Origin of the sequence: Patiriisocius marinus (genome assembly GCF_008974325.1) — a bacterium.
Classification (GTDB): Bacteria; Bacteroidota; Bacteroidia; order Flavobacteriales; family Flavobacteriaceae; genus Patiriisocius; species Patiriisocius marinus.
In genome coordinates this window covers 173,014-230,684 of sequence record NZ_BKCG01000005.1, presented here as the reverse complement: position 1 = coordinate 230,684, position 57,671 = coordinate 173,014, and the positions used below count along the sequence as shown (strand labels likewise).

At 34.9% G+C, this 57,671-nt stretch carries 49 protein-coding genes (2 of these 49 only partly in view); 41 read left to right on the top strand and 8 right to left on the bottom strand.

The window, feature by feature from the left end; genetic code table 11:
* The 4 genes from GBH57_RS11030 to GBH57_RS11015 form a co-directional block, all read left to right on the top strand.
* Positions 1-169, top strand: partial view of a hypothetical protein gene (locus GBH57_RS11030; RefSeq protein ID WP_151674542.1) — the 3' end only. It extends 308 nt beyond the left edge of the window; 169 of the gene's 477 nt are visible here — the last part of the coding sequence; its start codon lies beyond the left edge, outside the window; the stop codon is at positions 167-169.
* Between the two features lie 41 nt (positions 170-210).
* Complete coding sequence (locus GBH57_RS11025) at positions 211-552, top strand: hypothetical protein (protein ID WP_042269915.1); 342 nt, start codon at positions 211-213, stop codon at positions 550-552.
* A 104-nt stretch (positions 553-656) separates the two neighbouring features.
* On the top strand, positions 657-1,193 hold the full coding sequence (locus GBH57_RS11020) for a D-Ala-D-Ala carboxypeptidase family metallohydrolase (protein ID WP_306293776.1): 537 nt from the start codon (positions 657-659) through the stop codon (positions 1,191-1,193).
* A gap of 40 nt (positions 1,194-1,233) precedes the next feature.
* Positions 1,234-1,947, top strand: coding sequence for a hypothetical protein (locus GBH57_RS11015; RefSeq protein WP_151674541.1), 714 nt, complete (start codon positions 1,234-1,236; stop codon positions 1,945-1,947).
* On the opposite strand, the gene GBH57_RS11010 is transcribed toward GBH57_RS11015, so the two are convergent.
* The 4 genes from GBH57_RS11010 to GBH57_RS10995 are packed head-to-tail and all read right to left on the bottom strand — an operon-like array spanning position 1,944 to position 8,003.
* Positions 1,944-2,885, bottom strand: coding sequence for a hypothetical protein (locus GBH57_RS11010; protein WP_151674540.1), 942 nt, complete (start codon positions 2,883-2,885; stop codon positions 1,944-1,946). The genes GBH57_RS11015 and GBH57_RS11010 overlap by 4 nt on opposite strands.
* Positions 2,882-6,052, bottom strand: coding sequence for a hypothetical protein (locus GBH57_RS11005; RefSeq protein WP_151674539.1), 3,171 nt, complete (start codon positions 6,050-6,052; stop codon positions 2,882-2,884). Before GBH57_RS11005 ends, GBH57_RS11010 begins: the two co-directional genes overlap by 4 nt.
* Positions 6,049-6,732 carry a condensin complex protein MksE gene (locus GBH57_RS11000; RefSeq protein ID WP_151674538.1) on the bottom strand — a complete coding sequence of 228 codons (684 nt, stop codon included), beginning with the start codon at positions 6,730-6,732 and terminating at the stop codon, positions 6,049-6,051. The genes GBH57_RS11005 and GBH57_RS11000 overlap by 4 nt, the downstream gene beginning before the upstream one ends.
* Positions 6,705-8,003, bottom strand: coding sequence for a hypothetical protein (locus GBH57_RS10995; RefSeq protein ID WP_151674537.1), 1,299 nt, complete (start codon positions 8,001-8,003; stop codon positions 6,705-6,707). The genes GBH57_RS11000 and GBH57_RS10995 overlap by 28 nt, the downstream gene beginning before the upstream one ends.
* A gap of 229 nt (positions 8,004-8,232) precedes the next feature.
* Here GBH57_RS10995 and GBH57_RS10990 point away from each other — a divergent pair, with 229 nt between their 5' ends.
* The 37 genes from GBH57_RS10990 to GBH57_RS10815 all read left to right on the top strand — a co-directional run bounded on the left by GBH57_RS10990 (position 8,233) and on the right by GBH57_RS10815 (position 54,425).
* Positions 8,233-8,652, top strand: a complete 420-nt coding sequence (locus GBH57_RS10990; RefSeq protein ID WP_151674536.1) for an HYC_CC_PP family protein — start codon at positions 8,233-8,235, stop codon at positions 8,650-8,652.
* A 108-nt stretch (positions 8,653-8,760) separates the two neighbouring features.
* Entirely contained in the window at positions 8,761-12,513 is a 3,753-nt protein-coding gene (locus GBH57_RS10985) for an efflux RND transporter permease subunit (RefSeq protein ID WP_151674535.1), read from the top strand.
* A complete protein-coding gene (locus GBH57_RS10980; protein ID WP_151674534.1) occupies positions 12,510-13,727 on the top strand; it encodes a TolC family protein in 1,218 nt (405 codons plus the stop codon). The genes GBH57_RS10985 and GBH57_RS10980 overlap by 4 nt, the downstream gene beginning before the upstream one ends.
* A 3-nt stretch (positions 13,728-13,730) precedes the next feature.
* Complete coding sequence (locus GBH57_RS10975; RefSeq protein WP_151674533.1) at positions 13,731-14,297, top strand: helix-turn-helix domain-containing protein; 567 nt, start codon at positions 13,731-13,733, stop codon at positions 14,295-14,297.
* Positions 14,298-14,362: 65 nt separating this feature from the next.
* The gene (locus tag GBH57_RS10970; protein WP_151674532.1) at positions 14,363-16,813 is read left to right on the top strand and encodes a multicopper oxidase domain-containing protein; all 2,451 of its coding nucleotides are present in this window, start codon (positions 14,363-14,365) and stop codon (positions 16,811-16,813) included.
* A 31-nt stretch (positions 16,814-16,844) separates the two neighbouring features.
* On the top strand, positions 16,845-17,447 hold the full coding sequence (locus GBH57_RS10965) for a DUF3347 domain-containing protein (protein ID WP_151674531.1): 603 nt from the start codon (positions 16,845-16,847) through the stop codon (positions 17,445-17,447).
* Positions 17,448-17,903: a heme-binding domain-containing protein gene (locus tag GBH57_RS10960; RefSeq protein WP_151674530.1), complete on the top strand. Its 456-nt coding sequence runs from the start codon at positions 17,448-17,450 to the stop codon at positions 17,901-17,903.
* A gap of 23 nt (positions 17,904-17,926) precedes the next feature.
* Positions 17,927-18,475, top strand: a complete 549-nt coding sequence (locus GBH57_RS10955; RefSeq protein ID WP_151674529.1) for a DUF3347 domain-containing protein — start codon at positions 17,927-17,929, stop codon at positions 18,473-18,475.
* 574 nt (positions 18,476-19,049) lie between these two features.
* Positions 19,050-19,598 (top strand): ion channel, encoded by a 549-nt coding sequence (locus GBH57_RS10950; RefSeq protein ID WP_151674528.1) that lies wholly within the window; start codon positions 19,050-19,052, stop codon positions 19,596-19,598.
* Positions 19,599-19,618: 20 nt separating this feature from the next.
* Positions 19,619-20,104, top strand: coding sequence for a YybH family protein (locus GBH57_RS10945; protein ID WP_144782597.1), 486 nt, complete (start codon positions 19,619-19,621; stop codon positions 20,102-20,104).
* A gap of 25 nt (positions 20,105-20,129) precedes the next feature.
* Complete coding sequence (locus GBH57_RS10940) at positions 20,130-20,963, top strand: universal stress protein (RefSeq protein WP_151674527.1); 834 nt, start codon at positions 20,130-20,132, stop codon at positions 20,961-20,963.
* Position 20,964: 1 nt separating this feature from the next.
* On the top strand, positions 20,965-21,258 hold the full coding sequence (locus GBH57_RS10935) for a phosphoribosylpyrophosphate synthetase (RefSeq protein WP_144782601.1): 294 nt from the start codon (positions 20,965-20,967) through the stop codon (positions 21,256-21,258).
* A gap of 1 nt (position 21,259) precedes the next feature.
* Complete coding sequence (locus GBH57_RS10930) at positions 21,260-22,615, top strand: APC family permease (protein WP_151674526.1); 1,356 nt, start codon at positions 21,260-21,262, stop codon at positions 22,613-22,615.
* A 13-nt stretch (positions 22,616-22,628) separates the two neighbouring features.
* Positions 22,629-25,133 (top strand): heavy metal translocating P-type ATPase, encoded by a 2,505-nt coding sequence (locus tag GBH57_RS10925; RefSeq protein ID WP_144782605.1) that lies wholly within the window; start codon positions 22,629-22,631, stop codon positions 25,131-25,133.
* An 11-nt stretch (positions 25,134-25,144) separates the two neighbouring features.
* The gene (locus GBH57_RS10920; RefSeq protein WP_144782607.1) at positions 25,145-25,732 is read left to right on the top strand and encodes a DUF2911 domain-containing protein; all 588 of its coding nucleotides are present in this window, start codon (positions 25,145-25,147) and stop codon (positions 25,730-25,732) included.
* Between the two features lies 1 nt (position 25,733).
* The gene (locus GBH57_RS10915) at positions 25,734-26,444 is read left to right on the top strand and encodes a PepSY domain-containing protein (RefSeq protein WP_151674525.1); all 711 of its coding nucleotides are present in this window, start codon (positions 25,734-25,736) and stop codon (positions 26,442-26,444) included.
* A gap of 21 nt (positions 26,445-26,465) precedes the next feature.
* The gene (locus GBH57_RS10910) at positions 26,466-26,960 is read left to right on the top strand and encodes a DUF305 domain-containing protein (RefSeq protein ID WP_151674524.1); all 495 of its coding nucleotides are present in this window, start codon (positions 26,466-26,468) and stop codon (positions 26,958-26,960) included.
* Between the two features lie 4 nt (positions 26,961-26,964).
* Positions 26,965-28,695: an efflux RND transporter periplasmic adaptor subunit gene (locus tag GBH57_RS10905; protein ID WP_151674523.1), complete on the top strand. Its 1,731-nt coding sequence runs from the start codon at positions 26,965-26,967 to the stop codon at positions 28,693-28,695.
* A gap of 46 nt (positions 28,696-28,741) precedes the next feature.
* Positions 28,742-29,059 carry a DUF6660 family protein gene (locus GBH57_RS16375; protein ID WP_373865837.1) on the top strand — a complete coding sequence of 106 codons (318 nt, stop codon included), beginning with the start codon at positions 28,742-28,744 and terminating at the stop codon, positions 29,057-29,059.
* A 121-nt stretch (positions 29,060-29,180) separates the two neighbouring features.
* Positions 29,181-33,578, top strand: coding sequence for a CusA/CzcA family heavy metal efflux RND transporter (locus GBH57_RS10900; protein WP_151674522.1), 4,398 nt, complete (start codon positions 29,181-29,183; stop codon positions 33,576-33,578).
* Positions 33,579-33,580: 2 nt separating this feature from the next.
* Complete coding sequence (locus tag GBH57_RS10895; protein WP_151674521.1) at positions 33,581-34,804, top strand: efflux RND transporter periplasmic adaptor subunit; 1,224 nt, start codon at positions 33,581-33,583, stop codon at positions 34,802-34,804.
* A gap of 11 nt (positions 34,805-34,815) precedes the next feature.
* The gene (locus GBH57_RS10890) at positions 34,816-35,232 is read left to right on the top strand and encodes a Fur family transcriptional regulator (protein ID WP_151674520.1); all 417 of its coding nucleotides are present in this window, start codon (positions 34,816-34,818) and stop codon (positions 35,230-35,232) included.
* A gap of 41 nt (positions 35,233-35,273) precedes the next feature.
* Positions 35,274-37,241 (top strand): heavy metal translocating P-type ATPase, encoded by a 1,968-nt coding sequence (locus GBH57_RS10885; protein WP_151674519.1) that lies wholly within the window; start codon positions 35,274-35,276, stop codon positions 37,239-37,241.
* 558 nt (positions 37,242-37,799) lie between these two features.
* Positions 37,800-38,468 (top strand): response regulator transcription factor, encoded by a 669-nt coding sequence (locus GBH57_RS10880; protein WP_151674518.1) that lies wholly within the window; start codon positions 37,800-37,802, stop codon positions 38,466-38,468.
* Between the two features lie 56 nt (positions 38,469-38,524).
* Positions 38,525-39,838: a sensor histidine kinase gene (locus GBH57_RS10875; RefSeq protein ID WP_235904695.1), complete on the top strand. Its 1,314-nt coding sequence runs from the start codon at positions 38,525-38,527 to the stop codon at positions 39,836-39,838.
* Positions 39,839-40,126: 288 nt separating this feature from the next.
* Positions 40,127-44,464 carry a CusA/CzcA family heavy metal efflux RND transporter gene (locus GBH57_RS10870; protein WP_151674516.1) on the top strand — a complete coding sequence of 1,446 codons (4,338 nt, stop codon included), beginning with the start codon at positions 40,127-40,129 and terminating at the stop codon, positions 44,462-44,464.
* Between the two features lie 2 nt (positions 44,465-44,466).
* Entirely contained in the window at positions 44,467-45,633 is a 1,167-nt protein-coding gene (locus tag GBH57_RS10865) for an efflux RND transporter periplasmic adaptor subunit (protein ID WP_008610834.1), read from the top strand.
* Entirely contained in the window at positions 45,634-46,350 is a 717-nt protein-coding gene (locus GBH57_RS10860; protein WP_151674515.1) for a VIT1/CCC1 transporter family protein, read from the top strand.
* A 15-nt stretch (positions 46,351-46,365) separates the two neighbouring features.
* A complete protein-coding gene (locus GBH57_RS10855) occupies positions 46,366-46,863 on the top strand; it encodes a hypothetical protein (protein WP_151674514.1) in 498 nt (165 codons plus the stop codon).
* Positions 46,844-47,446: an HD domain-containing protein gene (locus GBH57_RS10850; RefSeq protein ID WP_092132186.1), complete on the top strand. Its 603-nt coding sequence runs from the start codon at positions 46,844-46,846 to the stop codon at positions 47,444-47,446. Before GBH57_RS10855 ends, GBH57_RS10850 begins: the two co-directional genes overlap by 20 nt.
* Positions 47,439-48,131 carry a Crp/Fnr family transcriptional regulator gene (locus tag GBH57_RS10845; RefSeq protein ID WP_092132189.1) on the top strand — a complete coding sequence of 231 codons (693 nt, stop codon included), beginning with the start codon at positions 47,439-47,441 and terminating at the stop codon, positions 48,129-48,131. Before GBH57_RS10850 ends, GBH57_RS10845 begins: the two co-directional genes overlap by 8 nt.
* Before the next feature lie 74 nt (positions 48,132-48,205).
* Complete coding sequence (locus GBH57_RS10840) at positions 48,206-48,646, top strand: thioredoxin family protein (protein ID WP_092132191.1); 441 nt, start codon at positions 48,206-48,208, stop codon at positions 48,644-48,646.
* Between the two features lies 1 nt (position 48,647).
* Entirely contained in the window at positions 48,648-49,628 is a 981-nt protein-coding gene (locus GBH57_RS10835; RefSeq protein ID WP_151674513.1) for an FAD:protein FMN transferase, read from the top strand.
* An 11-nt stretch (positions 49,629-49,639) separates the two neighbouring features.
* Positions 49,640-49,837, top strand: coding sequence for a DUF4266 domain-containing protein (locus GBH57_RS10830; protein WP_373865839.1), 198 nt, complete (start codon positions 49,640-49,642; stop codon positions 49,835-49,837).
* A 115-nt stretch (positions 49,838-49,952) separates the two neighbouring features.
* Positions 49,953-51,248 (top strand): DUF3570 domain-containing protein, encoded by a 1,296-nt coding sequence (locus GBH57_RS10825; protein ID WP_151674578.1) that lies wholly within the window; start codon positions 49,953-49,955, stop codon positions 51,246-51,248.
* Between the two features lie 67 nt (positions 51,249-51,315).
* Positions 51,316-53,271, top strand: coding sequence for a protein-disulfide reductase DsbD family protein (locus tag GBH57_RS10820; protein ID WP_151674512.1), 1,956 nt, complete (start codon positions 51,316-51,318; stop codon positions 53,269-53,271).
* A 320-nt stretch (positions 53,272-53,591) separates the two neighbouring features.
* Complete coding sequence (locus tag GBH57_RS10815) at positions 53,592-54,425, top strand: universal stress protein (protein ID WP_151674511.1); 834 nt, start codon at positions 53,592-53,594, stop codon at positions 54,423-54,425.
* Positions 54,426-54,486: 61 nt separating this feature from the next.
* On the opposite strand, the gene GBH57_RS10810 is transcribed toward GBH57_RS10815, so the two are convergent.
* The 4 genes from GBH57_RS10810 to GBH57_RS10795 form a co-directional block, all read right to left on the bottom strand.
* Positions 54,487-55,476, bottom strand: coding sequence for an NAD(P)-dependent oxidoreductase (locus GBH57_RS10810; protein ID WP_151674510.1), 990 nt, complete (start codon positions 55,474-55,476; stop codon positions 54,487-54,489).
* Entirely contained in the window at positions 55,473-56,117 is a 645-nt protein-coding gene (locus tag GBH57_RS10805) for a hypothetical protein (protein WP_151674509.1), read from the bottom strand. Before GBH57_RS10805 ends, GBH57_RS10810 begins: the two co-directional genes overlap by 4 nt.
* Positions 56,118-56,168: 51 nt before the next feature.
* Entirely contained in the window at positions 56,169-56,612 is a 444-nt protein-coding gene (locus GBH57_RS10800; protein WP_151674508.1) for a hypothetical protein, read from the bottom strand.
* 410 nt (positions 56,613-57,022) lie between these two features.
* Positions 57,023-57,671: the end of an MBL fold metallo-hydrolase RNA specificity domain-containing protein gene (locus GBH57_RS10795; protein WP_151674507.1), read on the bottom strand. 722 nt of this gene lie beyond the right edge of the window; only the last 649 of its 1,371 coding nucleotides appear in the window; its start codon lies beyond the right edge, outside the window — the gene reads right to left on this strand; it ends in the stop codon at positions 57,023-57,025.

Below are 57,671 nucleotides of genomic sequence, written 5' to 3'. Positions count from 1 at the left end.
TGCCATAGATGATGATGGCAGAGTGTTTATGTCTGGAAAGTTTAATAGTCCAGAAGATGAAGTGATTTTAAATGTCAATCCTTATGTGGCAGAGTTGCCATTAAAATTCAGATCCTTTCCAGATCGTCAAGCACCCATACCTGCTAAAAGAGCGGCATCTGCTAGGTAAAAACATAATAGCGCTTTTGCGAAAGCGTGAACCTAAATAAAATGGACTTAATTAAAATACTTGCAATTGTACTGGGCGCTACTGGGTTTTGGAAACTCATTGAAGTGCTATTGCAATATGGGACGCAAAGACGTCTTAAAAGCGCCGAAATACGCAATCTCAATGTTCAAGCGAATAGCCTTGTAGTGGAAAACTATAAGCTATGGTCTGAAAATATGGAAAAACGGTTGAAACAACTGGAAAGTAAGAATACGCTGATGAATAAAACGATTACCAAACAAAGGGATCGTATAACAGATCTTGAAAGATACATCGAGCAATTGGAAGCTGAAATTCAATTATATAACAAACAAAAAAACAATGAACGTGGACAAAGGAAATAACACATTGAACTATATTTTTGGGGCATTTATACTACTAAGCGCTGTAAAAATAAGTTCAGATTTATTCTTGAGATACAAGAAAAGTAAAGAAACAGCAAAAGGTTGTGGCTGTGGTAAAAAGTAACAATCAGCATATCTATGTTGGATTAGGCACCTTGTCCCTTTTGATGATAGGTGCTTTTGTTATTTACAGAAAATCAAAAACAAAGTCAATTAAAAATCGAGTGGTACAAATCAATCAACGACCTATCGATTTATCTGTTTTTGATAGTCCAGATCTTCCAGGTTCTGGTAATTGTATGGATAGGGAATTAATCTTTATGCTTCAGCAATTGGAAGCCAGAACAGGATATCCCATTTTTGAATGGATCAACTCTGGAGCTCGTAGCCCATCACACAACAAAAAAGTAGGCGGTGTTTCCAGTTCTTCTCATAAAATACCAACGTGTAAAGCTGTAGATATCAAAGCTCAATCTACGTTTATCCGCAATCACTTAGTCTCTGTAGCTCGTGATGTTGGATTTAAACGGATTGGTGTAGGTAGAACCTTTGTACATCTTGATACGGATGATATGAAGTCTCAATATGTAGCTTGGGGATATCCAAGTGGTACTCCTGCAGAGGTTAATCCTTTTGTTTAGGTTTTAAATTAATTACTTTACTTTGTCTTAAAAAAGTATTGTGACAAGAATTAGGGCAAAGGAAATTGAGCAACTACAGATTGAACGCTTTATATCTAACGTGAAGCACGGTATCATATTTCAGACATTAGAAGCGTCTGAAACACCAGATTTTACTGCGGAGACGACTGATAAAATCATATCGATAGAACATACGAGATTCATTAACAATCAAAGTAAAATGATTGAAGTCTACCGGCAAAGTATTATCGATGCAGCACGCCTTAAATTTGAGGATAAGTACGATGTGGAGTTGCAATGTATGTTCAGGTACTCCGATGCCGTGATGGACAAGCGACATTCTAAAAACCATTATATTGACTTGTTTTTCAGTCTTGTAGAAACTATTTATTTAGCAAATAAGGGAAGAGATTTTAGAGTTAGTACTAAACATTGCAAGTTAGAAAATGAATTTGTAGATAGTATCAATGTGAGCTCAGATACTACTTGGAGTAACTGGCAATCTGTAGGTGCATATCTGGTAAAGCCAATAGATTACAAAGATGTACAACTTGTAATAAATCACAAAGCCAGTCTAATTACCCAATACCCAAATAATATTGATGAAAAATGGCTTGTTATTATTGCTGGCTTAGGTCATCGATCATCAGGATACAGATTCGATTTACTCGATAGGTCATCAATTGATAAAAACGGTTTTGATCGTATTTATTTTTTTGATGATAGATCTGAAGATACTATTGAGATTGTTTAATTGGAATTAAAGACTAATGATACCATTTCTTTCAGATTATTATCCTCTTCGGTAATCCACTGGTTATTTTCTATTAATTTCTTTAAAATAGTTTTATGCTTTGTATCTAAGTCTTTTATGTCAAGATTAGAATAATTTTCAGGATTATCCATATCTGCCCATAGGCTTTTATGTTCCGACTTTACGATGCTTTTTGGATTTGCGGTTGGATATAACAACTTAATATTAGGGATAATTTTTTTTATCATATTAAAAATGAGTAAGCCATCATAATCCCAGTCTGCGGAGTAATAAATTGGTAAACCTCTGTTATCTGTGAATTTTAATTTATCAATATTTTTACCGCCAGCATACCATAATTCATACCCATATTTTTGTGGTAATGATGGCCTTTTTAAAAAGTCTAAATTTTCACAAAGTATTATTAGATTAGCTTTCTCGCATAGTAGCTTGTACATATACTGCTGATCTTTATCATTTGCAAGTTCTTCAATTTGAAGTATTTGTTTTATAGCATCTATGAGCGATTTCTTTCCGAGCAAATACTTTTCATTTTTAAAAAACATAGAAGATACATTTCTAACAGTATCTTCATTTTTGATAATTTGGTCTCGTATTGGCAATAGCTGACCATTATCCATACGACGCTTCATATCCATTAGCTCAATAATATCTGCCTCTTCAAATCTTGTTTGGGGTTTTAAGAGTTTATTATGTTCTAAAAAATCATAGTATTGATTAAACTTCTCTAAATGCTCTTCTTCATACATCTCAAAAAATTCTTCATCATCAGAATAATAAATTTTATAACCTTCTTTTATCTCTTGAGTATCGTTCAGTAAATGTTGAAACAAAGAGTCCTTGATTAAAGTTTCTTTAATCTTTGTCTGTTTATCTCTATAAAGTTCATTTAGGGATTTTAGTGCGACCCAATTCATTGTTTATTTATATTTTTTAAGTAATCTGATAAATCTTCTCTAGATTCATTTGTTTTAAAATAGCTGCTTGGCATCGCATAATTAATATTAACGTCTTCATAGCCCTCTATTAAATGGTGTAAATACCAACCTTCATTTTCATTAGATCCGTAAGGTTCTGGTGTCATCGTTAGCATTTGATATCCAAACTCTTTTGCTATGTTAGGAAATGTGTTAAAGTTACCTTTATCCATATTTGAGACTTCTTCAAGTATTAAAAACTTTACACCTTTTCTATCTTCCTTTTGTACAATAGAAAGTCTCCCAATACCTAATAAAACAATCGCAGTATAGCTTTGTCCTGTGCTTCCTGTTTGGTCAACTCCATCTTTGTCAAGCAACCTCGTACTCAAATCAAAATACGTTTTCGGGTCTAATAGATCTGAAAATTTAATCTTTTCGTTGTAGGATGTTGTTTCTGTGAAAATCTTCTCAACAAAACTTTCTACTGAGTCTGAAAATTGCAATTCTCCTTCTGAATATGCAGCTTGTGTGGAAGATTGTAAATTTTTCATCCAATCTATTTTAAAAGTCTCATTAGGTGTGAAGTCGATCTTGAAGTTGTATTTATCACTAATAAGTCGCTCACTAAAGAAGTCGTTTAAATCTTCAACTATTTTTTCAAAGTCTTTATATTTTGTTTTTGTCAACTTAAATATTCGGAGCATCGCCTGAGTGATGGCCTGCATTACTTTAGTTCTGTTTTGATTGGATTTTTTAAGTGCTGGTGCCAGATTTTCTGTATGCTTAATTTTTGGACCTAAAAGAACTAATTCTAAAACTTCAAATGAATAGTTTTGATCATCCATCTGGTTTTTAACTTCTAAGTCATCCTTTGTAGTATCAAACTGAGACGATGCTTTACCATAAGCGTTTATATAATTATCCTTGTGCTTATTATGTTGTTTACTAAGGTCATCTAAATCAATCGAGTCGAGGTTGGTAGGTTTTAAATCGTTAATATTTAAGAGCTTAAAATGCTTTTTAAAATTTGTTAACGCGTCTTCGTATTGTTTCTTTAAGTCATCTCTTTCCTTTTCTTTTGCTGTAAGTAGTTCGTTTAATGTAGTTAAGTTATCTTCCTTTTGGGTTATTGTAGATTTTGAGTTTTTAAGTTTGTTTTGTAATTCTTTATAAACGGATTTTTTAGCAGCTATTTTTTGAATATAAGACGTTAACTGGTCGTCTATTTTCTCATCAGTAATTTTAATTGGAATTTTCTTTTCAAGCATCTCTAACTCCTGTAATGATTGCGCCAACTCTTTTTGATCAGTAAGGATCTTTGTAGAAAGACTTTCGGCTATACTCATTGCGATTTTTGAGGATTCGTATAATGAGAAGTCTTTAAAATTTTTATTGAGATTTTTTAACTCATCAACCGATGACAGATTATTAACGTCTCCTTTCTCAAATTTCAAAATTTCGACAAGTTCATTTTTAATAGACTTGATTTGCTCATCAATTGCATTCTGCTTTTTTTTTTTGGCAATTTTCATTTTAGCAGTATCTGCAAATATTTGCTTCTCATTGGAATAAGGTACGAATGTTCGCAGAGCACCAACCTTGAACCAATAACCAGAATTAACTTTATCGTCTTCTATATTATCATATTTTAAAAGAGAACTATCTTTAGTGAATTGTGTTCCTTTAGAAGGATTATCTGGTTTTTCCAAATGAACATTTTTGAGCAATCCAAACAGAACCGTTTCCTCTTCTACCGTAAGATTTCTTCCATTTTTTATAATTTGTGCTATTAATGAGCCATCTTCTCCAGCAGAAAGAATACGATTAAGCGCTTCCAAATCAGCAAGTTCTGAGGTTTTTTTCTCTTTGTATTCTGTTATTATTTTTCGTTGCGATAGCGTTTTTTCATTTATGTTATGTATCGTGCCGTATTTTTCTAAAGCTGAATTAAGCTTATTTATCTTTTCAATGATTATCTGGTCGCCATATTCATCAATATCTATCTCGACTAAATTTGCTTGATCTATTATAGGTAGCTTCATTTTTTGAAGCTGGTTAAGACTTTCTAATTTTTTCGATCTTGTATTGAACAGATTTTTATAATTTATGAAGAATATTTGAGCATTAGAATAGGTGTCGTATTCCGACTTTGTAATTCCTATTTGTTTTTCAATTTTAGGGACTCCTTTTTTTAAATTACTAATAAAATCTGTTTCCTTCTTTATCTTATCGGAAGTATCTGTGCAGTTAGTTGCTACTTTATCATACCTAAAATAATTGATGTGATATTTTGCTATAAGGTATTTTTTTTGAGATTCATTTTTAAGCTGTTGTAACTCTTTAAGATCGCCTAACACTTCTTGTTTTAATTCAATCGTATGTATTTCCTCATCCAGCTCATTGTATTCATTTATTAGTTTCTCAAGCTTCTCTTTGTTTGATTGGTATTTAGACTGAAGCGTGTCCAAACTATTTTCAAATAGAAAATCTTTTAAAATCTTATCGCTTTCAGTATCTAACGAGTTTGCTTTTGAAAAGGATTGTATCACTTTCGCGAAAGCGTCCATATTTTCATCAATCGCAAGATTTATGGGCAAAAGCTCATTTGAATAAAGAAATTCATAGTATTCCTTTTTATCTTCTACATCCGTAAACGATTTCAGAAATCCTTTTTTATTCTTTTTAAGGTGTCTTGCAAGTTGGCTTATAGGCAAAAAGTGGCCATCTTTTAAAAAATCTTTACTATATGATAGCTGGTCGGCGTTAAGTGACAAAGTTTCAAGGTCTTTTTTGTCATTATCATTATAGGCTTGGTTTAATATCCAGAAAGATTTCAAAGGTCTGCTACGCTTGTTACCTATGTTAGTACCAATGGTTATAAATTCATTTTTCTTAAACTCAATATGTATAAAAACGTAGGCATCATCGGTATCGTAAGGTATGGTATGTATGTGCCTATCTTTGTTTTTAAAACTTTCTGTACCAAAACTTATTTTGCTCTTTTGCCCAATAAATATAAGTTGAAATAAGTCTGCAATAAGCGATTTACCAATACCATTATTACCGGTAAAATCTGTTCTTACGCGATGCAGTAAATAGTCTTGATTATAGTGCTTTCTAATACCAACCGTAGATAGCGAAAAGATTCTAGGATATTCTATCATTGTAATTGGCTAAGGTATTTTTCACTGAACTCTGTGAAGTTTGTAATTTCTTTTTCATATAATTTTTGAAACCTAATAATGGGTTCACGAAGCACAAAATGAATTTCTTCGCCATCCTCGACTGCCAGGTTTGTAATCCATCCTAGCCTACTGAATTCTCTTAACACACTTTTAAATGGTTTTATAACTTTTATTGACCAGTCGCCCTCAAGATAATCGTCTTGCACTTTGTTGAAAAATAATTTTTTGTACAAAATGTTGTTCTCACTTTCTTTAATTTCTTTTTTAATGTCCGCAAAGCGTACCTCTTTTTTATTTTCAAAATACTGCTCATAATACATATTAAGTAATATTAGACCTATTAGCGTTTGTTTCTGAGTTAACATTTTGTGGCGCGACGGATTTGCAAGTGCCCCTTTAGATGTATCGGGATAATCGACATAGTAGTATTTAGAGTTCTCTCTGGTTTCCATTAATAGTTCTAAACCATATAATTTTTCATAATAAAACGAAAGTTCGTTGTAGTAATCTTTAAGTAGTTTGTAGAGATAAAATCTATCTTTCTGGATGTGCCTACCAGATAGCAATTCAATATTCAAATCTGCAAAATATTCTTGTACGTCGGCGTTTTCAAAAAACGAAAAATTTTGATTTATCTCTTTATTATTTTCATTTTCCATAATGCAATATTTTGTGACAGCGAGGATTCTGGTATTTCTCTGTCTATTTTAATTTCATACTCTTTATTATGTCTTGCAAACTCTACAAGTTCAAACCCTACTTTAAGTGCAATTAAAGTATCATTTTCTTTCAATGCGATATCGTAAAAATGATTGCTAAAATCAATCTCTCTTTCTTTTTGCAACTGCTTTTTGAATAGATTAACCCATTTTGCGGTATTCTCTTGCCTTGTTAATTCTGTATCCAGTTTCAAAACTTGTGATTTAAGATGTGCTTCATTAGTCTTAGGCTCAATAACGTAGCTTTTCTGAAGACCAAATTCTTCATAATAAACCAAACCAATATGTTTAAAACGTTCAGTTACTACAGACTTAATTGGGAATTGTTCAGGTAATAAGAAACCTTCTTTTTTTGAAAATTTGGCTTGCTCTAATGTAAACTTCAATAGGCGCTTAATATTAATTCTAACTGCAGATTTATTTTTAAAATTATCTTGTACCGTTATAAGTTGCGTACTTGCATAGGCAGATCTGTCTAATAACTGTCCCAGTTTATATTCAACTTCAACAAAAAAGTCATCTACCTTTTTCTTAATTTCTACAGCTCTATCGTATTCCTCTCTTAAAATTTTATGCGCTTCTTTTTGCTTAGGCGTTTTATTATCAGGAAGACTATTTTTCTTCCTTAGAAAGTAGTTTACAACCTTTTCTATTTCTTCATCAAGACTGTTGCTTATTAAAAGAGTGTCTTTTATCTCCTCACTTTTTGCGGTGATTTTCTCAAATAAAATAGAAACGTTTTCTGCTGTTTTTAATGCAGAATCTTGATCTTGATTAATGTATACATTAAGCTCATCAATAGCTTTATTTACGTAATCCTTTAATGCCTCTAGATGATCTATAATAACGGTACCGCTGTTTCCTTCAAAATTGAATTCATACCATCTATTAAAATCATCTATACTTTTAATTTCTGCAGATTTAAAATCTGCAAGTTTTTTAAAAGTATCACGTAACGGAAATTTTGCGTACGGACTATAAAGTTTATTATCTAAAAGTTTGACGAATTTGAGTGCGAAATCGGTTAATGCATACTTAAAGCGTTCTTCTCTTGGGTGTTCTAAATAGTACTTTAGCAAACCATCTACAATAGCATCCGTATGAGGTACGACGCCGCTTTCCATAAGTGCCGCTTCTTTAATACATCTTTCAATATCTTTATATGTAAAGTGCTTATTTACCTGTCTATTAATGATTCTCTTATGAAGCATATAGACAGTAATACCGTCAATCTTCTTTGGAATAAGACTGGAGTATGATGCGTGTATGTCTGCTAAATCGAAATCTATAATTAATGAAGTTTAATGATTTGTGAGCTTACTAAGTTAAAAGAATTTCATTGTGATTTGTTCTTAATTTTCTAAAATATGATTTTATCGAGAGCATAAAAATTAGTTAAAGACAGCTTCAATGTTAAATAAATTTTTAACTTTGTATCAAATGAAACAATTTATCCACAAATCAATGGCAGTTTTTATGGCAGCCGTAGTTCTTATGACTACGATGTCGTTTACTGTGGATATGCATTATTGTGGAGATATACTTGTTGATTTTTCTTTTGTTCAACAAGTAGAAACTTGCGGAATGGAGAAAGCACAAGTAACTGTTTCTTGTGAGAAACCAACACTATCTAAAAAGTCTTGCTGCTCTGATGAGCAAATGGTTAAGCAAGGGCAAGATGATTTAAAGGTTTCTTTTGATTCACTCAGTTTCGAGCAACAAGTTTTTGTTGCCTCATTTACATATTCTTATTTAAATTTATTTGAAGGAACCGCAACTACAGATGTTCCTTTTGTTGCTTACTCGCCGCCCTTTGTCAAACAGGACGTGCAAGTGTTGCACCAGACTTTTCTTATTTGATCTATTAGACTTTTGAAACAAAGCCCAGCAGTTATACTGTAGTGGGCTGAATCTCGTGTACGGTATTTTTTACTTCGCACAATTTCAACTATCTAATAATCAAATCGTATGCTTAATAAGGCGATTAAATTTCTAATTGAAAATAAACTTGTAGCGGTACTTCTTTTAACTCTTTTTATAGGTTGGGGAGTTATAAACGCACCATTTAGTTGGGACACAGGTTTTCTACCTACCAATCCAGTTGCAGTAGACGCTATTCCAGACATTGGTGAAAATCAACAAATTGTTTTTACAAAATGGCAAGGGCGATCTCCGCAGGATATCGAAGACCAGATCACCTACCCACTTACGACTTCACTTCTGGGTATTCCTGGAGTTAAAACTATTCGTAGTTCTTCTATGTTTGGGTTTTCCAGTATCTATATCATTTTTGAAGAAGACGTAGAGTTTTATTGGTCACGTAGCCGCATTCTTGAAAAACTCAATTCGCTTCCTGCAAATTTATTGCCCGAAGGTGTCAACCCAGCTTTGGGCCCAGACGCAACGGGATTGGGACAAATATTTTGGTACACACTCGAAGGTCGTGATCAAGACGGTAATGTTACTGGTGGTTGGGATTTGCAAGAATTACGTAGTATTCAGGATTATTACGTGAAGTATGGATTGTCTTCTGCAGGCGGCGTTTCAGAAGTAGCATCTATCGGCGGCTATGTTCAGGAATACCAAGTGGATATTGACCCAGAAAAAATGCGTCAATATAACATAAGTCTCTCCCAGATAGCAAAAACTGTCAAGGAAAGCAATCAAGACATCGGTGCTCAAACTTTAGAAATTAACCAAGCCGAATATCTCGTGCGTGGTTTAGGGTATGTGAAATCGATAGCAGATATAGAAAATGCAGTCGTAGATTCAGAAAACTTCACTTCTATTCGTATAAAGGACGTTGCAAATGTTCATTTAGGACCAGCAACAAGGCGTGGTATTCTAGACAAAGAAGGTGCCGAAGTTGTAGGTGGTGTTGTGGTAGCTCGCTATGGCGCAAACCCAATGGAAGTCATTAATAATGTAAAAGATCAAATTGCCGAATTATCATCAGGACTTCCAACTAAAATATTAGCAGATGGTCGCACCTCACAATTAACTATTGTTCCATTCTATGACCGTACACAGCTCATTGAGGAAACACTTCATACACTTAACGAAGCGCTTACTCTTGAAATACTCATTACTATTTTAGTAATTATCGTAATGGTATTTAATCTACGAGCATCCATTCTAATTTCAGGATTATTACCTGTAGCGGTATTGATGGTTTTCGTCGCGATGAAGCTTTTTAATGTAGATGCAAATATTGTTGCACTATCAGGAATTGCTATTGCTATTGGTACAATGGTGGATGTAGGCGTCATACTTGCCGAAAATATGATTCGGCATTTGGAAGATGAGAAGTTACGCTTTCGCGAAAGCGGTATAGAATACACCACAAACGAAATAATCTACAACGCTACTGCTGAAGTTTCTGGCGCAATCTTAACTGCGGTACTCACAACGATTATCAGTTTCTTGCCCGTTTTTACAATGATAGGTGCAGAAGGTAAATTATTCCGTCCACTGGCGTTTACAAAGACGATGGCACTTGCATCCTCTTTAGTTATTGCTCTATTTATAATTCCGCCAGTTGCTGCTTTCCTTTTTAGAAATAATACTCTTAGAGAACGTACTAAATACATTGTCAATAGTGTTCTCATCATTCTAGGCGTTACGGCGATTATTTTCGGCTACTGGCTAGGACTTATTTTAATTGCCTTTGGTGTCGTAGCAATTTTGAGTGTGAGAGAGATTATTACAGCAAAACGAGCAAATCTCATTCATATTATTATTTCCTGTATTGCGATAGTCATACTTCTTGCCGAATACTGGAGACCGCTAGGTTTTGACCGTAGCATTTTTCTCAATTTGATATTTGTATCTATTATCTGTTTCGGACTGCTGGGTGTATTCTCTATTTTCAGAATGTATTATGATAGAATACTACGCTGGGCATTAGAAAATGAACTTTTGTTTTTAATTATTCCAGCAACGGTATTGACGTTTGGGTTTTTGATTATGCGTAATACTGGTAAAGAATTTATGCCAGCACTTAATGAGGGTTCATTCTTATTAATGCCTACATCCTTACCACACGCAGGAGTTGAAGAAAATAAACGTGTACTACAACAGCTCGATATGGCAGTGGCAAGCATTCCAGAAATTGAAACGGTAGTAGGTAAATCTGGAAGAACAGATTCTGCTTTAGATCCTGCTCCACTCTCTATGTATGAAAATGTAATTCAGTATAAATCTGAATATATACGTAACGAGAATGGTGAAAGACAACGCTATCAGGTAAATGATGACGGATTTTTTGTCCTCAAAAATAATAAGTTCATCGTAAATCCAAATAACGAAGTTGAGAAAAATGCAAATTATGATAAAGCAAGTCTACAGACTTCTGCAAACCGGGATGATTTAATTGAAGATAACGATGGCGAGTATTACAGAAACTGGCGACCAGACATCAATAGCCCAGATGATATTTGGAATGAAATAGTTAAGGTGACCAAATTCCCAGGAGTTACTTCTGCACCCAAATTACAGCCTATTGAAACTAGGCTCGTGATGCTACAGACGGGAATGCGAGCGCCTATGGGAATTAAAGTAAAGGGTCCTGATTTAAAAACGATTGAGGATTTCGGTTTACAATTAGAAGGTATTTTAAAACAAGCCGAAGGTGTAAAAGAACAAGCTGTTTTTGCAGACCGTATTGTTGGGAAACCTTATTTACTTATTGATATCAAGCGAGAACAATTGGCCAGATACGGTATTTCAGTAATGGATGTGCAGGAGGTTCTTAAAGTAGCTGTTGGAGGAATGCCACTTACACAAACTGTTGAAGGTCGCGAGCGCTATGGTATTCGTGTACGTTACCCACGGGAATTACGTGGTAATGAAGACGACTTAAAAAAAATTTATGTTCCGGTTGAAAAAGGGAATCCTGTGCCATTAGGCGAGTTAGTAGACATTCGTTACGAACAAGGACCGCAAGTCATTAAAAGTGAAGACACATTCTTAATTGGTTATGTACTATTTGATAAACTCGATGGTTTTGCCGAAGTAGATGTTGTAGAGAATGCACAGGCATTAATTCAGGAAAATATTGATACGGGAAAATTGGTTGTTCCTTCAGGTATAAGCTATCGCTTTACGGGAACCTATGAAAATCAATTAAGAGCAGAAAAAACCTTAGCGGTTGTAGTTCCACTTTGCCTACTCGTAATTTTCTTGATTCTTTATTTCCAGTTCAAGTCAGTTTCCACGTCGTTGATGGTTTTTTCTGCGATTGCTGTGGCGTTTGCTGGTGGCTTTATAATGATCTGGTTATATGGTCAAGATTGGTTTTTCAATTTTAGTCTCTTTGGCGAGAATATGCGAGACCTCTTTAATATGAAAACTATCAATTTAAGTGTTGCCGTATGGGTAGGGTTTATAGCGCTGTTTGGTATTGCTACAGATGATGGTGTGGTAATGGCCACTTATTTAGACCAATCTTTTGAAAGTAAAAATCCAGATACTAAAAAAGGGATAAGGCTTGCTACTTTAGAGGCAGCTGGAAAACGTATTAGACCTTGTTTAATGACAACCGTTACAACCGTACTCGCTTTACTTCCAGTCCTTACGTCTACTGGAAAAGGTAGTGATATAATGATACCTATGGCGATACCTATTTTTGGTGGGATGATTATAGATGTTACATCCTATTTTCTACTACCAGTATTGTATAGCTGGAAAAAAGAATTTCAACTTAAAAGAGCAAACAAATGAAAAATACACTAATAATTCTTTGTCTTTTGTTTGTTTCCGCTTTCGCGAAAGCGCAACAATTACAAGCATACATAGACGAGGCACAATCTAATAACCCAGACATTCAGGCTTTTGAATTGCGCTATAATAGAGCCGAAGAAAAAGTAAATGAGGCTGACTGGATTCCTAATACAGAGATAAGCGCAGGCTATTTTTTGAGCACACCAGAAACCAGAACAGGAGCGCAACGAGCACGTATAGGTGTAAAACAAATGTTGCCTTGGTTTGGAACTATAACAGCACGTGAAAATTATGCCACCTCTATGGCAGATACCGAGTATGTGGAAATCGCGATTGCAAAACGAAAGTTAGCGCTTTCTGTTTCTCAATCGTATTATAGACTATACGCCATTCGAGCAAAGCAAGAAGTACTTGAAGAGAATATCCAGCTTTTAAATACTTACGAGCGATTAGCTTTAACATCTGTAGAAGTGGGCAAAGCGAGTGCGGTAGATGTACTGCGTTTACAAATACGCCAGAACGAAATGCAACAGAAAAAAGAAGTGCTTGAAGAAGAATTTATCGCAGAGCAAACTGTATTTAATAATTTATTAAATAAAGAAAAAAATGCCCTGATTACTATTCCTACAGAGATGAATATTCCAGAAATAGACTCAATCAAAACTTTAGAAGGTTTAGCATTAAATCCTGAATTACTCAAGTACGATAAACTTTACGAATCTGTAGCGCAATCAGAGTTACTCAATCAGCGTGAAGGATTGCCTACGATAGGTTTTGGCGTGGATTATTTACCTGTTAGTGAGCGTACAGATGCATTTCCTAGCGATAATGGTAAAGATATTTTGATGCCTATGGTTTCTGTTTCTATTCCCATTTTTAATAATCGGTATAAATCTATTTCTAAGCAAAATGAACTGCGACAGCAAGAAATTAACTTGCAAAAGGATGAGCGATTAAATGTGCTGGAGTCAGCTTTCGCGAAAGCGATATCCCAACATAATCAGTCCAGAATAGCATACAACACACAAGCTAAAAATTTAAAGCAAGCTAAAGATGCCGAACAAATTCTCATCAAGAATTATGAAACGGGAACTATCGATTTTAACGACGTGCTGGATATTCAAGAGCTACAACTCAAATTTGAGTTGAATCAGGTGGAATCCATACAGATGTATTACATACAATCTGCATTGATTAATTACCTAATCAACTAACCGATGGAAAAGAAATTATTCATAAAAAATATGGTTTGTAATCGCTGTATTAAAGCAATCCAGAGAGATGTCGATGCATTGGGTATTCAGTCAAAACATATCGAATTGGGCTCTATAATTTATGAACAGAAATCTAAAGATGATTTTCAAAATATAAAAGATGCCTTAGAAAACAATGGCTTTGAAATTCTACTTGCTCAAGACCAGCAATTAGTAGAACAAACTAAAATTGAACTCATCAAATTACTGCAAAAATTACCTTTACAATTAGAGAAAACACTCTCTAAATATTTAGAAAGTACAATGAATATTGAGTACTCAAAAATCAGTAAGATTTTTTCATTTAATGAAAGTATAACTATAGAAAAATACTTTATCAAATTGAAAATAGAAAAAGTAAAAGAACTGATACAATTACAAGAAAACAACTTTACAGAAATTTCACAACTACTTGATTATAGCAATTTAACGCATTTAAGTAATCAATTTAAAAATGAGACAGGTATGAGCTTAACAGAGTACAAAGACAACAAGCAAAATTTTAGGAATCCTTTAGACCGAATTGTGTAAATACCAACCATAATTAATAGATAGCAAGCTGTTAACCAACAGTATTTTTATAAAAAAAGATAACTATGAAAACAAAATTGATATTTCTTTTACTACTTGCTTTAACAACGGGCGTTTTTGCTCAAGAAGTACAGTTAGAAGGAAACATAAATAACCTTCCTATAAGAGAACACACCATCACCTTACGAGAGGCTACCGTAAATAAAGCAGGAAAAGACGTTATGGGAATGACCGTTAATGGAACCATTCCTGGTCCGACATTAGAATTTACCGAAGGAGAATATGCAATTATTTATGTAAAGAACGAGATGAGTGTAGAAACATCGGTGCATTGGCACGGACTTTTACTTCCTAACTTTTACGATGGTGTTCCTTACTTAAATACACCACCTATAGAACCAGGCCATACACAGAAATATGAATTTCCTATCAAGCAATCTGGAACCTACTGGTATCACTCGCATACAATGTTACAAGAACAAAGCGGTGTTTATGGTTCCATTGTAATTCAGCCTAAAGAAAAAGTGTTGGATTATGATAAAGAATTGGTATTGGTTTTTTCTGATTGGACTAATGAAAAGCCAATGAACGTATTGCGTAATTTAAAACGTGGCAACGAATGGTATGGCATTAAAAAAGGAACAGCTACACCACTAAATCAAGTAATCGCACGAGGTGCTTTTGGTGCGCAATTAGATTTTTGGAGACAGCGTATGGAAGGTGCAGATATTGCAGATGTATATTATCCTGCATTTTTAATTAATGGAGAAGAAAGCATTGACTATCCAGAATTTAAAGCTGGTGAAAAAATAAGACTACGAATGATTAATGGAGGAGCTTCTACCTCTTTTTGGATGACTTTTGGTGGGGAAACGCCTGTACTGGTTTCTTCAGATGGATTAGATGTGGTTCCTGTAGAAAGAAATAAAACTTTTATAGGAGTAGCCGAAACGTATGATTTTATTGTCACGGTACCAAAAGAAGGTAAGATGGAATTTAGAATTACTGCACAAGATGGTTCTGGTACAGCATCTGCTTTTATAGGTAATGGTACAATTTTACCTGCAATGGATGTTGCTCGACCAGATAAAATCGGGATGATGCAAAAAATGGCTAAAATGGATATGAAAATGGGTGCACACGCCTTAAAATTTCAGCCAGGTAAGGATGAGCGTTTTGAGATGAATGAGGAATACGGGATGCAGATGGATAAAATGGAGGGAATGAAAATGGATGGAGAGATGAAAATGGATCATTCTAAAATGGAAATGCCTAAAGATTCAATGCTAGTGGATCACTCTAAAATGAAAGGTATGAAGACGGATCATTCAAAAACATCTGGAATGGATATGAATAAGTCAAAAGATACTATAGCAATGGGTAAGATGGACCATTCTAATATGGCAGGAATGGATATGAATAAAGACAAAACAATGTCTGGAATGAATATGAAGAAAGAGGATTCTATGCCGGGAATGAAGATAGAAGGAATGGATATGTTTTCCGAATACAATTACGATTATTTAAAGTCGCCAGAGAAAACAACCTACGACAAGAATGTTCCTGTAAAAGAAATCTTATTGAATCTTACTGGTAATATGAATCGTTACATCTGGAGTATGAATGGTGTACCATTGTCTGAGGCTGATAATATCAAAATAAATAATAAGGAGGTAACGCGCATTACATTCAATAACCTGACGATGATGCACCACCCAATGCACTTGCACGGTCACTTTTTTAGAGTACTTAATGAAAATGGTGAATACTCGCCATTAAAGCACACGGTAAATGTGCCACCAATGCAAAAAATGACCATAGAATTTTATGGAAATAATGGCGATGAGGCTGGAGACTGGTTTTTCCATTGCCACATTTTATATCATATGATGGGTGGTATGGCAAGAGTAGTGTCTTATGATACGCCAAGAGACCCAAGAATGGATGAATTTCCAGCTTCTAAAATCATTGAAGAAACTAATAAATGGTACACTTGGGGAATGGCAGATGTTGCATCGCATACTACAGGTTTTAATTTATTGACTTCGAATATTAGAAATCAATTTAATGCCTCTTTTGAATATGGCTGGAATGAGAATATGGAAGGAGAATTTACATATGAACGCTATCTACACGATTATTTACGAGTTTTTGGAGGAGTTAATATTGAAAATGAATCTCCAGACAGCTTAGATGAATTTAGTACTACAGCAGTTGTTGGTGTGCGTTATTTAACGCCCTACTTATTCAATTTAGATGTGCGTGTCGATAATAAACTAAGACCAAGAATTGGTGTAGGACGCAGTATAATGATATTCCCTAAACTGTCTGTATTCGGTTATTATGAATACCAAATAGATTTAGGTTTCGTAGATGATTTACCTATGAATAAAGATTTTACTTCAGAAACCGTATGGAGTGCAGGAGCCGAATATATGCTATCTAGAAATTTCTCGTTAATGGGAAGTTATGATAACCGCTTTGGAGCTGGCGGAGGATTATCCGTAAGATTTTAAGTAAATAATATTAACACTAAAACAAATAGTAATGAGAAAACTAAAATTAACAATAGGTATAGTTGCAATAGCATTTATCACGGTAACAGCGGTGTCTTGCAAAGACGCAAAAAAGGAACAAAATACCTCAGATGGTAATCATTCAGAAATGAACCACGATAATAGCGATGGACATCACGATGGAGAAAGCAAGAAAATGGCAATGAATGGAGATGGCGCATCACAAGCTATTTTAAATGACTATTTCAATCTTAAAGATGCATTGGTCGCAGACGATAATGTAAAGGCAAAAAACCTTGGTGCAACCCTTGCTAAAAGTTTAGGAAATCTTGATGTTTCAAATTATTCAGATGCTAAAAAAGCAGATTTAAAGGATATTATTGAAGATGCTGTTGAGCATTCAGAGCATATTTCAAAAAATGATATAGACCACCAACGTGAGCACTTTAAAATCTTAAGCAAGGATGTAACTGATATGGTAGCAATTACAGGAACAACAACAAAATTATACGAACAATTTTGTCCAATGTTTGACGGTGGTTCAGCTTGGTTAAGTATGAATGAAGAAGTAACAAACCCATACTATGGTAGCAAAATGCTTAAATGTGGTAAAGTGCAAAGAGAAATTAACTAAATGAAAAAAGCTATAAAAATCATAGCAATTATCGCATTGGTCGTTCTTGTGGGAATTCAATTTGTACCCACAGAACGCAACCAAAGCGATATTGTCCCAGTAACCGATTTTATGTTGGTTAATAATGTACCTAAAACTATTCAAAAAAAGTTGCAAGTATCCTGCTATGATTGCCATAGTAATAACACCCGATACCCTTGGTATAATAAAGTGCAACCTTTTACCTGGTTTTTAGAAGGTCACATTAAAGAAGGAAAAGCGGAACTAAATTTCAACGAATGGGATTCGTTATCAAACCGAAGAAAGAAAAGTAAACTTCGATCAATTATTAAACAAATAGAAAGCGGAGAAATGCCTTTAGATTCTTACACCTTAATTCATAAAGACGCAACGTTCTCAAAGGAAGAAACGAATGAAATAATCAATTTCATCACACAATTAAAGGATAGTTTATAAATAATAATTAAATATTAAGGAAAATGAAAAATTTAAAAATGAGTATAGCAGCAATGCTATTGTTAACAATTTCTTTTACTAATGCACAGGAAAAAGAAAAAATGAACCACGGAGAAATGGAAATGGATCATAGTAAAATGAAAATGGGAGATGCCAAAACAGAAGTAATTCTTACTGATTATTTTATGTTGAAAGATGCTCTAGTAGGAGATGACACCAAAAAAGCCGCACAAGCAGGTACTAAACTAGTAGCCTCTCTTAAATCATTTGATAAAAGTAGCTACACAAAAGATCAGCAAAAGGAGCTAACCGACATTATAGAAGATGCTACTGAACACTCAGAACATATTGCTGAAAGTGCCATAGACCACCAAAGAGAGCATTTTAAGATCTTGAGTAAGGATATTACCGATATGATAGCTATTACAGGGTCAAAAAGCACATTGTACCAACAATTTTGCCCAATGTATGATAAAGGGAGTGCTTGGTTAAGCACAAGTGAAGAAATTAGAAATCCTTATTATGGAAGCTCAATGTTGAAGTGTGGAAAAGTTCAAAAAACTATTCAATAGATAGTCCCTTGTATAGAAATCTTTTCAATACTCTGGTTTATTAGTTAACAGAAAGTTGAGAGATGATAAGGATATCTGAATAGTTAAAAAGTCCTGTTTTGGAAGGAAAAATAATTGATGGTTAGTGTTAGTTACTTCCCAATTCAAGCACAAATTAAAGTCCTAATAAGAGAAAGGGATGTTCTTTTCATTGGTTGGTTTAGTAAACCCTTTCTCTTTTTTAGGCACAATGTATTAATTAAAAAAAAATAGTAAAGAGTATCTGATTTTATGAGATGAAAGACTTAAGTGGTTAATCGTTTAATACTAGTTCGCCCCACATTTTTAAGTATAAAATAAAGATTTCAGTTTACTAATCACAATCAAAAAATATGTAAAGTGAATGAAGAATTGTTGTAATACTAATAATGCCAAAGCCCAAAATAAGAGCTCTTTTGCAAAATGGTTCAATTATTTAGTGTATGCAATATTAATAGCAATAATTGGCGGTGCATTGGTGCTACAGATATTAGTTTAAAAGAATAATATAATTGAAGAGACCTTTGATGAAAAATCATAGTTAACTAATTAATGAATGGGTAAAGAAAAAGACATAGAAACTACAACTGCGTTTTATGGGCAGCTATTCTATGGTTCTAAGTATGTGCTATTAGTGCTGCTTATCGCTTCGGTAGTCGAACTGTACGCTATGCCTAGTCTTGATGCGTCTTACGTTACAATTATAATTTTAGTTTTAACATTGATTAAAATTGGGTTTATTATAGCCTTGTCCTTTAATCAGTTGATGAAAATAATTGCTCAAAGTCATCTCTTGAGTCACGTATTGGTGCTGTTCGGATATTTGATTGTGTTGGTTATATTCTCGTTTGCAATAGATTTTACAGCATTACAATTTTTGGACCCTACTCATTTTAAAGTCAACAATGGCATTGGAAATAATGGACTCTCGGTATTTTTCGATTTATCCTATTTCAGCCTTATTACATTTTCATCTGTAGGATTTGGAGATATAGTTCCAATAACGGTTCCTGCTAAAATTTTAGTAACACTTGAGGTATTACTTAGATTTTTCGTGTTGGTTTTTGGTATCGCAAATGTGAATAGAATTAGAGTGAATAAATAACCCTTTAAAGAAAAAACAGTATGAAAACAGTAAAACTTACAACATTATTAACGCTATTGTTATTTGTGACTAGTCAAATCAACAGTCAAAATGCCGATGTGGATACAGAAGAACAAGCGGTCATAGAAGTGATGAAGTCGTATAAAGATGCCATTCAAAACCTGACTACAGACGGTACTTTCGAACTTTTTACGGAGGATGCTACAATTTTTGAACAAGGTAAAGTAGAGGGCACTTATAAAGAGTACATTAATGGGCATCTAGGTCCAGAATTAGGTCACTTTAAAAGTTTTACATTTTCAGATTATAAAATTAATGCAAATGTCAATTTACCGTATGCATATACAACTGAAAATTACCTGTATAAGATAGTTTTAAAAGGTGACAAGGCTAAAGGGACAGAGGAGCGAACCATTAAAAGTAAAGGAGTTGCTACTTCTATTTTAGAAAAAATAGAAGGCAAATGGAAAATCATACACTCACATACTTCATTTAAAAAGTTATAATTCAATTGATTGTTAAATAGATGTTATGAAAAACATATTAGTGCCCACAGACTTTTCAGATAATTGCGATAAAGCAGCAAAACTGGCTATTAAAATCGCAACACTTTTCAAATCCGAAATTCATTTTTTACATCAATTGCATACACCTGTAGATTGGGTAAAACTCGATAAGGAAAAGGAAAGTAATTATCCTGATACGCTTGCAGCAATAGGTGATGCCAAAAGTAAATTAAGAGCATTAGATATGGAGGCAGAACATAAGGGTTTAAAATCAAGAACCTTTTTACAATTTGTATCAGACAATCAAGCAATTGTAGAACATTCTCACGATTTTCATCACGATTTTATTGTAACTGGAAGTAAAGGTATTCAAAAAGGATTCTTAAGTAAATTATTGGGTAGTAACGCCCAAAAGATTATTCGGAATACTCGTGTGCCTATTTTGGTTGTTAAGGAAAATGAAGTAATATTTCCTTTTAAAAATATTGCATTTGTGTCAGACTTTAAGGAAGATATTTCCAATGCATTTAAAACAGTTGAAGAAATTTCAAAAAAATGTAATTCAAAAATACACTTGTTAAACATCAACACAACAACAGATTTTAATAGCGTTGAAGATGGTTTGGAGCCTATTAAAGATTTCATAAAGCATTTCCCAAACTTGGAAAACTATCAGATGCACGTTTATAGTGAAACTAATGTAGAAAGTGGTATCCAAAAATTTGAAGAATCCATTGATGTAGATTTAATTGTAATGTATACCCATAGCAGAAAGGGATTATCAAGTATGTTTTCAAAGAGTATTGCCGAAGATGTAACGAATCATTCAAAAAAACCAGTGATGACAGTTCATCTATAATATGAAAAATTACGATACTCTTTCAGAGGCTATGAACAGTTTAAAAGCTGATGGCTATACCTATGATTTCAATATATGCTCGGGACATATAGAATGCAATTCTTTAAAATTAAAATTACACCCAGAAGATTTTGAGGTTGATAAGATGTATCGCTTTGAAGGTATGAGCAGTACCGACGACAATAGTGTGCTTTACGCTATATCTTCTAAAAAAGGAATTAAAGGCTTATTAGTAGATGCCTATGGTGTCTATGCCGAGAACATTTCCGAAGCTATGCGAAAAAAATTAAGATAAAATGAAACCACCAAAAATAAATAATCAAAAACTTTCATTAATAGGCTCTGTATCATTAGGCACAGGCGTGATGATAGGTGCTGGTATTTTTGTCTTAATGGGTCAAATAGCAGAGTTGGTAGGCGATTTGTTTCCCATTGCTTTTATTGCAGGTGCCATCGTGGTTGGGTTCAGTTCTTATTCTTATGTAAAATTTTCAAACGCGTATCCTTCATCTGGAGGTGTTGCAAAATTTTTAACAAAAGCGTATGGACCAGGTACTGCTGCTGGGTCTTTCTCATTATTAATGTACGTGTCTATGGTAGTTGCAGAGAGTTTAGTTGCAGGTACTTTTGGAGCTTATGCATTGCGACTATTTCCACAGGAATATTCAGGATATGCAGCAGTATTAGGTGTGGTTCTTATAGGTCTCGCTTACATTATAAATATATCCGGTAACAAGATTATTGAAACTACGGCTACGTTTACAGCAATTATTAAAGTAATTGGCATTGTACTGTTGGCAGTTTCAGGATTGATTATTTCAGGCTTACCGACCATCACGGGGAATTATGTAGCGAGTAGTAGTCAATCCTTACCCGAAGGTTTCGGTTTTATAGCTGCTTTGGCTTTATCTATACTTGCCTTTAAAGGATTTACAACTATTACGAATCAGGGAGGGGATATTAAAAATCCACATAAGAATGTTGGGCGTTCCATAATTATTTCAATAGTTATATGCACCATTATTTATGTTGTTTTGGCCTTATCAGTTGCTGGAGCATTAGGTGTTGAAGAAATAATTATAGCAAAAGATTATGCTTTGGCGGCGGCAGCAAAACCAATATTTGGCGAATGGGGTTCTATATTAACAATTATTCTTGCAATTATTGCTACGGTATCTGGGGTAATAGCTAGTGTATATTCCGCTTCAAGAATGTTAGGAATGTTAAGTAGTATGAAACAAGTGCCCAATTTAAACATCATTCAAAAACTTAAAAATCCAGCACTCATTTTCACGGTTTCTTTGGCAATACTTTTGACTATTTTGTTTGACTTAACTCGTATAGCTTCCATAGGTGCAATCTTTTATCTGATAATGGATATTGCAATTCACTGGGGACTATTTAGACATCTTAGAACAGAAGTAAAATTTAATCCAGTTATTCCTATAATAGCAATAGTAATGGATGTAGTTATTTTATCTGCATTCATTTATTTAAAATATATAAACGACCCCTTCGTGCTTATAGTAGCAGGAATAGGTATCATTCTTATATTCCTTTTTCAATTCCTTTTTATGAAATCTCATACTGATAGTGATGGTAACATGCATATGGAAATGAAGATGGATGATGAGGGAATGATGAAAATGTAAAATTTAGAAAATTATGAAACACACCTATCACATACAAGGAATGACCTGCAACGGTTGTCGAAATCACGTAGAGCAAACACTTTCTAAAGTGGAAGGTGTTACTAACGCCTCGGTAAATTTAGAGAAAGCAGAAGCTACAATCGAAATGGAATCTCACATTGCAATAGAGACGTTTCAAGAGGCTTTACAAAATGATGGTGGTCGATATAGTATTCATAATTCAGAAGAACACCAACACCATACAAAAAAGGCAAATAAAGAAGAACCAAAAGGTAAAGGAGCTGGCACCTTCTATTGCCCAATGCATTGCGAAGGCGATAAAACCTATGACAAGCCAGGCGATTGTCCTGTCTGCGGTATGGATTTGGTCGAAGAGCAAAATCTATCAGTAGTAACTTCAGAACAATGGACCTGCCCAATGCACCCAGAAGTCGTAAAAGACGAAGCTGGAGCTTGCCCTATTTGCGGAATGGATTTAGTCCCAATGGAAGCCGATAGTTCAGCAGAAGAAAAAACGTATAAAAAGTTAGTAAAGAAGTTTTGGGTTGCTGTAGCCTTCACACTACCTATTTTCATAATCGCTATGAGTGAAATGATTCCTAATAATCCATTATACGATATAATGGAGCAAAAATGGTGGAACTGGATTCAATTCGGGCTATCTATTCCAGTTGTGTTTTATGCCACTTGGATGTTTTTTGAGCGTGCCTACCGAAGCATCAAAACTTGGAATCTCAATATGTTCACGCTTATTGGCATAGGTGCCGGCGTTGCGTGGCTTTTTAGTGTTTTTGGAATGTTGTTTCCAGATTTTTTCCCCGAACAATTCAAAACAGCATCTGGTGCGGTTCACGTTTATTTTGAGGCCGCTACCGTAATTCTCACATTGGTATTGATGGGTCAAGTTTTGGAAGCCCGTGCGCATAGTAAAACCAATTCCGCAGTAAAGGAATTATTAAAGCTCGCACCCAATAAAGCAATTAAAGTAGTTAATGGAAATGAAGAAGAAGTTTCTATTGACCAGATTGAAAAAGGCGATATACTACGAGTGAAGCCGGGCGATAAAATTCCTGTAGATGGTAAGATTACTGAAGGCAAAACAACTGTGGATGAGTCGATGATTTCTGGCGAGCCAATACCTGTCGATAAAGTTGAAGGTGATAAAGTGAGCAGCGGTACAATTAACGGAAACCAGTCTTTTTTAATGAAAGCCGAAAAAGTAGGTAGCGACACCTTGCTTTCCCAAATTATACATATGGTAAACGATGCCAGTCGCAGTCGTGCACCCATTCAGAAATTAGCAGACACGGTTTCAGGTTATTTTGTTCCAGTTGTAGTTGTTATTTCACTCATCACATTTGCGGTTTGGGCAATTTGGGGTCCAGAACCTGCATATGTCTATGCATTGGTCAATGCCATCGCGGTATTGATTATTGCTTGCCCTTGCGCTTTAGGATTGGCTACACCTATGTCAGTAATGGTGGGCGTGGGTAAAGGTGCTCAAAACGGAGTGCTGATTAAAAATGCCGAAGCGCTCGAAAAAATGGATAAGGTAGACACGCTCATCGTGGATAAAACAGGAACCATAACGGAAGGAAAACCAACGGTAGAGAAAATAGGTGTTTTTGGAGACCGCTTTCGCGAAAGCGAGATTCTAAATTTTATCGCATCCCTAAACAGTTCCAGCGAGCATCCACTTGCCGAAGCTACCGTGAAATATGGAAAGGAACAGAAAACTGAAATATCCAAAACCGAAAACTTTAGCGCAGTAACAGGAAAAGGCGTAGAAGGAACAGTTGATGGAAAAAAACTCGATTTGGGAAATGCAAAGATGATGGAGTACGCAAATGCTACGCTATCCTCTGAAATGCAAACCGAAGCAAAATCTTTTCAGAAACAAGGTAAGACAGTTTCGTATCTATCCATTGATGGCGATGTTTTAGGATATGTAGTAATAGGCGATAAAATCAAAGAAACAAGCGCTAAGGCAATTAAGGAACTTCAAGAAAAAGGTATTGATGTCATTATGCTTACGGGCGATAATCACGATACAGCTCAAGCCGTAGCGAGTGAATTGAACCTTGCAAACTTTATGGCAGGAATGTTACCCGAGAACAAACTTGATGAAGTCAAAAAATTACAGGAACAAGGCAAAGTCGTAGCAATGGCGGGCGACGGTATCAACGACGCACCAGCACTCGCTAAGAGTGATGTAGGTATTGCAATGGGTACGGGAACAGATGTCGCTATTGAAAGTGCGATGATAACGCTTGTAAAAGGAGATTTGCACGGCATCGTAAAAGCAAGGAATTTAAGCCATAAAGTAATGCGGAATATTAAGCAAAATCTATTTTTTGCTTTGATATATAACACACTCGGTGTACCTATTGCAGCAGGAGTATTGTTCCCGTTTTTCGGAATTCTACTCTCGCCTATGATTGCTGCATTGGCAATGAGCTTTAGCTCGGTTTCTGTAATCGTGAATGCACTTAGACTTAAAACAAAATCAATTAACTAAACCATACTTATATGAAAAACAGTATCATTCTTTTATGCCTTATCCTCTTAGTCTCTTGTAAAGAAACTTCAAAGAATGCGCAAGAACCACAGAGTGAAGAAACGACGGAGCAAAAAACAAAAAGTGCTGAACCAGATAAGAAAAAACCATTGAGTCCACATACAAGTACAATGGCAATGGTGGGAGATGCACACATCCATTTTGACTATTCATCGCCCGGAGTTCGTAATCGAATCGTTTTTGGAGGATTACTTCCTTATGACGCTGTTTGGCAGGCAGGTGCACATAATGCAACTTGGATGGAAACAAATAAAGATTTAACCATTGATGGAAAAGTATTGAATGCTGGAAAGTATGGATTCTTTGTTATTCCTAATCAAGAAGAATGGACAATCATTTTTAATACCAATTGGGACCAACACGGTAAGGATGAATATGACGAGAATAATGATGTATTGCGATTTAAAGTAGCCCCTAAAATTTCCGAAGAAATCAAGGAACATCTAGAGTACAAAGTAACTAAGGTTAACAATACATCAGGCACAATTAGTTTAAGTTGGGAAAAGGTCATTGTTGAATTTCCATTTGAAGTAAACTAAAATGGTTAAAAGAAAGACAGCTCTTAAAATTAGAAAAGCACATCGCTATTTGGGCCTCTTTTTAGGCGTTCAATTTTTGATGTGGACTATTAGCGGAATGTACTTTAGTTGGACGGATATTGATGAGATTCACGGTGACCAATTTAAAAAAGAAAATCCTGAGCAAGCTGCATTTGTGGATTTGTTGGGAAGTTCTCAATTAGGTATTCAAGAGCCTATTAGATCACTAGAGCTTCTTGAAATAGCAGATGCACCTTACTATTGGATTAATGAAGCAACACTTTATAATGCGCTTACAGGAGTAAAAAAAGATAAACTCACAGAACAGGAAGCAATAAAAGTAGCGGAGCGTTATATGTTGTCTGATTTAGAATTTAACCAAATACAAAGGATTGAAACTGTTGGCGATCATCACGAGTATCGCGGAAGACCTTTGCCAGCTTATGAGATTTCATATAGAACTGATGAAAACCTTAAGGCTTATGTGGCAATTGAGAATGGGGCTTTTCAAACAGTACGTCATCGAGATTGGCGCTGGTTCGACTTCTTATGGATGACCCATACAATGGACTATCAAGGGCGAGACAATTTTAATACAATAGTCCTAAGAGCTTTTTCACTTTTAGGATTAATAACAGTACTCAGCGGGTTTTTACTGTGGTATACAAGTTCGCCTACTGTTAGAAAAATGAATAAAAATAAACGTAAATAATTAACACTAAAATTAACTATTATGGAAAATTCAATGGAACACAAAAACAACAAAGAGGGAATGAGCCAATACACAAAGTTTTTTTTGATGCTGGGAGCATCATTTATAGCAATGTATATTACAATGTATTTAAATACGTATGAGTTTGACCACGTAAGATTTAGCCTTACCAGATTTTATATGGTTTGTCTGGGTATTTCTACAATGGCTGTAATAATGCTGCTTTTTATGCTTGATATGTATAAAAATAAGAAGAAGAATATCGCCATCTTAATAGGGAGTGCTGTATTATTTCTTGGTGCGTTAGGATTAGTACGTGAGCAAAAATCTACTGTTGGGGACGTACTTTGGATGAAAGCTATGATACCTCACCATTCCATAGCAATATTGACCAGTGAGCGTGCAGATATTAAAGATCCAGAAGTAAAAAAATTGGCCAACGATATTATCAAAGCACAACGTAAGGAGATTGAAGAAATGAATGCGATGATCGAACGTTTACAAAACGAGAAATAATAGTATGAAAAAGAATATTCTATATATAGGGGTTGCTTTAGTTATTGGCTTATTAGCAGGATGGTTACTTTTTGGTAATTCTCCATCGTCAGATATAAATACAACTGCTGAAGCTCACAACCATTCAGAAGAGACTACAAACCAAATGTGGACGTGCTCGATGCATCCACAAATTATGCAACCAGAACCAGGCGATTGCCCTATATGTGGGATGGATTTAATCCCAGCAGAATCTAGTGCAGAAGGTCTAGCTGCAAACGAGATTAAAATGACAGAAAATGCAATGGCGTTAGCTAATATTCAAACAACAATTGTAGGTAATGGCGCAACTTCTGAAGATGATGGTATTATTTCACTTTCAGGAAAAATTGCAACAAATGAAGAGAACAATGCTGTACAGGCTAGTTATTTTGATGGAAGAATTGAAAAGCTAAATGTAAGTTACGAAGGGCAAACTGTAAATCGTGGTCAATTACTGGCCACTATTTATGCACCTAACCTAATAGCTGCTCAACAAGAACTTTTAACTACGGCTGCTTTAAAAGAATCGCAACCTGCATTGTATAAAGCAGTGCGAAACAAGTTGAAACTCTGGAAGCTTTCAGATAAACAAATCGAAGCAATCGAAACCTCTGGCAGAGTGCGTGAGAATTTCCCAATATACGCCACGGTTTCTGGAACCGTTGCTATGGTTATGGCAGCAGAAGGTGACTATGTCAAACAAGGTCAACCCATTCTAAGAGTAAGTAACCTCAACTCTGTATGGGCAGAGTTTGATGCTTACGAAAATCAAATATCACAATTTAAAAAAGGTCAGAAAATTAAAGTATCTACAAATGCGTATGCAAATAAAGAGTTTGATGCGACCGTTTCATTTATAGATCCCGTTTTAAATAATGCAACGAGAACGGTAACCGTACGAGCAACTTTGAGTAATAATGACGATTTATTTAAACCAGGGATGTTTGTCACTGGAAAAATCGAAGGAACTACTCAGACTACATCTTCTGGAACCGTAACTATTCCTGCAAGTGCTGTTCTTTGGACAGGAGAACGCTCATTAGTTTATATCAAGACCAATCCTAATGAACCTGTATTTGAAATGCGAGAAGTAACGCTTGGTAATAGATCTGGAGAGAATTATCAAGTTTCTACTGGTTTAAAAGATGGCGATGAAATTGTAACCAACGGGACGTTTACGGTAGATGCTGCTGCACAATTGCAAGGAAAAAAATCAATGATGAATCAAGGAAAAGTTGTTGAAGAGATGGCAGATATGCAAGCTATGAAAATTGACCTACCTCAAACTTTTCAGAAAGATCTTCAAACAGCTATGACGTCTTATTTAGAGATGAAGGACGCTTTTGTAACAAGTGATGCTGGTCAGGTTTCCGCTTTCGCAAAAGCGGCATTTAAAAAGTTTAAAGGGATTAAAACAGATGATTTAGGTAAAATGGAAAAATCACATTTTGAGCAGTCCCTCAAAATGCTAGATGCTATTTCAAGTAATGAAAATATAGAAAATCAAAGAGAACACTTTGTTATTTTAAATGAAAACCTAATTGCACTGGCTATGAATGCAGAGCAAGGTTCTAATACTCTGTACGTACAGAAATGTCCTATGGCAAATAATAATAAAGGAGCCATCTGGATGAGTTTAGAAAAAGATATACGTAATCCGTACTATGGAGATGCTATGCTTACTTGTGGAAGCGTGATTGAAGAAATCAAATAAAAACCTTTGCAATCCAGTTGCATCATAATTCTGTTATCTTTGTATTGTGAAAATTTTTACTCTCATATTCTCTTTATATCTGCTCGCGCTTAATTTTGCGCCTTGCAGTGATGCAAATGTTGACTCTTCTGAGGATAGTACGCAAATAGAATTTTCACAAATTGATACTGGAGATCACGACCACAATTTACTTGATACGTGTTCCCCTTTTTGTCATTGTCATTGCTGTCACGTTCACACGTTGGATTTTGGATTAAATATTTTAGACCTTTACCACCCAGCGGACTATAAACTTTCTACTGTTTATTTTGACAGCATAGGTAAGGATATTTCCCTTTCCTTATTTCAACCACCACGGGCATAATTCAGTTTTCATAGGATAGCTATATCCTGTTTTAATATTTCTTTTTAGGAGATATTCATTGTGTTTTCGCTTTCGTGAAAGCGCATAAACCATTTATTAACTGAATTAATACCACAATTAAATGATTAATAGAATCATTGATTTTTCAATCAATAACAAATTCATTATTGGGTTACTCACCTTTGCACTTATAGGTGCAGGGATATGGAGTATAACACAAGTGCCTATAGATGCGGTACCAGATATTACAAATAACCAAGTACAGGTAATAACTCAATCACCTAATCTAGGGACAGAAGATATTGAGCAATTTGTAACCTATCCTGTCGAAATAGCAATGAGTAATTTGCCTAATGTTCAAGAGATACGATCTGTATCTCGTTTTGGGCTATCAGTAGTTACCATCGTGTTTGATGACGATATCGGTACGTATTTGCCACGACAGTTAGTCGCAGAAAAACTGCCCGAAGTACAAGAACAAATACCAGCAGGATTTGGAGAACCAGCTATGGGACCTATATCTACTGGGTTGGGTGAAATTTATCAATATACGCTAGAGATAGATGATAAAATGCGTGATAAGTATACCGCAACAGAACTGCGTACGATGCAAGACTGGATTGTACGTCGCCAGATGTCTATGGTTCCAGGTGTGGTAGAAGTCAATGCCTTTGGTGGTAATCAAAAGCAATACGAAGTGGCTGTAGATCCTAATGAGCTACGAGCCATTGGTATCACGATTTCTGACGTTTTCTCAGCTTTAGAAAACAATAATCAAAATACGGGAGGTGCTTATATAGAGCGTAATCATCAAGCAAATTTTATACGTGGCGAAGGTCTAGCAAGAACAACTTCTGACATCGAGAATATGGTTGTAAAAACCATAAACGGTATTCCAATTAAGATTAAGGATGTGGGGACTGTAAATATAGGAAGTGCAGTAAGATATGGTGCGCTAACTAAAGACGGAAAAGGCGAAGCCGTTGGTGGTATGATTCTAATGCTTAAAGGAGCAAATTCTAACGAGGTTATTGAGAATGTGAAAACTCGAATGGAGCAAATTCAAAAATCTCTACCAGAAGGCGTGAGCATTGTTCCCTTTCTAGACCGAAGTGAGTTAATTGCAGAGACTACTGGAACGGTAACTGGTAATTTACTGGAAGGTGGTTTAATAGTCATTTTTGTTTTAGTTCTCTTATTAGGAAACTGGCGTGGTGGCCTTATTGTAGCCTCTACCATTCCGCTATCTCTTCTTTTTGCATTCATTTTGATGAACGTTTTTGATGTATGGGCAAACTTAATGAGCTTAGGTGCTATCGATTTCGGGATCATTGTTGATGGCTCTGTAATCATTGTAGAAGCCACAGTTTTCTTGATGTATTCCTACATAGTTAAAAAACAAGAAGTCGATAAGAGTAACGCTTTTGCGAAAGCGGAAAACAGAAAATCACTCAACGATGAAATAGCGGCAAAAGCATCTAAAAAAATGATGAATGCAGCCTTCTTTGGTCAACTTATTATCCTTATTGTATTCCTTCCTATTCTCGCACTAGAAGGTGTTGAAGGTAAAATGTTTCAACCTATGGCGCTCACATTCATCTTTGCAATGATAGGTGCAATGATATTGTGTCTTACCTACGTTCCTATGGTTTCAGCGTTATTTCTTCGTGTGCCTAAAAATGATAAAAAGTCATACGGAGATAAATTTGTGCATTGGGTGGAACGTAAATATGAACCGCTACTTACTAAATCGCTGAGTAAAGGAAAGGTAATCATAAGTGTTGCTGTTGCTCTTTTTGCGGTTGCCATATTTGCCTTTACAAAAATGGGCGGAGAATTTATACCGCAATTAGATGAAGGTGATTTAGCATTTCACGCCATTTTAAAACCGGGAAGCTCACTTACTGAAACTATCGAAACCACAACAAAGATTGAACGTATTGTGAAATCTGAATTTCCAGAGGTAAAAACCATCATCAGCCGTATAGGTGTTGCAGATGTACCTACAGACCCAATGCCTATGGACATTGCAGATGTGTTTGTGATTTTAAAACCCAGTGATGAGTGGACATCAGCTAGTTCAAAAGAAGAACTGCTGGATAAAATGAAGGAAGCTGTGAGCATTGTGCCTGGTGTCAATTTTGAATTCACTCAACCTATAGAAATGCGATTTAATGAACTGCTCACAGGTGTACGTGAAGATGTTGCAATAAAGCTTTTTGGCGAAGACCTAGATATATTAGCGAGCAAAGCTGAAGAGATGGGCAAAATTATTGCAAGCGTTCCTGGTGTGGCAGATATGAAGGTGGAAGCGATAGACGGCTTGCCTCAAATCACTGTAAACTACAATCGGAACAAACTGGCACAATATGGCTTAGAAATCAATCAGCTTAATAGTGTGGTACAGGCATCATTTGCTGGTGGAAAAGCAGGTGTCATATTTGAAGGAGAAAAAAGATTTGACCTTGTTGCGAGGTTAAAAGCTGAAAACAGGACAAGTATCAATGACATTCAAAATCTATTCATCAATTTGCCATCAGGAGCTCAAATCCCTTTAAAGGAATTGGCAAATATCTCTTATGAACCTGGACCTATGCAAATAAGTCGTGATAATACAAATAGGAGAACATATGTAGGTATTAATATTAGAGGTCGTGATGTAAAATCTGTTGTAGAGGATATACAAGTAAGACTGGATGAGCAATTTGAACTACCACCAGGCTATTTCTTGCGCTATGGCGGTGCTTTTGAGAATTTAGAACGCGCTAGTAATCGTTTACAAACCGTTGTACCTATTGCGCTTTTACTCATTTTTATTCTTATTTATTTTGCCTTAAAATCATTCCCACAAACGTTAATGATTTATCTCGCAATTCCTATGGCAACTATTGGTGGAGTGTTTGCCTTATGGCTTCGTGATATGCCATTTAGTATATCTGCAGGTGTTGGTTTTATTGTACTCTTTGGAGTTGCAGTTCTTAATGGACTTGTTATGATAAGCGGTCTTAATGAGCTTAAAGAAGAAGGTGTTACTAATTTAAGAGACAGAATTGTAGAAGGTACAAAGCGCAGGATACGACCTATTATGCTTACCGCATTGACAGATATCCTTGGGTTTTTGCCTATGGCCATATCATCATCTGCTGGCGCTGAAGTACAACGACCACTTGCAACCGTAGTAATAGGTGGATTATTGACTTCTACTTTACTTACGCTGTTTATTCTTCCTATTTTTTATCAATGGGTAGAAAAACGTTCAGAACGTAAAGTAAAACTCAATCCTAACTATGTAACTGCCACAGCAATTGTCTGTTTATTGTTTACCATACCAAGTGCAAAAGCGCAAGAAGTCGCGAGTAGAATGGACACAACTATTGTTCAGCAAGAAAGCTATCCAGAGATTGTACTAGATAGTGCTGTAACTATGGCAAGACAGAGCTACCCTTCATTGCAAACTGGCAAACTGGAAATACAACGTCAAAATGTGCTCAAGGCTAGTGCATATGATTTGGGAAGCACGCAACTTTTCACTGGTGGAGAAGAAATAGCGAGTGGTCAGGGAATTTATACATTAATAGGAATTGGACAGCAGAACATTGATTTACTAAGCATAGGCGCAAAAAAGCGATTACAAAAACAACGTATTGCACTAGCTGAAGCAGCTTATAACCTTACAGAAATTCAAGTTACCCAAGAAGTGAAAAATTCTTGGTCAGAAGTTTTTCAGCAAAAACGTAAGATGAAGCTATATAAGGAGCTAGACTCTATTTATAGTCAGTTTTCAAAAGCAGTCGAACTTAATCTGGAAGTTGAAGCTATTTCGCGATTAGAATATGCATCTGCAAAAAACCAGGTATTGCAAATTAAAAATAAGTATCAACAAGCGCAACGAGATTATACCATAGCATTACAGAAATTAAATCTCTGGTTAGGTTCAGAGATTGTTTATACGGTGCCTGATGACTATCAATCTAATGTCCTTGGTTCCAATTTCAATAAGAATGTAAGTCAGCATCCAGAACTATTGCTTTCGCGGAAGCGTGTAGAAGAAGCCGAAGCTAATTATGATGTAGCACGAGCAAACTTGTTACCTACATTTAATTTACAAGGTGGTATCCAGCAAGTAAATGGAAATAGTGGTTTTTATACCTATCAAGCAGGTATATCAATTCCTCTTTTTTCAGGTTCTGATAAAAGTCGAGCTAAAGCAGCAAAAATAGCGAGCCAAATAGTTACTGCTGACGCTGATTTTAAAGAGCGACAGATTGAATCGGAATATCAACAAGCATTGCAAGCTTATCAAAAGTGGGAAGAAGCTTGGCAATTTTATAAAAATGAATCCTTACCACTTGCAGAAGAGCAACGTAAAGGAGCATTGCTCGCTTATAGAGAAGGTGCTGTAGATTATGCTGCATTTACACAGATTATTCGTGATGCTATACAAACAGAAATGGATGCGCTAGAAGCATTAGAACAGTATTTAACCGCATTATTCAAACTTGAATATTATACCTTATAAAAATGAAAAACTTAAAAATATATAAATGGATTGGGCTGTTATTGCTCGTTATAACTATGACAGCTTGTGGAGACACAAAAAACGAAACGTCTAAAAAAGGAGATGAACATTCGGAATCTGAATCTAAACATAGCGATGGTGAACATAATGAAGAAAATCACGCTGAAGGCGAAGAAGTAATGTTAACTGCAAGACAGTACGAAACTTTGCAAATGTCTATAGACACATTACAAACGCGCAGTATGAGTGGTTATATAGAGGCTAATGGACAGCTAGAAGTACCACCACAAAATGAGGCAACTATTACAACTGTAATAGGAGCAAATGTAGTTTCTATCGAAGTTATAGAAGGAGATGAAGTTAAGAAAGGACAAGCTGTTGCCTACATATCACATCCTAATATTATTGAGAAACAAACGATGTATCTCAACGCATATAGTAATAGTCAGTTTCTCAAAAAATCATTCGATAGACAGAAAACACTTTACGATGCTGGTGTAGCTAGCGGTGCTAACTTTCAAAGTGCAGAAGCCGAATATAAAGCCTCTCTTGCGATGGTCAATGGTCTGGAAGCACAATTAAAGCAACTTAATATTAACGCTTCTGGTGTAAGAAATGGAACGATTTATCAACGTGTGGCGTTACGCAGTCCTATTGAAGGTTTTGTACAAAAAGTGGAAATAAAAACCGGTCAGTATGTAGAACCACAAACAGACTTAATGGACATAGTAAACACACATCACGTTCACGCAGATTTGATGGTTTTTGAAAAAGATGTCTATAAAGTTGAAAAGGGACAAAAAGTAACGTTCAACGTTCAATCCATTCCTGGGAAGCAACTCACAGCAGAAATTTACTCGATAAGTAAAACTTTTGAGGAAAACCCAAAAGCACTACACGTGCACGCAGAAATAGAAAACAAGGCGGGAAACCTCATTCCTGGAATGTATATTCAAGGACGTATCCAAACGGATAATTCAACTACTATGGCATTTCCAGAAACTGCGATATCTATTGAAGGAGAAAAAGCTTTTGTGTTTAAAGCAATGAGAGAAGGTGATGACTGGAGCTTTGTCCCTGTAGAGATTATTACTGTAGCAAAAGATGGAGATTGGGTAGCTGTTAGCTTTTTGGAACCCAATAAAAAAGACGAGCAATATGCTATGAATAATGCCTATTACCTAATGGCTGAGATGAAAAAAGGCGAAGCAGAGCACAGCCATTAAAAAACTATTAAATGACAGAAATAGAAAAAACATTAGAAAATCATCAAGTACGTCCTACGGCGATGCGTATTTTGATTTATAAATACTTGGCTGAAAAGAAGATTACGGTGGCGTTAACTGATATTGAGTCCGCTTTCGCGAAAGCGGAACGTACCACACTTTACAGAACCATAAAGACTTTTGAAGAAAATGGAATTGTACACCACATAGAAGATGGTACAGGTATTACCAAATATGCTTTATGTGAACCTGGATGTAATTGCGATTTGGAACAAGATTTACACTTACATTTTCATTGCCATAATTGCGATGAGACCGTATGTCTGACAGAACATAAAATACCACATATCAATTTGCCAGATGGTTACGTGGCCGAAAATGCCAACTTGGTACTTAAAGGAATATGTGAAAAATGTAGTGGACGATAATTGCACTTCCGTTGCACACTATTTTAAAATAAATTTGAATTATGAAAAAGAAAAAAGTAAACTTAAGAGATATAGATGCTCAAAATCATCAAGGCGAGCATAGTCACGATGATGGACACAATCATAGCAGTCCAGAAAGTGTCTCAAAATTCAAGACCTATGTACCTGCGATTTTCAGCTTTGTAATGCTTATGATAGGTATTGCAGTTGATTATTTTGACGCCATTCCTTTCTTTGAAGGATGGATAAGAATCGTATGGTACTCTATATCCTACATTCCTGTTGGCTTTCCAGTAATAAAGGAAGGATGGAACAGTATTAAGAATGGAGATTTCTTTACGGAATTCTTCTTAATGTCCATTGCGACTTTGGGTGCATTTGCGATAGGCGAATATCCCGAAGGTGTGGCTGTGATGTTATTCTATGCAGTGGGAGAATTGTTTCAACAAGCAGCGGTTAACCGAGCAAAAGGAAATATCAAAGCACTATTAGATGTAAGGCCTAATGAGGCGCTAGTGTATCGCAATGGCGATTTCATTTCGGTAAATCCCGAAACTGTAGAAATAGGCGAAACAATTCAAGTACGCGTAGGAGAAAAAGTGCCTCTTGATGGAATATTACTTTCAGATATAGGTTCTTTCAATACCGCTGCTCTTACCGGAGAAAGCAAACCAGATACAGTCCAGAAAGGAGCATCTGTATTTGCAGGAAGTATCAATCTTGATGGAGTTATTGAGGTAGAAACTACTAAGGAGTTTAAGGACAGTTCTATTGCACGTATCCTAGATATGGTACAGAATGCCACAGCTCGTAAATCTAAAACTGAATTATTCATTAGAAAATTTGCTCGTGTTTATACGCCTATTGTAGTTTTTTTAGCGATAGGTCTCACATTACTTCCTTACTTTTTTGTAGATGATTACGTTTTTAGAGACTGGTTATATCGAGCTTTAATCTTTCTTGTAATCTCTTGTCCTTGTGCATTGGTAATCTCTATTCCGCTGGGATATTTTGGTGGATTGGGAGCAGCATCTCGTAATGGAATTTTATTCAAGGGAGCTTCTTTTCTTGACGCAATGACCCAAAATAATACCGTTGTGATGGATAAAACTGGAACGGTAACTAAAGGTGTGTTTAAAATAAAGGAAGTTATAAGTGATTCCGCTTTCGCGAAAGCGGACTTTATGAAATACTTAATGGCAATGGAAGAGAAATCCACTCATCCCATTGCTAAAGCCATAATGGAATACAAGGCCGAAGGTGCCGACTATGATGCAACCGAAGTAACTGAAATCGCAGGAAAAGGATTGAAAGGAACCGTAAACGGGAAAACCGTGCTGGTAGGAAACAAAGCTTTAATGACTTCAAACACTATTAACGTTCCATCAGAAACTGATAGTATTGTTGAATCCATAGTGATGGTCGGAATTGACGGTAAATTTGCTGGTTATGTAACTATTGCAGATGAGTTGAAAGAGGATGCTCATCAAGCCATTAAAGAAATACGTGCGTCAGGTATTACTAAAATTATTATGCTATCGGGCGATAAAGATTCCATTACTCAGCAAGTAGCCAAAGAATTAAGCATTGACTGGGCAAAAGGAGGATTACTCCCAGAAGACAAACTCAACGAAGTAGAAAAACTTAAAGCACAACCAGGTACTAAGGTTGCTTTTATAGGAGATGGAATTAACGATGCACCAGTACTAGCAGCAAGTGATGTAGGAATTGCAATGGGAGGCCTTGGAAGTGATGTTGCTATTGAAACCGCAGATGTCATCATTCAAAATGACCAACCCTCGAAGATTGCACGTGCTATAAAAATAGGACGTTCCACAAGAGGTATTGTTTGGCAGAATATTGTTCTAGCCTTTGGAGTCAAAATTATAGTTCTAATCTTGGGAGCAGGTGGTCTAGCCACAATGTGGGAAGCTGTATTTGCAGATGTGGGTGTAGCATTGCTCGCTATTTTAAATGCCGTTAGGTTGCAAAAGATGAAGTGGGATTAAATCATTAAGATGCTGAATTATTCATAATTATTGATTTTGAGATAATTAGGTTAATATCTTCATTCAAAAAGTTTGAACTCTGTCCCTTCGAGGTCACGAACATTATGTAAAGCTCTTTAAACTAATTGTTTAAAGAACTTTTTAGCTTTATTGTAAATTTTAGATTTTTGTTAATCATTTGATTATGAAATAAGTAAAAGTTTGATAATTTCTCGTTTAAGTTCAATATATAATATTTTGGCTATTTATGTTTTGACAAAAAAATGATCCAAGTAAGCACATATATTGTTTCTCTTTAATTTAGAGTTTCAATTTTCACCCCAATATTTCTAATAAGTTCGCAGCAGTCAACTCAGATGAGGCTTGGTTTAGTCCAACGATTAAATTACCTTCTTAAATGGAGTATGAATTGCAATGTGCTACTTGTATTAAATTTCACTATTTTTCTTCAAACCATCTTCTACTTCTAATGAAGATATGTAACCAATAAATTATATCTTAAGCAAATCTTAAGAAACAACTAATGCTACTTTAAATTTAAGAATTGATTTTTGTACAATGCGAATACTAATAGTAGAAGACGAACCAGGTATATTTAATTTTCTAAAGCAAGGATTAGAAGAAGAATCCTATGCTATAGATATTGCAGAAGATGGCAAAAAAGGTTTAGAATTAGCACTGTCAGGAGAATATGATCTCTTATTATTAGATTGGATGGTTCCTGGTTTAAGCGGTATTGAAGTATGCCGTCAATTTAGAAAACAATTTAAAGAAACACCTATCATATTTTTGACCGCTAAAGACACCATAGACGAAACTGTTTTTGGACTACAGGCTGGCGCAAATGATTACATTAAAAAACCTTTCCATTTTGAAGAGCTTCTGGAACGCATAAAAGTGCAATTACGACCAAAATCTGGAGAACATTCTATTTTTAAAATTGGAGATATCACGCTGAACACAACAACCTATCAAGTGTTTAAAGGAACAGAAGAAGTCAACTTAACACAAAAAGAATTTGCTTTGTTAGAGTACTTATTACGTAATAAAGGTATAGTATGTAGAAGATCCCGAATTATTGAAAGTGTCTGGGATATACATTTTGATTATAATACAGGTGTTATTGATGTTTTTATTAATGCGCTTCGTAAAAAATTGAAATTGAGTAAGGACGAAAACTATATCCAGACCGTTAGAGGTGTTGGTTACATTGCGAAGGAGCTATGAATTTAAGTTTTAAAAATAGGGTTGCGTTACATTATATGATCGCCACAGCAGTTATAATGGCTGTAGCATTTACAGTTGTATTCTTTGTGGTAAAAGGTGTGGTGTATCAAAATATAGATAGTGACCTTTCTTTTGAAGCTGAAAAGCATACCGAAGAAATAAAAATTGTTGGTGACAGCATCAAAATTAAAAACAAAAAAGAGTGGGAAGAACGCGAACATAGAGAGGTTCAAGTAAATCCTGTTTTTATCCAAATTTTGGATAGTAACGGTTCTTTTATGGATAAATCCCCTAATCTTAAAGAAAACGAACTTGCATACAATTCTGAAGCCAATTTTGGCGGAAGCTATAACGAAACTCTCAATAGTAAACCCATAAGACAGATTCAATTACCCATTGAACAAGATGGTAAAATAAAAGGTTTTATTGTGGCGGCTATGCCATTAGAATCCTCTCTAATGGTGTTATTGAATTTAAGAAATATTTTATTTTTTGTCTATTTAGTACTCTTAGCAAGCCTTTATTTTATATCAAAATATATTGCAGGTAGAAGTATCATTCCTGTACAAATAGTTACGGAGACTACTAACAGAATCACCAAAAACAACTTAAACGAACGCGTTGCACTTCCTCAAAACAAAGATGAACTGTTTGATTTGTCTTCTGGTATTAATGCTTTATTACAGCGTATCGAGAATGCTATCGAAAGAGAACGTCAATTTACATCGGACGCTTCTCACGAATTACGTACACCTTTAGCAACTTTAAAAGGGACGCTGGAAGTATTAATTCGTAAACCAAGGGAGCAATCAGAATATGAAGACAAAATTAAGTTTAGTCTTACAGAAATAGACAGAATGACTGCCACTATCGAACAATTATTGTTGTTAGCAAGATTAGATACTAATTCAAAGCAAAAAAACAAAGCGTCCATTTCCTTAACAACAATCATTGACGAAATTCTTTCAAGACATAAAAATCAGATTACAAAAAAGAAACTCTCGATTGATTTTAAAAATGAAACAGTAAATGACACCTCAGTCCCTCAGTATTTTAGTAACCTTATATTAGAAAATATTATTGGTAATGCTATAAAATATGCTAAGGATGCTACCAAAATACACATATCAATTACCCAATTAGATTCAGAAACTATTTGCAAAGTTCAAGATGAGGGTATTGGAATAAAAAATGAAGATTTAGATAATTTATTCAACCATTTTTTTAGATCTGATGCACTAAATCACAAGACTATCTCTGGAAATGGTTTGGGACTATCAATAGCCAAAAAAGCTGCAGATGCTATTGATGCAAACATTGAAGTAGAAAGCACGTTGAACGTTGGAACCACTTTTACTGTTTACTTTTAAGCCAATCTTAAGACTATCCTTAGACAGTCTTAAAATTACAGCATTACTTTTATAAAGAATTAGCTTAATAACTCTTGAAAAAGAAAACAGTTCCCCCTCTTGACCTTTAAATATTTTGGTTGGTTTTTATTGGTTAGTAGTTGCAAAAGCCTTGAGGTTTCTCAGGGCTTTTGTTTTTTAGAGTAACACATAAATAATCAATCTTAAGCTAATCTTAAGAAACCGTTTAGATTACAATTAGATAACCCATCTACATTTGTTTCATTATTTTAATTAACCACCAAAAAAATGTTAGAACGTATTATTCAGTACAGTATTCATCACAAACTTATTGTGCTATTATTTACTGCAGGAATCGTTGGATTCGGCTTGTATTCCCTTTCCAATATACCTATTGGAGCAGTTCCAGATGTGACCAATAATCAAGTTCAGGTTATTACCACCTCAAGAACCTTATCGACCGAAGATGTTGAGAAATTTTTAACCTACCCAGTAGAGTTAGAAATGGCAAACTTACCTGGAGTAACAGAAATTCGTTCTATTTCTAAATTTGGATTATCAGTAGTTACTGTAGTTTTTGATGATGAAATGGGTACGTACCTACCGCGTCAACTTATTGCTGAGAAAATAAAAAGTGCCGAAGAAAAAATACCAGCTGGTTTTGGTAAACCTTTTATGGGGCCAGTCTCTACCGGTTTGGGAGAAATTTATCAATATGTAATTGATGTAGACCCTAAATACAAGGACCAATATTCCTTATCAGATGTTCGTACCATCCAAGATTGGGTAGTAAAACGTCAGCTTTCTGGAATACCAGGAGTTGTAGAAGTAAATACTTGGGGAGGCTACTTAAAGACGTATGAAGTAGCGGTTAATCCAGAACGTCTACGTTCAATGGATGTTTCTATTTTCGATGTTTTTAATGCGCTTGAAAAAAACAATAGCGTTGCCGGAGGTGGTTATATTGAAAAAATTAATGAAAGTTACTTTATAAGAGGTGAAGGCTTAGTGTCTTCAATAGAAGACATTCAAGACATTGTTGTAACAAATAAAGGTGATGTTCCTGTCTATGTTAGAGATGTGGCCAATGTAGGCTTTGGTCACGCTAACCGTTTTGGTGCTATCACAGGAAACGGAGAAGGCGAAAAAGTTTTAGGTCAAGTAATGATGCTTAAAGATGCCAATTCTAATGCTGTAATCGAGGCAGTAAAACAACGTGTGGCAGAAATACAATCCTCATTACCTAAAGGAATTTCAATCAACCCATTTTTAGAGCGTAGCGAACTTATTGCCAAAACGACCTTCACAATTGCCGAAAACCTGATTTTAGGATGTTTAATCGTGATTTTTGTAGTGGTTTTACTTTTAGGAAACCTGCGTTCTGGTTTAGTAGTGGCTTCTGTAATTCCATTATGTTTATTGTTTGCGCTTTCGTTAATGTACATTTTTGGGGTCGATGCAAACTTGATGAGTTTGGGTGCGATCGACTTCGGTATTATAATAGACGGTGCTGTAATTATAGTCGAATTTATCGCCTTTAAAATCACAAGTCAACGAGCTAAATTATTAGCGCTTCCAAAAGAAGAACGACAAGGGTTAATTGATACCATTACCTATCAAGGTGCTTCAAAAATGATGAACTCTGCGGTATTTGGGCAATTAATTATCATCATCGTTTTTATACCTATTCTGTCTTTAGTTAATGTAGAAGGAAAAATGTTCCGTCCTATGGCATTGGTATTCTGTTTTGCGCTTATAGGTGCAATGCTGTTATGCTTTACCTACATTCCAGTAATGGCTTCATTGTTTATTAAACCTTCTAATACAGAAAAGAAAACCATATCATCAAGACTTATTACATTTTTAGAAAACAAATACCGACCTACCATTACTTGGGCATTGCGTAAAAAGACATTGGTATTAAGTATGGCTGTAGGATTGTTAGTCTTTACAGGATTTCTATTTACAAGAATGGGTGGCGAGTTTGTACCTACTTTAGATGAAGGTGACTTTGTGATTCAACCCGTTCTAAAAACAGGAATGTCATTAAGTAAAACGATTGAAGCCACTACCAAAATAGAAAAAATACTAAAACAGTTCCCTGAAGTAGAACAAGTGGTAAGTAGAATTGGAGCTGCCGAAGTGCCAACAGATCCAATGTCTATGGAAGAAAGTGATGTTATCATAAAATTGAAACCTAAAGGTGAATGGACTTCTGCTGAGTCTAAAGACGAATTAGCAGATAAATTTAAAGAAGCATTATCCAATGAAATTGCTGGTGTAGATTTTGAATTTACACAACCTATTGAAATGCGATTTAATGAATTGATTACAGGAGTAAGAGCAGATTTAGCTATCAAGGTTTTTGGAGAAGATTTAGATGTGCTTTATAGAAAAGCATTAGAAATAGAAAAGGCTATTCAAAATGTGGAAGGAGCAGCTGATATTTCTGTAGAGAAAACAGCTGGTTTACCACAAATGTCTGTAAAATATGACCGCCAGAAAATAGCTAAATATGGATTAAACATTGAAGACTTAAATAAAGTGGTAACAATGGGATTTGCAGGAATGCCTGCAGGAACTGTTTTTGAAGGCGAAAAACAATTTGATTTAGTATTGCGTTTTGATGCTGCTCACAGAAAAGATATTGAAAACTTAGAAACCGCATCGGTTACATTAACTAATGGTACTAAATTACCGCTTAGCGAATTTGCGAACATAAGCTACACCAAAGGACCAGCTAAAATTTCACGTGATAACACCAAGCGTCGTATCGTAGTAGGTGTCAATGTTAGAAACCGAGATTTAGAATCTGTTGTAAAAGATGTGCAAGTAATCATTGAAAGAGATGTTAAGATTCCAACTGGATATTCTATAAGCTATGGAGGTCAATTTGAAAATTTAAGAACTGCATCAGCACGGTTAAAAGTAGCGGTACCCATTGCGCTAATATTAATTTTTGTGCTGTTATACTTCGCTTTCGATTCTGTAAAAGAGGCGTTAATGATTTATAGCGCCATTCCATTATCTGCAATAGGTGGCGTTATGCTTCTGTATATCAGAGACCTTCCTTTCAGCATTTCGGCAGGCGTTGGGTTTATTGCACTTTTCGGTATTGCAGTATTAAATGGTATTGTGTTGATTGAAGAGTTTAAAGAACTAAAAGCACACGGTGTCAGCAATATTAATAAGCGAATTTTAATGGGAACAAAAAACAGATTGCGTCCAGTATTATTAACTGCAGCAGCAGCAGCTTTAGGATTTTTACCTATGGCAATATCAACTTCCGCTGGCGCCGAAGTACAAAGACCATTAGCAACAGTAGTTGTAGGTGGATTAATAACTGCAACCGTTTTAACTTTAGTTGTACTGCCTATTTTATATGCAATGTTCGACAGAAAAGGACATCATCCTAAAATAAAAACAAAAGTGAATTTTAAGGCTCTAAGCATTATGCTTTTATTGTTTTTACCATTCTTTGGTAAGGCACAACAAAACCCAGTAAATGTTGAGCAGACTGTAAAAATGGCTATTGAAAATAATAATGGATTGCAAGCTTACGCGAAAAAGATTAATCAATCAGAACAGTTGGTAGGAAGTGCTTTTAATTTGGACAAAACACAAGTTTACTATAGCTATGACCAAAATAACATTGCCGAAAATGGTTTGCCATTAAAGGTGTTAGGCATTAGTCAATCACTTCAATTCCTAACAGTATATGGCGCACAGCGCAAAGTAGAAAAACAAAAAGTAGCATTAATAACGCAGCAGTATCGTCTAAATGAAAGAATATTGACTAAAGAGGTTAATTCAGCCTATTATAATGTAGTCTATAGCAATAATCTTGTGAGGCAATATGTCTATTTAGATAGCTTATATGGTCAATTTGCAAGAGCTGCTAAAAAGAGATACGATGTAGGGGAAACTAATTTATTAGAAAAACTAACGGCTGAAACCAAGCAAAAAGAAATCGCTATCGCACTTTCTCAAGCACGCGAAGACGTTTCTAAAGCCTACACAATGTTAAATCAATGGGTACAGACCGATTCAACAATTACGGTTTCAGAAGATGTGTTACCAAGACTGGAATTAAAAGAATTCAGTCTAACAGATCATCCTGGACTAATGTATTATAATTCAGCAGAAAACTTAGCTAAATCTTCTCTTTCATTAGAGCGACAAAAGATTTTACCTGATTTACAATTATCAGTATTTCAAGGCACAAACAATGGTGTAGCTGCAAGAAATTATAATGGATTTCAAGTAGGTATTGCAGTACCATTATGGTTTGGAGCACATAAATCAAAAATCAATGCAGCTAAGACAGAAACATTGATTATTGCTAATGAATTTGAAAACTATAAAATTCAATTACAATCAAAATACGACGCCTTGCTTTCTGATTTAAAAAAGTTTCAAGAAACAGTTGATTATTATCAAAGTACAGGAAGAGATCTTTCTAAGCAATTAACAACAACAGCTTCAAAAGCGTTTCAAAATGGCGAGATAGATTTTTTACAATATGTGCAGCTTTTAGAGAGTTCAAAAAACATTGAAATCAATTATTTACAGAACTTAAACAAGTACAACAATACCGTTTTAGAGTTAAACTATTTAACCAATTAAAAATGAAAAATCCACACAACAATTCATCAAATTCAATTTTTTTCAAAAGCCTTTTATTGGTCGCAATAATGGCTTTAGCTTCTTGTAACTCAAATGAAAAAACTGAAGCTGCAAATACAGCCGAAACTGAAACAACTGAAGATACCGACATCATTACAATTACAGAAAATCAGTTTTCTGCAGGAAATATGGAAGTTGGAAAAGTAACCACGCAGCCTTTTAACACCATTGTAAAAGCCAATGGTATGTTTGCTGTGCCACCAGAAAACCAAGCAGATGTAAGTGCTTATTTTGCAGGCTATGTAAAAAACATCAGCCTGTTACCAGGCGACCCTGTTAAAAAAGGACAGACCTTATTCACGATTGAAAATCCTGAATACGTGCAAGTACAACAAGATTTCTTAGAAGCCAAAGGACGTTTGAGCTACTTAAAATCAGATTATGAGCGCCAAAAGGAGTTGATGGCAGATAACGTAACCTCAAAAAAGAATTTTCTAAAAGCAGAATCGGAATATACTGTAACCATGGCGCAATATCAATCCCTTAAAAAGAAGTTGAGCTTAATGAACATTAATCCGAATACATTATCGGGAGAGAATATTCGTTCAGTCATTAGCGTACTATCGCCATTATCGGGTTATGCAACAACCATTAATGCTACTAAAGGAATGTACTTAAATCCTTCGGATGTTGCTGTAACCGTTACTAATACTGATGATTTACACATTGAACTAAAGATTTTCGAAAAAGACCTTCCAATGGTAAAAGAAGGACAATTTATTAATGTACGACTACAAAATGATATGAATAAAGTGTATCAAGGCAAAGTGCATTTAGTAAATAAAGCGATAAATGCCCAAGACAGAACCGTCGCCATTCACGGCGATTTGGTAAACGAAAGTGATGTAAAACTATTTGCACCTGGAATGTATATAGAAGGAGAAATATTAACTACCACTTCAGAACATCCTGCGTTACCAGTAGAAGCAGTTGCGAATATTGATAATGACTACTTTGTTTTGGTTAAAGAAAACGGTACAACTTTTAAAAGGGTGTTAGTCAAAGTGGGTGCTGCTAATAATGGCTTTATTCAAATAATTAACGCCAATGATTTTAAACCAGATACAGAATTTTTGACCAAAGGGACATTTAATCTAATAACAGAATAGATGGAAGATAAAGAACAAGGATTAGACAATTATTTAGATAGCCATTTCATCCACAGAAGTAATTGGTTAAGAGCAGCGGTACTTGGCGCAAATGACGGTATTTTATCAACAGCAAGTCTCGCCATAGGTGTTGCAGCTGCAAGTGCGACACGAGAGCCTATTATTTTGGCAACATTAGCAGGTCTTGTTGCTGGTGCTTTGTCAATGGCAGCAGGAGAATACGTTTCCGTGAGTTCACAAACCGATGTGGAAAAGGCAGACATTGAACGCGAAAAACAAGAATTAAGCGAAATGCCCGAAATTGAATTACAACGCCTTGCAGAAATTTATGAAAAAAGAGGTTTGAAAAAAGAAACAGCTTTAACCGTAGCTAAAGAATTAACAGAACACGATGCTTTGGGTGCACACATTAGAGATGAATTGGGAATAAATGAAATTAGCCAAGCCAAACCTATTCAAGCGGCTTTTGCATCTGGGGCGGCATTTACCGTAGGTGGATTACTTCCTTTTTTGGTAACACTTTTTCTGCCTTTAAATAGTATGGAATATTCTCTTTATGGTTTTGCACTTTTCTTCTTGATAATTCTGGGAGCACTAGCTGCTAAAACAGGCGGTTCAAGTATCGTTAAAGCCATTGCTCGTATCACGTTTTGGGGAACAGTTGCAATGGGTCTAACTGCATTGGTCGGTTACTTGTTCAATGTAAATATGGTTTAAACAAAAAAATAAATTATGAACGACGCACATTTTCATTTAGTAGTCAATCATTTGCCTATTGTGGGCGTATTGATTGGTTTTTTAGTGTTGTTAGCAGGTTTAATTATGAAAAAACCGCAAATCAAAAATACAGCATTAGGTATTTTTATTTTTTCTGCATTAACAGCTATTGCAGCTTTTTTAACAGGTGAAGGTGCTGAAGAAATCGTTGAGAATTTACCTGGAATTAGCGAGACATTAATTCATAAACACGAAGAGCACGCGGAGCTGTTTTTGACAATGCTGTTAATTTTAGGAGGAGTTTCGATAACCACTTTGTTTTTGGAGTATAAAAAGTTGCCATTTTCAAAGTATGGCTTTGTTGTGATTTTACTGCTTTCCGTTACCTCAATAGGTATTTCTAAATATGTAGGAACAAGTGGTGGCGAAATCACTCATATCGAAATTAGAAGTGATGCAAATGTAATTCAGTTAGATTCTCATAATAAAGAAAATGACCACGATGACGATTGAAAATGTTTCTAAATTTTGTTCTGGTTTACTTACAAGTTCTAAATGCAAAGAGCTGCCATTTCACAATCTTGAGCATACAAAAGAAGTTGTTCAAAATGTAAAGTACTTATGTGCAGCAATGGATATCAATTTGGTAGAAACAGATTTGTTAATTATTGCAGCTTGGTTTCACGACACAGGATTTTCTAAAACATACAAAGACCACGAAGCCGAAAGTATCATAATTGCTAAAAAGTTTCTTTCCAGCTTAGGAATGGAAAGCGATAGCATTAACAGAATCTGTAATTGCATTGAAGCCACTAAAATGCCTCAAAGTCCAACAGATAGATTATCTGAAATTCTGTGCGATGCAGACATTTTTCATATAAGTAGCTCGCATTTCTTTTACAGAAAATTATTGCTTCGTAGAGAATGGGAGTTATTCTGTGATATTAAAACAACAAATAAAGAATGGCATTTATTGAATCTCAAATTTTTAAAAGAGCATCACTTTAGAAGTGATTATGGAAAGCAAACTTTAGAAATCGGCAAGCAGGAAAATCTTCATAAAGTTGAAAACATTTTAAACTATTTTAATGAATAATAATTTTCCATACTCAAAATACAATTTTAATAATCAAGATTTATTATCTGGGTTAACAACAGCTGAATGCGAGAGACTCACAGCTAATAAAGAAATACTGAACTTTAAGGCAGGCACGCAGATATTTAAAGAAGGTACAGAGCCTAAAGGTATTTATAGAGTACTATCAGGAAAAGTAAAGAAATATACTGCTACCAATTTTGGTACAGATCATATATTTTATATCTGTGGAGAAAACGAATATCTTGGGTATCACGCTATTCTAAGTGAAGAAGAGTATCCAGACTCTGCAACTGCATTATTAGATTGTGAAGTAGCATTTATTCCTAAAAATGATTTTTTAAACGTAGTAAGTACATCTCACCTATTATCGCAACGTTTGCTAAAGAATTTAAGCCACGAATTTGGAGTTTTTCTAAATGCAACTAAAATATTAGCACGTTACACGGTTAGAGAACGCACGGCAATAAATCTATTGATTTTACAAAGAAAATTCAGCGTTAAAGAGAGTCTTAAAGAAATTGAAATGAATAGAGATGATCTCGCGAGTATGGTGGGTACTGCTAAAGAGTCCTTGGTACGAATGTTGAAAGATTTTAAAGAAGAAAAGCTTATTTCTACTAAGGGTAGAATCATTTTTATTGAAGACCTTGAAGGGCTTGTAAAAGCAAGTAATTATAAATAAAATTGATAAATGTCAATGTAAGAATAAATAGCTTTTAACGTTAAACTAAATACCTTTACAGATTATAAATTATTATGAAAAAAAACATTTTTACATTACTTGTGCTACTATTAACTATTAGCGGAGTAACCGCTCAAGAATGGCATACGGATTTTGCAAAAGCAAAGAAAACAGCAACCGAAGAAAATAAACCTATAATTCTTGTTTTTCAAGGATCAGACTGGTGTGCGCCTTGTATAAAATTAGATCGTGAAATTTGGAGCACAGAAGCTTTTAAAAAGTACGCAACAAAAAACTATGTAATGCTTCAAGCAGACTTCCCAAGAAAAAAGAAAAACGCATTGAGTGAATCTCAAACTGCAGCAAATGCAAAATTGGCAGAGGCCTATAACAAAAATGGGATTTTTCCTTTCGTAGTTATACTTGACGCTAACGGAAAAGTATTAGGAGAAACGAGTTATAAAAAGACGACGCCAGAAGCGTACATTGAGGAACTAAACACTTTTACCAAGTAATTTGAAGAATCTAATCACTTTATCATTATTGTTCTTTTCAGTTGTCTGTATAGCGCAACAGCCATACAAACGTACACTCAAACTAATGGGTAGTCGTTTTGACATAACCGTAGTTGCAGAAAATGAAAGTATAGGAAATAAGTATATCGATACTGCTGTAGCCGAAATTACAAGAATAGAAAAACTGATTTCTTCTTGGGATACCAATTCTCAAACATCAGAAATTAATAGAAATGCTGGTATCAAAGCTGTAAAAGTAGATTCAGAATTGTTTCAATTAATTGAAAGAGCAATAGGTATTTCAAAATTGACAGATGGCGCTTTTGACATTAGCTATGCATCTATGGATCGCATTTGGAAATTTGATGGTAGTATGACAGAGATGCCTTCCGAAGAAAAAATAAAAGAATCTGTTGCTAAAGTTGGCTTTAAGAACATCATCTTAGATAAAGAAAATAGTACAGTCTTTCTCAAGTTAGAAGGAATGAAAATAGGCTTTGGAGCTATCGGAAAAGGATATGCGGCAGACAAAGCTAAGTCTTTGTTAATCTCTAAAGGAGTATCATCAGGCATTATAAACGCCTCTGGAGATATGAATACTTGGGGAAAACAACCTAGTGGTAAAGAATGGAAAGTAGCCATCACAAATCCAATGGATAAGGATAAGGTATTTGCGCTATTGCCTATTACAAATGGTGCTGTTGTGACCTCTGGTAATTACGAGAAGTTTGTAAAATTTAATGGAACACGCTATTCCCACATTATTGATCCTAGAACAGGATATCCATCTAGCGGAATTATAAGTGTAACAGTTTTTGCGCCCAAAGCAGAACTTGCCGACGCACTCGCTACGTCTGTATTTGTTATGGGTAAAGATGTAGGATTGAGCAGAATAAATCAGATGCCAAAGATAGAATGTATCATCATTGATGATAAAGGAAATATCTTCAAATCAGACAACATAAAAATAGACAAAATATGATAAAGAGATTAATGATAGCGGCAGTAATAGCTACCTGTTTAAGTAGTTGTGTAGTCGTAAAAGAATACGAAAAAGTAAATATCAATGATCCAGATATGGCGTTGTCTGAAAAGAAGTGTGATCGTAATGTAACCACAGCACATTCCTATCGCGAAGCAGCGGTAGGTGCAAATGGAGGAAAAACTGGAGGAGGCTGCGGCTGTAATTAACTGAATTCCTTTTTTAAGAAGCAATCGGCACTTAAAAATGTGAATTGAAGTTATTCCGCTGTATAGCGGAATCTAATTAATACAACAAAACAATTTGAAAAAATTAATTTTAGTAATGTGTGTATTCGCTTTCGCGAAAGCGTACTCACAAACAGCACAAGACTCGACTAAAGTCTATAAAAAAAGAGTACTTGAATCTGTAGAAGTGGATTTCTTATCAAGTTATTACACGCAAGATGGAGATAATGCTGCCGTAAGTGGCGGTATTGGTACTGAAGAGTTGACAGACGTTACAGGTACATTTGTGGTTTCCATTCCATTAAATGATGACGATGTATTAACGATAGATGCAGGAGTTTCTGCATACACCTCTGCTTCTTCAAGTAATGTTGGACCTTTTGACGGTGGTGGACATGCAGATCCTTTTCAAGCTTCATCAGGTGCGTCAAGCAGCGATTTATGGGCAAACCTAACAGGAAGTTACAGTCACAGCTCAGACGACAGAAATGATATCTGGTCAGCTAAACTATCTGTGTCTTCAGAATATGATTATTTTTCTGTAGGTGTAGGAGGTAGTTATACTAAGCTCTTCAATGGGAAAAATACCGAACTAAGTGTGAACGGTAATGTGTATATAGATACCTGGAATGCTATCTACCCTACAGAGTTAAGGCCTTTTGGCGAAGGAGGAAATGGTTTAAGTAACAGATTATTTACTCAAAACACGATTACTGGAAATACAAATTACGCACCGATTTTTACTGAGTTTGCAGATGAAGGGCGTAATTCATATTCTCTAGGTTTTGGATTCTCTCAAATTCTTCACAAGAATGTTCAAGGGTCTTTAGCACTTGATTTTGTTCAGCAGCAAGGTTTATTGTCAACACCATTCCAGCGAGTATATTTTGGAGATGTTGCAGACTCTTTTATTGAGAATTTCCAACTGGCAGATGCTATAGAACGCTTACCAGATTCTCGATTTAAAGTGGCAGCAGGTGGTCGCTTAAACTGGTATCTCAATGAAACCTTTACAGTACGTACTTTTTACCGCTATTATTATGATGATTGGGGAATTACATCGCATACCGCAAGTATAGAAGTGCCTATTAAGATAACAGATAAGTTTACGCTTTATCCTTCGTACCGATTCTATAACCAAACCGCAGCAGATTACTTTAGGCCTTATGAAGAAGCATTATCCACAGATGAGTTTTACACTTCAGATTATGACTTATCTGAGTACAGTGCAAATCAATTTGGCTTTGGAGTTTCTTACACAGACATTTTTGCGAAAGCGCACATCTGGAAATTGGGCTTAAAAAGTATAGACCTTAAATTCTATCAGTACGATAGAGATACAACATTTAGCTCTAGCATCATTACCGCTGGATTTAAATTTGTGATGGACTAATTCAAAACCTCTTATCAAACTAATCTTGTTCTACTATAACAGTAGGACAAGACTTTTACAGACTAATATGAAAAATTTAATTGTAGCTTTAGTCCTTTTTTTGAGCGGAATAAGTACGGCTCAACAAGGCGTTATAGATCCTGTAACCTGGGAATCTAATATTACTAAAATTTCAGACACCGAGTACGATGTAATACTCACAGGATCAATTGATGAGGAGTGGCACGTTTTTTCTCAATTTACAAGTGAAGATGGCTCATTACCATCTGTTCTTAGCTTTGAGCAATCAGAAGGCAACTATGAGCTACTGGGCACAGCAAAAGAGAGTGAAACTGTAAAAGCATACAATGATATTTTTGAAGTAGAAGAAACTTATTTTCTTAAAAAAGTTGAGTTTACCCAGCGAATTAAAGTTTTAAATCAAGACTTAAAACAGCTCACTATAAATTTAGAGTATCAGGTTTGTAAGGAAGTTTGCATTAATAAGGAAGAGCAGTTTGTAATCAATCTGGATGGTAGTAAAGCAACGCTTGACAATGTGGTTTTAGATGAAAAAAGCAAAACACTTTCTAATAGCTTATTACTCGATTTAAAACATAAAGAACGCTTATTGTCAGACTCAGAAGAGCTTACCTCAGACGGGAATTTGTGGAAGATTTTTGTTCTTGGTTTCTTGGGAGGTCTTGTTGCGTTACTTACACCTTGTGTATTCCCGATGATACCGCTTACAGTTTCATTCTTTACAAAGCAGTCAGGGAATAAAGCAAAAGGGATTAGAAACGCAATTCTATATGGAGCCTTTATTGTTATTATTTACGTAGCGCTTAGTATTCCGTTCCACTTTTTAGACTCTGTAGACCCAGAGATTTTAAATACCATTTCAACTAATATTTGGTTGAATGTTATCTTCTTTGTGATTTTTATATTCTTTGCTTTTTCATTTTTTGGCTATTATGAATTAACACTTCCCAACTCTTGGTCTAATAAAATGGATTCTGCTTCCAGTACTGGAGGGCTTATCGGTATATTTTTTATGGCCGTTACATTGGCACTAGTTTCATTTTCTTGTACTGGTCCTATATTAGGTTCTTTGTTAGCAGGATCACTTACAAGTGATGGAGGCGCATTTCAATTAACAGCAGGAATGACAGGATTTGGAGTAGCACTTGCACTGCCTTTTGCTTTATTTGCGCTCTTTCCTAATCTTTTAAAATCCCTGCCAAAGTCAGGTGGATGGCTAACAACTGTAAAGGTGTTATTAGGTTTCGTAGAGCTTGCATTAGCATTTAAATTTTTATCAAACGCAGATTTAGTGGCGCATTGGGGATTATTAAAACGAGAGGTTTTTATTGGTATCTGGATGCTTATATTCTTGCTAATGGCTTTATACTTTTTTGGAGTCATAAGATTCCCTCACGATGGTAAAAAGAAGTTTAGTTTCCCAAAAGTTTCGTTTGCAGTTTTAGTGGTAGCCTTTGTTATTTATCTTGGTACAGGACTTACTAAAAATTCACATCTTAAATTATTAGCAGGCTTTCCACCACCGACCTTTTACAGCCTTTACGAGCAAGAATCAGATTGTCCGTTAGGATTAGACTGCTTTAAAGATTTTGATGAAGGTATCGCTTTCGCGAAAGCAAACAACAAACCCATATTATTAGACTTTACTGGTTGGGCTTGTGTAAACTGTCGAAAGATGGAAGAAAATGTGTGGAGTGATCCAAAAGTATATCAGATTTTAAAAGATGAATACGTACTTATATCCTTGTACATAGATGATAGGAAAGAATTGCCAAAAGAAGCTCAATTTAGAATGAAGCTCAATGAAAATCATTTAAAAGATATAGAAACCATTGGAGACAAATGGTCAACGTTTCAATACCTAAATTTTCAAACTGCATCGCAACCATTTTATGTAACAATGACCTCTGACTTAGAAATTTTAAACGAAGCGAAACAGTATTCAGGTGTGGATGAATATTATGAGTGGTTGGCTAAAAGTTTAGAAACGAAAGGAAATTAGATTTTAAGACTTACTTTCATACTAATTGATTGTGAGATAATTAGATTAATATCATCTGTCAAAAAGTTTGAACTCTGTCCCTTCGAGGTCACCATTTTAGTCTAGAAAAGACTATAAAATCAAATAAAAACCCTGATTCGTCAGGGTTTTTTTATGTTTAATACTTTCCTAAACTACTTGTTTAAATTCATAAAAGAAAGTTTCTGAAATTTTAGTTTTTTTAAATATTTGAGCAGGTTAATTGCTATTTATCAATATGATAACTATCATTTTTTTAATTTTATAGTAGCGTTATTTTCGTTGTATAAAATTTCAGAAAGATGAGAAAAATACTTTTACCTACAGACTTTTCAGCAAATTCAATGAATGCGATTGACTACGCATTGCATTTTTTTAAAAATTGGGAATGTGACTTCTACATACTCAATGTCCAGAAAATGTCTAGTTATATAAGTGACGATCTTGTCTCTGGTTCTAAATCTGATAGTGTATTTGATAGTATAGCTACAGATAATAAAAGAGCTATTAATGATTTAGTATTAAAGCTAAAAAAAGACTATGAGTCAGAATCTTATGCTTTCCACGGATTGTTTGATTATGATGATATTGTTTCGGCAGTTAACGAAGCTGTACAGTTTCACGCTATCGATTTAATTGTTATGGGGACAAATGGAGCGACTGGAGCTGAAGAAACACTTTTTGGTAGTAATACCTTAAAAGTAATTAGAAACTCTAAATGTCCTACCTTAACTGTGCCTGAGCATTATACTTTTACAAACATTAAGAGTGTATTATTTTCAACACAAAATTGTGAAGATTTTTCAGTGGAAGGAATCAAAGCTTTTAATGAAATGCTAGATATGCATCAGCCAGAACTAAATGTTTTAGAACTCGATGACGATGCTATAATTATGTCTAAAAAGGAAGATAATCAGTGTTTGAAAGAACTTTTCCCAAATAGAGAGTACACATATTATTGCTTAAATACAATCCCTGGGTTAGTTGCTGTAAATACTGCTACACAACTTTTAAAAGTAGATCTTCACGCAGTATTTATTGAAAAAGAAACTTTTCTTGATCGTTTATTGTTTGGTTCAAATACTTCAAAGCTAGTTTACAGAACATTGATACCATTGTTATTTTTACATCGCTAATTAATTGTTTTTAAAGTTATACTATTTAAAAACAATTAATTAGTTGGTGATCAGCTACATTTTAAGAAAGCTCATTGAATGCATGTTTTCCACTCTCCCAATCGTTGAGGTTTTCAAAAGTTGCTGAAGCTATATTTTGTAACGCTTCGTTTGTAGCGAAAGCTTGATGAGGGGTTAATAATACCGAAGGATGGTTTAAAAGTTTCTCTAATTTTTCATCTTCAGGCTTATCATTTGAACGGTCATAGAAAAATACTCCGTGTTCGTGTTCATAAACATCTGTTGCGTAACCACTAATAACATTAGTGTTTAATGCGTTTAATACTGCATCTGTATCTACAACTGCTCCTCTAGCTACATTTACAATAATTGGCTTATTTACCATTTGATCAAAGTAACTTTTATCAAAAAAGTGATGTGTCGCTGTTGTTAATGGAAGACATACAAATAGTACTTCTGCTTCTTTTGCAATAGCATTTTTAGAAACGTATTCAACATCGTATAAATCGATAAGAGTCTTATTGCTACTAGTGTCGTTAGCTAATACATTAGATCCAAAACCGTGTAGAATTTTAACTAATACGCTGCCTATTTTTCCTGTTCCTAAAACTCCAACGGTTTTCTTGTTTAAATCGAAACCAATTAAGTTATCTAGTAGAAAATTATATTGACGTGTTTGTTGTTGTGCCAAATTCAATTTTCTATTGAAAGCTAGAAAAAGAGCAATGGCGTGTTCGGCTATTGCGTTAGGGGAGTAGTCTGGTGTGTTTGCAACACTAATTCCTAGTTTGTTTGCAATCTTGACATTGATATTGTCGTGACCAGCAGATCTTAAGGTAATGTATTTAACATCGAAGTCATTGAGTTTTTCTAAAATTAGGGAAGAAGCGTCATCTGCTGAAAATATAGAAACAGCATCATAATTTATTGCCATTAATGCAGTTTCAGAAGTTAATCGCTCTGGTGTAAAACTAAGTTGATGCTTTCCGTTATTTTCCTTTTGCAGTAATTCAATTTCAAAAGGTTTGGCGCTATATATTAATACTTTCATTCGTTTAATAGTAAAAGGTTATTTTCTTTAAGGGCTTTAAATAGTACGTTAATGTAGGAGTTAATATTTTGGTTCGTTTTAGCAGCATCAACTAATTCAATTTCTCCACGCCATAATAATTCTCGTTCTTTACCTGGACATATACAGAATAGAGAAGTTTCTGTGGTGTAAATTTGGTAACGTTCCTCTTGTTCTTTAAAATATTCGTTTTGATTTCTGAAATAATAATCTTCAAAGGTTTGATTCTGTTTTGAGAAATTTTGATAAGCATCAACTAATGTAACTCGACTTTCTTTTCCAGTAATTTTAGAAAACAGAATTGCATCAAATCCAGATTCAAGTAATTTGTTCTCAATTTGGTTCAATTGTCTAATTGATTGCTTATTATCTGAAAAAGATTTTTCAAAAAAGTCAATACTTTTAACAGCGATAACATCTTTCTTTTCAAGTGATGAAACCATTTTACTCTCAAATGCCCGTCTAAGTTCGTTGTCTGATGAAATACCTATTACCAAAACTTTATTTGCTTGAAAATAACCAGTATCAGGATTTTTGTATTGCTGCGTAATTTTAGTGCTGCTGCACCCAAATAGCAAAGCTGAAATAATAATTGTAGTTATTAATAGTAGTGATTTTTTCATAATTCTAAATTTGTAGTATTTCAATTTTTTTACGGTGCAATTATTTGAATTTTATTTATTTGGCAATTGCTTTTGCTTACTTTTTTTCATTATTTCAGAAAGCATTTTAAAAATCTGGCGTTTGGTTTTTTTTAAGTCAGCATGAAAATCCATTTCTTCTAAAAGTAATGTATAGTGCTCATTCTTATAAAATTGTAATTCTCCTTGATTATCATCTTCATCTACAAAAACCTTAAGTTCTTTGCTATGCGCATTTAACTTTGTCATTAGTACATCTAATCGTTTAGAATGCGCTGTTAATTCCTTAATGATAGCTTTACTTTCTTCAGAATTTTTTCCGTAGATAAGTTCTAAAGTATGTTCGCTTACTAAATCTTCTAAAAAGCGGAGTTCGTCTTTTAAAAATTTGAGATCTAAAATAGTATTGGCAGTGTCTTTATATAAACCAGCAGTATCTCGCCATTCAATAAATTTGAAGTGTGTATTAGTAGCCATAGCGTTTGTTTTTTAAAAGGTGGAGAACATCTCCTCACAGACGTTCTCCGCCTTTGGTTAATAATGAATAAATTACTTTAGTACTTCCCATTAGCTCACACTAGCTAAATATGTAGCATGTTGTGTTTGTAATTGTATCATTCTAAATCAATTTCTTCATTTTTTTTTAATGTGTCGTTGAATTTTATTATACCATTAATAGTTTTTATAAACTTCATATTAATGGTTGTTGTTATTACTATTATAAATGTAACTCACTATGAGTACTTTATAAATGATATTTGTCAGTTTTACAGTTTAAGTAACTGTATTACAGTTAACTAATATTGATAAATTAATAATGTCACCAAAATTTAAGTTGAATTAGGTCCCATTAATTTCACTATAATGGCAAGATTAAGTTGATTAAATTAGAAGGCTATCTCAACCACTTGATTTAGTTTAGGGATGGTAACCTCCCAGTTGTAGGTGTCTTTAATTTTGACTCTAAGGGTATCTAAAGCGTTGCCTTCACCGTGAATTAAAAATGTGTTTTGAGGAATATTTTTAACCTCGCTAAGCCAGTTAATAATTCCAGCTTGATCAGCGTGAGCTGAAAGACTATCAATATGTTCCACTGCAGCTTTAACTGGATAATATCTGCCAAAAAATTTAAGTTCATGAGTTCCTTCAAGTAGTTGGCGCCCTCTTGTTCCTTCAGCTTGATATCCTACCATTAGTACCGTTGTAGATGCTTCATCAATAAGTTGTTTTAAATAGGTGAGCACGCGTCCGCCAGTAATCATTCCGCTACCAGCAATAACAATTTTTGGTCTTGGGTCGTCAATAGTCTCCCAGGTTTCTTTATACGAAGTGATTATATTCATACGGCGTTTCATGGCGCTAAATTCGGTTGGTGGAATTTTATGCCAATCAGCAAATCGTTCAAAAACCCCAAGTACATTATTTCCCATTGGACTGTCAATAAATATGGGGATATTAGGGATTTTCCCTTTATCGTATAGTTTCCATAATAGAAACATTAATGTTTGAAGTCTTTCAACTGCAAACGAGGGAATA

Excerpts from the sequence above, each read along its gene's own strand:
- GBH57_RS11005 (WP_151674539.1), bottom strand. The coding sequence starts at position 6,052 with ATGATAGAATATCCTAGAATCTTTTCGCTATCTACGGTTGGTATTAGA.
- GBH57_RS10940 (WP_151674527.1), top strand. The coding sequence starts at position 20,130 with ATGAAAAACATATTAGTGCCCACAGACTTTTCAGATAATTGCGATAAA.
- GBH57_RS11010 (WP_151674540.1), bottom strand. The coding sequence starts at position 2,885 with ATGAATTGGGTCGCACTAAAATCCCTAAATGAACTTTATAGAGATAAA.
- GBH57_RS10965 (WP_151674531.1), top strand. The coding sequence starts at position 16,845 with ATGAGAAAACTAAAATTAACAATAGGTATAGTTGCAATAGCATTTATC.
- GBH57_RS10845 (WP_092132189.1), top strand. The coding sequence starts at position 47,439 with ATGAATAATAATTTTCCATACTCAAAATACAATTTTAATAATCAAGAT.
- GBH57_RS10875 (WP_235904695.1), top strand. The coding sequence starts at position 38,525 with ATGGCTGTAGCATTTACAGTTGTATTCTTTGTGGTAAAAGGTGTGGTG.
- GBH57_RS10980 (WP_151674534.1), top strand. The coding sequence starts at position 12,510 with ATGAAAAATACACTAATAATTCTTTGTCTTTTGTTTGTTTCCGCTTTC.
- GBH57_RS10865 (WP_008610834.1), top strand. The coding sequence starts at position 44,467 with ATGAAAAATCCACACAACAATTCATCAAATTCAATTTTTTTCAAAAGC.
- GBH57_RS10825 (WP_151674578.1), top strand. The coding sequence starts at position 49,953 with ATGTGTGTATTCGCTTTCGCGAAAGCGTACTCACAAACAGCACAAGAC.
- GBH57_RS10925 (WP_144782605.1), top strand. The coding sequence starts at position 22,629 with ATGAAACACACCTATCACATACAAGGAATGACCTGCAACGGTTGTCGA.
- GBH57_RS10915 (WP_151674525.1), top strand. The coding sequence starts at position 25,734 with ATGGTTAAAAGAAAGACAGCTCTTAAAATTAGAAAAGCACATCGCTAT.
- GBH57_RS10870 (WP_151674516.1), top strand. The coding sequence starts at position 40,127 with ATGTTAGAACGTATTATTCAGTACAGTATTCATCACAAACTTATTGTG.
- GBH57_RS10950 (WP_151674528.1), top strand. The coding sequence starts at position 19,050 with ATGGGTAAAGAAAAAGACATAGAAACTACAACTGCGTTTTATGGGCAG.
- GBH57_RS10990 (WP_151674536.1), top strand. The coding sequence starts at position 8,233 with ATGAAACAATTTATCCACAAATCAATGGCAGTTTTTATGGCAGCCGTA.
- GBH57_RS10820 (WP_151674512.1), top strand. The coding sequence starts at position 51,316 with ATGAAAAATTTAATTGTAGCTTTAGTCCTTTTTTTGAGCGGAATAAGT.
- GBH57_RS10815 (WP_151674511.1), top strand. The coding sequence starts at position 53,592 with ATGAGAAAAATACTTTTACCTACAGACTTTTCAGCAAATTCAATGAAT.
- GBH57_RS10860 (WP_151674515.1), top strand. The coding sequence starts at position 45,634 with ATGGAAGATAAAGAACAAGGATTAGACAATTATTTAGATAGCCATTTC.
- GBH57_RS10970 (WP_151674532.1), top strand. The coding sequence starts at position 14,363 with ATGAAAACAAAATTGATATTTCTTTTACTACTTGCTTTAACAACGGGC.
- GBH57_RS10800 (WP_151674508.1), bottom strand. The coding sequence starts at position 56,612 with ATGGCTACTAATACACACTTCAAATTTATTGAATGGCGAGATACTGCT.
- GBH57_RS10930 (WP_151674526.1), top strand. The coding sequence starts at position 21,260 with ATGAAACCACCAAAAATAAATAATCAAAAACTTTCATTAATAGGCTCT.
- GBH57_RS10885 (WP_151674519.1), top strand. The coding sequence starts at position 35,274 with ATGAAAAAGAAAAAAGTAAACTTAAGAGATATAGATGCTCAAAATCAT.
- GBH57_RS10935 (WP_144782601.1), top strand. The coding sequence starts at position 20,965 with ATGAAAAATTACGATACTCTTTCAGAGGCTATGAACAGTTTAAAAGCT.
- GBH57_RS10945 (WP_144782597.1), top strand. The coding sequence starts at position 19,619 with ATGAAAACAGTAAAACTTACAACATTATTAACGCTATTGTTATTTGTG.
- GBH57_RS10900 (WP_151674522.1), top strand. The coding sequence starts at position 29,181 with ATGATTAATAGAATCATTGATTTTTCAATCAATAACAAATTCATTATT.
- GBH57_RS10880 (WP_151674518.1), top strand. The coding sequence starts at position 37,800 with ATGCGAATACTAATAGTAGAAGACGAACCAGGTATATTTAATTTTCTA.
- GBH57_RS10955 (WP_151674529.1), top strand. The coding sequence starts at position 17,927 with ATGAAAAATTTAAAAATGAGTATAGCAGCAATGCTATTGTTAACAATT.
- GBH57_RS10895 (WP_151674521.1), top strand. The coding sequence starts at position 33,581 with ATGAAAAACTTAAAAATATATAAATGGATTGGGCTGTTATTGCTCGTT.
- GBH57_RS11025 (WP_042269915.1), top strand. The coding sequence starts at position 211 with ATGGACTTAATTAAAATACTTGCAATTGTACTGGGCGCTACTGGGTTT.
- GBH57_RS10890 (WP_151674520.1), top strand. The coding sequence starts at position 34,816 with ATGACAGAAATAGAAAAAACATTAGAAAATCATCAAGTACGTCCTACG.
- GBH57_RS10910 (WP_151674524.1), top strand. The coding sequence starts at position 26,466 with ATGGAAAATTCAATGGAACACAAAAACAACAAAGAGGGAATGAGCCAA.
- GBH57_RS10810 (WP_151674510.1), bottom strand. The coding sequence starts at position 55,476 with ATGAAAGTATTAATATATAGCGCCAAACCTTTTGAAATTGAATTACTG.
- GBH57_RS10985 (WP_151674535.1), top strand. The coding sequence starts at position 8,761 with ATGCTTAATAAGGCGATTAAATTTCTAATTGAAAATAAACTTGTAGCG.
- GBH57_RS10840 (WP_092132191.1), top strand. The coding sequence starts at position 48,206 with ATGAAAAAAAACATTTTTACATTACTTGTGCTACTATTAACTATTAGC.
- GBH57_RS10920 (WP_144782607.1), top strand. The coding sequence starts at position 25,145 with ATGAAAAACAGTATCATTCTTTTATGCCTTATCCTCTTAGTCTCTTGT.
- GBH57_RS10905 (WP_151674523.1), top strand. The coding sequence starts at position 26,965 with ATGAAAAAGAATATTCTATATATAGGGGTTGCTTTAGTTATTGGCTTA.
- GBH57_RS11000 (WP_151674538.1), bottom strand. The coding sequence starts at position 6,732 with ATGGAAAATGAAAATAATAAAGAGATAAATCAAAATTTTTCGTTTTTT.
- GBH57_RS10830 (WP_373865839.1), top strand. The coding sequence starts at position 49,640 with ATGATAGCGGCAGTAATAGCTACCTGTTTAAGTAGTTGTGTAGTCGTA.
- GBH57_RS10850 (WP_092132186.1), top strand. The coding sequence starts at position 46,844 with ATGACCACGATGACGATTGAAAATGTTTCTAAATTTTGTTCTGGTTTA.
- GBH57_RS10960 (WP_151674530.1), top strand. The coding sequence starts at position 17,448 with ATGAAAAAAGCTATAAAAATCATAGCAATTATCGCATTGGTCGTTCTT.
- GBH57_RS10855 (WP_151674514.1), top strand. The coding sequence starts at position 46,366 with ATGAACGACGCACATTTTCATTTAGTAGTCAATCATTTGCCTATTGTG.
- GBH57_RS10975 (WP_151674533.1), top strand. The coding sequence starts at position 13,731 with ATGGAAAAGAAATTATTCATAAAAAATATGGTTTGTAATCGCTGTATT.
- GBH57_RS10805 (WP_151674509.1), bottom strand. The coding sequence starts at position 56,117 with ATGAAAAAATCACTACTATTAATAACTACAATTATTATTTCAGCTTTG.
- GBH57_RS10995 (WP_151674537.1), bottom strand. The coding sequence starts at position 8,003 with ATGCTTCATAAGAGAATCATTAATAGACAGGTAAATAAGCACTTTACA.